Origin of the sequence: Kribbella sp. NPDC051936 (assembly GCF_040680955.1) — a bacterium.
Lineage (GTDB): Bacteria > Actinomycetota > Actinomycetes > Propionibacteriales > Kribbellaceae > Kribbella.
In genome coordinates this window covers 444,236-500,978 of record NZ_JBFAXS010000001.1, presented here as the reverse complement: position 1 = coordinate 500,978, position 56,743 = coordinate 444,236, and the positions used below count along the sequence as shown (strand labels likewise).

Below are 56,743 nucleotides of genomic sequence, written 5' to 3'. Positions count from 1 at the left end.
AGTCCGGCCTGGAAGGTCCGCCGCCGCCCCACGCGGTCCGCCGTCGACCCGGAAACCATCAGCAGGCAGGCCAGCACCAGCGTGTAGGCGTCGATCGTCCACTGCAGCTTGGCGACCGAGGCGTCGAACTCGGACCGGATCGCCGGAAGCGCCAGGTTCACGATGGTCGAGTCCAGCCCGACGATGAACAGGCTCGAGCAACAGATCGCGAGCACCAGCAGCCGCCGACCGCGGGTCAGCTCCTCCACCCGGCTCCCTCCATCCGTTGAAGACTGTACTACCTGGCTTGGAAACGGTTCCCGACCATCCACGAAAACGGTTTGACGGACTGTCGGCGGGGCCGCCTACGCTTGTTCCATTCGCCTGGTCAGGTGCCTTCTTCCAACCCTTCTATGCCTCTTTGTGAGACGTCATGTCTTTGCGCCTCATTCCGTTCGCCGATCCGGGTGTGCCGGACACCCGTTCCGGCCTCCGACTCATCATCTGGCTGGAGCACCAGCAACTGCGGGGGCAAGTCCTCGCGGTGTTCTGGGGACTGGTCTATTTCGGCGGTATCGCCGCCGCTCCGGTCGCCGTCGGTCTCGCCGTGCAGGCGGCGATCGACCTGTCCTGGCCCAAGCTGATCCTGGCCGGCGCGCTGCTGCTGGCCTTCGGCGCGGCCAAGGCCGGCGCCGACTCGTTCTTCCACAAGGCCGTGGTGACGAACTGGATCAGCACCGCGTCGCGCCTGCAGCAGCTGCTGTTCCGCAAGGCCGCGGAGCTGGGCTCGCTGCTGACCCGCCGGATCGCGGCCGGCGAGGTGGTCGCCGTGAGCAGCGGCGACGTCGAGAAGATCGGCTGGTTCGTCGAGGTCCTGGGCCGCTTCGTGGCCGCGCTGCTGACCTGCTTCGCGGTCGTCATCGGCCTGCTGCTGTACGAACCGCAGCTCGGCCTCGTCGTCGCGATCGCCGTACCGGTGCTCGCGTTCTCGATCGTGCCCCTGATGGGTCCCGCGGAGCGCCGCGCGGACGAGCAGCGGGCCAAGGGCGGCCGGGCCACCGAGCTCGCCGCCGACACCGTCGCCGGTCTGCGCGTGCTGCGCGGCATCGGTGGTGAGCAGCTGTTCCTGCAGCGCTACCGCGAGGCCTCGCAGCAGTACCGGAGCAGCGCGGTGCGCAGTGCCCGGATGTGGTCGCTGATCGCGGCCCTGCAGGTGCTGCTGTTCGGTCTGTTCCTGGTGCTCGTCGTCTGGATGGGCGTCCGGCTGGTGACCCAGGGCCGGATCTCGGTCGGCGAGCTGGTCACGACGTACGGGTTCATCACGTTCATGCTGGTTCCGCTGCACACGTTCGAGGAGACGGCGAGCGCGTTCATCTTCTCGAAGGTGTCGGCGCGCCGGGCCGCGCGCGTGCTGTCGCTGCAGCGGACCGACGAGACCAAGGGGACTTCCGCGGCTCAGCTGCCGGAGGGCGACCTGCTCGACCCGGTCACCGGGCTGAACGTCCCGGCCGGGAGCTTCACCGCGGTCGTCTGCGGCAACCCGGACGCCGGTGGTCTGCTGGCCGACCGGCTGGGTGGCCACAGCCCGTCCGCCACCGACGAGCCCTCCGTCCTGCTCGACGGTGTCGCACTGGACGACATCCCGCTCGAGTCCGCGCGCACCGTCGTCCTGGTGCAGGACAAGGACCCGGTGCTGTTGTCGGGGACGGTGCGCGAGCTGTTCGACGTGCCGGCGAGTGGTGCGGTCTCACCCGAGACCGCCCTGGACGCAGCGCAGTGCGAGGACATCCTCGACGTGCTGCGCCAGACGCTGCCTGCTGGTGAGTCCGACGCCATGAAGGCCGTGCTGACCGAGCGCGGCAGGTCCCTGTCCGGCGGTCAGCGGCAGCGGGTGGCGCTGGCGCGTTCGCTGTACGTCGACCCGCAGGTGCTGGTGCTCGACGAGCCGACCAGTGCGGTCGACGCACACACCGAGGCGCGGATCGCGGACGGTCTGCAGTTGCTGCGTGCCGGCCGGACCACGGTGGTGTTCACGTCCAGTCCTTTGATGCTGGATCGGGCGGAGCGGGTCGTGTTCGTGCCGGAAGGCCGCGTCGACGCGGTCGGCACGCACCACGAGCTGCTGCACACCAACGCGCGGTACAGGGCCGTCGTGACCCGTGAAGAAGAGCCAACGTTCGAGGAGTCAGCGTGAAGCGCCCGGAGTACGACCCCGCAGCCCCACAGGAGGTAGTGCGCCTCCCAGTGGCCAGCGGCGCGACGGTGCGTGCCTACATCAAGACACTGTTCCGTCGGCACCGGCGTCAGTTCCTGTGGCTGACGCTGGTCAACGCGGTGGCAGCGCTGAGCGGCATGGTCGGGCCGTGGCTGCTCGGCCGCGTCGTGCAGAAGCTGTCCGAGGGCCACACCGACGTCAACCTGCCGTATGTCGTGATCGGCTTCGTCCTCGCGCTCGCGGTGCAGACGGTGTTCGTGCGGCTGACCCGGCTGCGCGGTGCCGTGCTCGGCGAGGAGATGCTCGCGGACCTGCGCGAGGACTTCCTGATCCGTGCGGTCGGGCTGCCGCCGGGCGTGCTCGAGCGCGCCGGCACCGGTGACCTGCTGTCCCGGATCACCACGGACATCGACCGGCTGTCGCACGCGATGCGCGACGCCGTACCGCAGCTGACGATCGCGATCATCTGGGCGTCGCTGCTGATCGGCGCGCTGATCGTGACGGCGCCCGCGCTGGCCGTGGCGGTGGTGATCGCGGCGCCAATCCTGATCATCGGCGGCCGTTGGTACTTCAAGCGTGCCCCGAAGGCGTACCGGTCGGAGGCGGCCGGGTACGCCGCGGTCGCCTCGGCGCTGGCCGAGACGGTCGACGCCGGCCGCACCGTCGAGTCGCACCGGCTCGGTGGCCGCCGGATCGAGCTGGGTGACACCCGGATCGGTCAGTGGGTCGCCTGGGAGCGGTACACGCTGTACCTGCGGATGATCCTGTTCCCGGTGATCAACATGACCCACACGGTCGCGCTGGCGGCCGTGCTGGTCATCGGCGGCGGTTTCGCGATCCAGGGCTGGTTGACCGTCGGTGCACTGACCACAGGTGCGCTGTACATCCAGATGCTCGTCGAGCCGGTCAATATGATGATCCGCTGGTACGACGAGCTCCAGGTCGCGCAGGTGTCCCTGGCGCGGCTGGTCGGCGTCCGTGAGGTCGAGACCGCCGCGGCGGCGAGCGAGGCCGAGCCGGAGGGGCGGACCGTGCTGGCCGACGACGTCCGCTTCGGGTACCTGGAGGGCCGCGACGTCCTGCACGGTGTCACGTTGACGGTCGAGCCGGGCGCCCGAGTCGCGCTCGTCGGGCCGTCCGGTGCGGGCAAGTCGACGCTGGGCCGGTTGCTGGCCGGCATCTACTCGCCGCGCGTCGGTGACATCACCTTGGGTGGTGCGGCGCTCGGCCGGATGTCTGCCGAGCAGGTCCGTAGTCATGTTGCCCTGGTCAACCAGGAGCACCACGTGTTCGTGGGCAGCGTGCGCGACAACCTGCGACTCGCCCGGCAGGACGCGTCCGACGCGGACCTGTGGGCGGCGCTGCGGTCGGTGGACGCCGACGGCTGGGTCGCCGGGTTCGACGACGGGCTGGACACCGAAGTGGGCTCCGGTGGGGTCTCGCTGACGCCGGCCCAGGCGCAGCAGGTCGCACTGGCCCGGCTGGTCCTCGCCGACCCGCACACCCTGGTCCTCGACGAGGCGACCTCGCTGATGGACCCGCGGGCGGCCCGGCACCTGGAGAGGTCGCTGGCAACAGTGCTGGAGGGCCGGACCGTGGTGGCGATCGCACACCGGTTGCACACCGCGCACGATGCCGACGTGATCGCCGTCGTCGAGGACGGCAAGATCGTCGAGCTCGGCGGCCACGACGAACTGGTCGACGCCCAGGGGGCGTACGCAGCACTCTGGCACTCCTGGCACGGCGACCGATGACCAGCGGGGTGTCCGGCAGTGGACCTGTCGGACACCCCTTGCCGTGTGAGGATGAAGGCGTGTTGCTGACGACGCTCTTCTCGCTGCCCACGTCCATGGCTCTCGACATCGACGACGAGGGCCGGATGCTGGTGCTGTACGACGGCACCGGCACCCGCCAGGTCAACGAGGTCGCTCCCGACGGCACCTGGCGTGCGCTGACCGATCTTGACGACACGTGCCGCGGCGCCCGGTTCGTGCCCGGCAGCAGCCGCGTCGTCGTCGAACACGACACGGGCGGCGACGAGCGCGGTCAGCTGTCCCTGCTCGACCTCGACGAACCCGGTCTGCCCGCACTGACCCCGCTGGTGCACGACAGCGAGTACATCCACCACCTGGTCGCGGCCCGGCCCGACCGCGTGCTCTACACCACGAACCGTCGCAACGGCGTGGACTTCGACCTGGTCGCGCGCGACCTCACCAGCGGCCGCGAGACCGTCCTGTACGACGGCGGCGGCTGGGTGATGGGCGTCGACCCGTCACCGGACGACAAGTGGGTCGTGCTGTCGAAGGCGAGCAGCCCGGCGAACTCGATGCAACTGCTCCTGGTCGACACCTCGAGCCGATCAGTCGTCGAGCTCACCGCGGAGGACGCGCACAACGACCAGGGCCCGGTCGCATGGCTGCCGGACTCCTCGGCGTTCCTGGTGTCGAGCAACGCCGACCGCGACCGGATGGCGATCCGCCGGTACGACGTGAGCGACGCGGCATGGAGCGATCTGCTGGTGGACGACACCCGTGACCTCGCCGGCTGGCCCTCACCGAACGGTGAGCACCTGCTGGTCGGCGTACTGGAGGATGGCGAGGTCGGGCTCAAGCTGCACCGGCTGGACGACGGCGCGGCGCTCGCGGCGCTCGACCTGCCGGCGGGCGGCTGCGCGGCCCTGACGATGGCCACGCCGGACCCGATCTGGTCGCCGGACGGCTCGTTCGCGGCGATCACCTACAACTCCCCGGTGACTCCGCCGACCGTGTACCGGTTCGTCCCGGGCGGTGAGCTGACCCCGCTCCGTCCGGTGGAGGTCCCGGTCGAGCTGCCGCATCCGGAGAGCCTGCGGGTGCCGTCCTTCGACGGCGAGCAGGTGCCGGTGTTCGTGTTCCGGCCGACCGGCGAGAACCTCGGGTCCACGGTGGTCCACGTGCACGGCGGCCCGGAAGGTGCCGCGATGCGGATCTGGAGCCCGATCATCTCGGCGCTGGCCGGTGAAGGACACACCGTCGTCGTACCGAACGTGCGCGGCTCGGCGGGTTACGGCAAGCGCTGGTACTCGCTGGACGACCGTCAGTTGCGGCTGGACTCGGTGAAGGACCTGGCCGCGATCAATGCCTGGCTGCCGACGATCGACGCCGACCCGAAGCGTGCGGCGCTCTGGGGCGGTTCGTACGGCGGCTACATGGTGCTGGCCGGTGTCGCGTTCCAGCCGGACCTGTGGGCGGCCGGCGTGGACATCGTCGGGATCGCTTCGCTGGTGACGTTCCTGGAGAACACGTCGGACTACCGGCGGTCGATGCGGGAGCGCGAGTACGGCTACTTGGCGACGGACCGCGAGTTCCTGCAGGAGGCGAGTCCGCTCAGCCGCGTCGACGACATCCGGGCGCCGCTGTTCGTGATCCACGGCGCCAACGACCCCCGCGTCCCGTTGTCGGAGGCAGAGCAGATCACCGACGCTCTGACGAAGCGCGGCGTCCCGTGCCAGCTGCTGGTCTACCCGGACGAGGGACACGGCCTGGCCAAGCTCATGAACCGCCTGGACGCGTACCCGCAGGCCTTCAGCTTCCTGCGGGACCACCTGGGGTGAGAACACCGGCGGTCGCGTCCAGCCGCACCGGAAGACCCAGCGGTACGGCGAGATTCAGCGCCTCGTGCCCGATCGCCGCGCCCGCCACCATCGGTACGCCGAGCGGTTCGAGCCGCTCGGCAATGACCTCGACGCGATCCTGCGTGCCGGTGAAGTCGCCGACGACCACACCGGTCACCTCGTCGAACCACCCGGCGCGCAGCAGTTGCGTGAGCAGCCGGTCGACCCGGTAGCCGGCTTCGTCGACATCCTCCAGTACTACGACACCAGCCGGTGGCGCGTACGTCGGCGTACCGACACTGGACGCCAGCATCGCCAAGTTGCCGCCGCGCAGCGGTCCCTCGGCAACACCCGCGACCACGGTGCGCGCTCCGACCGGGGCGAGCAGGTCGGTGACGGTCTCCGGCTCGAACAGCAACGCCCGCAGCCGCTCGAGTCCCACAGCCGTGTCCAGTTGCTCGACAGCAGCAGCCATCGGACCGTGGAGAGTCACGAGACCGCGTGCGTTCAGCGGCTCGTGCAGCGCGGTGATGTCGCTGAACCCGACGAACCACTTCGGTACGGCGGCCAGCTCGTCGAGGTCGACGTACTCGATCATCCGCTGCACGCCGTACCCACCACGCGCACAGAACACCGCGGCGTACCGCGGGTCCAGCCAGGCGTTGCGCAGGTCGAGCGCCCGGGCCTTGTCGTCGGCTGCCAGGTACGCAAACCGCTCGTGCCCGGCCAGTACCGACGGCATCACGTCCACCTCGAGCCCCCAGGACCTGAGGTGGACCAAGCCGGCATCGAGCCGGGCCGCGTCCACTCGGCCCGACGGAGCCACCACAGCAACCCGGTCCCCGCTCCGCAGTCGCTGCGGCACCACCACGTCAGTCACGCCGCGACGCTACCAACCGACCTGCAGGGTCGCGCTCTTGGAGACCCCGTTGACCGTGACACCCAGCTGGGCCGTGCCGGGGCGCAGCGCAGTGAGTTGGCCGGTCGACGGGTCGTACGAAGCGACTGCCCAGAACGGAGCGGTCTTGGCAGGACCGACGTGCAGTGTCGACGAGCCCCACCAGTCTGCCGACACAGGGAAGGACACCGGCACTCGACGACCTTCCTGAACGACCGTGGCGGAAGCCGGCGCCGACTGACCGCGCTTGAGGCTCTCAGGAGCAGTCAGCTCGAGCGAGTCGACATGGGCTCGCAGCTCGACCTGGAACCACGGCTGGGCCGACGGGTTGGCTGCGATGCCGACCAGCGCCCAGCCGGTGAAGCCACCCGCGTCCGGTGCCGCGGCCGGGCTCTTGCCGGAGTTGCCGGTCAGCGGGAGCAGGACGCCGTCCGTCCGGGTCGCGGCGAACGTGCCCGCGTGCGCCGCCATGTACGCCGCACCCTTGCCGGTCGAGGCCCGGAAGTCGGCCAGCCACTTCACGATCATTGCCGCTTCCTTGCGGTCACCGAGCTGCGAGTTCTGCGTCGGCGACGGGTCGTCGATCGGGTGGTGCGCCATCACCACCACGTTCTTGATCGACCGGTCGGAAGCGGCGGAGTCGAGCTGCTTGCGCAGGTCGAGGATCTGGTCGAACCCGCCGGCCCGCAGCGATCCGAGCGACGAGTCCCGCAGCACGAACCGGGTGCCCTTGTGGTCGAACGTGCTGCTCGCGTTGCCGAAGACCTTCTTCCACTCGGACAGGTCGCCCGGGCCGTAGGTCTCGTGGTTGCCGGGCACGTAGTGCAGCGGCACCTTGCCGGCCACTTCCTCGTCGATGATCTGCTTGGCCAGCGCGATGTCCGGACCGAACGCACGGTCGACGAAGTCGCCGTTGATCACCAGGAAGTCGGGCTGCTGCGCGAGTGCCTCGCGGATCGTCCGGCGGGCCTGCTTCACGTAGTCCGAGTTCGGGTCGTCGGAGGTGAACTGCGCGTCCGACATCACCGCGAACCGCCAGCGGCCGGCCGTCGTCACGGTCCCGTCGGTGACGACCATCGGGTCGATCACCTTCGCGGGCGGGTCCATCGTGACCGGCGGCGCGCTGCGGAGGGTCAGGTCGTCGACGACGATCCGGCCCGAGTACTGCCGCGTCGGCGACGTCTCGACGACGTAGATCCGCCAGAACCGCAGCGGCATCGTCAGCCCGGGCGGGATGTCGGCCTCGACGTACCTCCAGCCGGTCCAGTCGACCGTGGCGGCCAGGTTGAGCGTCTGCGCCGTACCGCCGGCCGCGTCGTAGGCGTTGGCCCGCAACCACGCGCCCTTGCCGTCGCCGTACACCCAGGCGCCGAGCTTCTGCGGCTGGCCCGGCAACGTCTGCTGCGGGTTCTGCGAAAGGTACGCCGCGCGGGTGGCGGTGCTGCCCGTCAGCGAGTAGTCGAGCGCGACCGCCTGCCCGCCGTCGTGTCCTTCCGCCGCCGACAGCGATGCGGTCGCCTTGCCGGCCGGTACGGCGTTGGCCGCCCACTTGGTGACGTCGTCGAGTTCGTCGACAACTGTGGCGGTCAGACCGGCCGTGATGCTGAGCTGAGTGCTGAGCGAGCCGACGGTCGCGGTCACCACGGCCGAGACGGCCTCGTCGCCGAGCGCGTTGACCTCGAAGCCATTGCCCTTCGCAACAATCTTCACGAGCGCCGGGTCGTAGCTGAGCTTGACGTCGCGCGGCTCGACCCACGTGGAGAACCCGTCGGCGTCGTACCCGTCGACCTCGAAGAAGCCCTTGGCGGCGGAGTCGGCGAGCGAGACCTGCCGGGTCGAGGGCGCCAGGCGGGTCGGCGTACCGAGCACTGTCATCGGGAACCTTCCGTTGGCCGCGCCGCGGGCGGCGGTGACGATCACGTCACCGGCGCGGCGGCCGGTGACCACGCCGTGCTGGTCCACGCGGACATTGCTCCCGGCGTACCAGAACGGCGTACCGGTCGCGGGCGCGTAGGTCTCGTCGTGGCCGGTGGCGCTCAGGACACGGCTCAGCCCGGTGAGCACGCGGGAGCTGCGGGAGATGTCGGTGTCGGGGCCTGCCGCCGCCGTACCGACGGCCTCGACGCGAAAGCCCTTGAGGCGGCCGGAGCCCTTGACCGGAACCAGGCCGAGCCCGTTCGGGACGAGCCGCTCGCCGCCGTCGGACGGGTCGTTGACGACCTCCGGCGCGGCGGCACCCGGCGTCCGGGCCAGCATCGTCGAGGAGCCGCCGCCGTCCAGGTTGAGCGCGTCGTCGGCGCCGAGGCTGATCATCAGCTGACCCATCTCCTTCAGCGACAGGCCTCGCGAACCGGTGGCCCGGCCGTCGACAGTGAGCAGGATCATCCGGCTGCCGTCGGCGTCGAACCCGATCGCGGTCCGCGGTGCGAGGTCGGCGTCCGGCACGGTGTCCGGGACCTGGCCGTCCTTCGCGAGCTGGTAGTTGCCGCTGACAGCGGCCGCGACCTCACCGGCCTCCGGGCGCAGGCCGTACGCGACGGTGACCTTGTCTCCGACCGCGAAGGAGGTGAGTGCGTCGGCGCCGGCCTCGCGACCGATCAGCGCCTGCTCGCCGGCTGCCAACCCAGTGGTGGCCGGAGTGGTGGCGGTGGAGACGACCACACCGTCGCGAAGGATCACCTCGCGGACGGTGGACAGGCCGTCCACGGTCCTGGTCCGGGCCGCGTCGCCCCACTCCGGGGTGTAGAGGCCGATACCGCCGGTGGTGACGGTCGGCGAATTGAGGTTGGTCAGCTCGAGCGTGGTGGCGCCGTCGGTCGCTGTGCCCTGCAGGAACAGCTGGGCGATCTTGCCGAGGCCGTCCTTGCCGATCACCGCGGTGTCGTTGTGGCCGGCGGCGGGAGCGTTCAGCAGCTTGCCGGACTCGACGCCGACGCCCAGCGGCGCTGTCGTGTCGTTGATGTCGAAGAAGTCGCCGTTGACACCCGCGATCGCGCCTTTGCTCGCCAGCTGCTGACTGAGCGGCTGCCCGCCCGACACCTTGCCGGTGTTGACCAGGTCGACGGTCACGCCGTGCCGGTCCAGGTCGGTGTCGAGGATGTCGCCGCGCTGCCAGCCCTTCGGGTCGAGCCGTTCGAACGACGTGTAGTTCACGCCGGGCGCGACCGGGCTGTCGACACGTGACGTCAGGACGCCGTTCTCGGCGATCGCGGCGTCCGGGATGCCCGCGGCGGCGGTCTTGCCGAGCGCCGGGCTGACGAGCACCCCGGCGAGCAGGCCACCCACGCCGATCGCTGTGGTCAAGGGACGGATGAGCGACACAGGAGCCTCCCCACGGTGGACGGACGCGGTCATCCGACGCCGCGCACCCGACCGCCTCGTGAGCCGCAGGTGTACGCCGGTCAACCGACCGGTGACAAAGTAACGCCTGCAGTCACCGTGTGGAAGGTTTTCTTCTCAATGTGTCAACTGGTGGCCACCGGGCGACCGGAGACCTGCCAGGCGTGCATACCGCCGTCGAGGTTGATCGCCTCGCGGCCGAGCTGGTTCAGGAACTGGGTGGCCATGCCGGACCGGCCGCCGACCGCGCACACGCAGAGCACCTTCTGGTCCAGCGGCACCTCGCCGACGCGCTGCTGCAGCTCGCCGAGCGGGATGTGCGTGGCGCCCTCGATGTGGCCGCGGTCCCACTCGTCCGGCTCCCGTACGTCGAGTACGAACGCCTCCGCGAGCAGGTCGTCGTCGAGCTCAGCCACTACGACCGAAGGAATCTCCTGGTTCCGGAACATGCGCCCCAGCATGTCAGACCGGCGGTGCCCGGCCGGTGGCCGGATCCGGAAGGCGGTTGCCCGCAGTCCGGATAAAACGTTGACACCGGGCAGCGGATTTCGGACCGTGGCTCGAAGGGAGGCTGCGGTGGCACTGATTCAGGGCATCCCGGGGGAGTTCGAGCCGCAACCCTGGGGAGAGGCGATCCTGCGGAGTCGTGAGCTTCTGCTGCTCCGGATCGCCTGCCGCCCGCCCGACCACGAGGTGCGCCTCCCGGGCCTGGCCACCACCCCGCGGCACGTCGTCGAGGACCACAGCGGCAAGGCGCTGACCTGGCGGCGCGACGGCGACGACCTGGTCGTCCGCCTGCCGGAGGCCGGTGAGCCGCCGGTCGTCCGCGTCGCGTTGCAGGGCAAGCTGCGGATCGTCCCGCCGGACACCGTCACCGCGAACGCGGACGGCGTCTGGGACCTGACCCCGACCGGTTCGCCGGCCCATCTCGTCGCCCGCCGCGCCACCGATGTCGCCGTCCGGTTCATCGGCCTGGCCGAACCGGACAGTCGGCATCAGATCCGGCTCGCCGGCCGACGGTACGGCGTGACCGGTCACCAGCTGACCAGGACCACGATCGGCCCGTTCCCGATGCCGGAGCGCCGCGTCGTCGCGCTGCCGGTGCCGGCCGGCGTACGGCGGGTGCTCGTGGCGCCGGTCGGCACGGTGCTGGCCTCGATCCACCCGGGCCGTGACGAGCTCACCGTCGTGGTGACGAACTTCGGCCGGACGCCGGCGTGCGGTGAGGTCGAGCTGCCACTGCCGGCGGGCTGGTCGGCGACCGAGCAGGCGTGGACGTTCGACGGGCTCGATCCGGGACGGTCGGTCGGCTGGGTGACGCGGGTCGCGGGGCCCGCGGGTGCACACGAACTCCTGGTTCGCCTGGACGCGGGCCGCCGCTCGGCGTCGTCGCCGTACCTCGTCGCCCTAGGTTGACCCGCGCCGCGCCCGATCCTCGGATGCTGGACCTGAGTACGCCGGGCGGGCGGTGCTAGCTGACCTCGACCTCGTCCGCCTGCTGCTTGGCGGGCAGGCACTTGCCGAGGTTCACGAAGAAGAAGATCAGGCCGAGGGTGATGGTGATGTGGCCCAGTCCGGAGATGCCGTCGAGGGCGGCGCCGGCCTGGTGGCCGAGCACAGTCATCGTGCCGCGGACGATCATCAGCCCGACGGTGAGCGCGAGGCCGGCGTTGTAGACCCAGAAGAACGCGGCGAACAGCTTGCCCGCGGTCAGGGTGAACAGCTTCTCCAGTGCGAGCACGACCAGGAAGAACAGCATCCCCAACGCCAGGATGTGCGTGTGGACGACGCTGAGCTGGGTGTCGCCGGTGAAGTCGTTCAGCTTGGTGAGCTCGCGGTAGTACAGCCCGCTGATCAGCCCCAGAATCATGTAGACGTGCGCTGCCACGTAGATCTTCCGCATGGCCGGGAACCTACTTGAGCAGCTTCGACAGCCTTCGGTCGGCCAGCGGTTTGCCACCGGTCTGGCAGGTCGCGCAGTACTGCAGGGAGGAGTCGGCGAAGCTGACCTCGCGGACGATGTCGCCGCAGACCGGGCACTTCTCGCCTTTGCGGCCGTGCACGCGCAGGCCGGACTTCTTCTCCGACTTCAGGTCCTGCACGGCGAGGCCCGCGGAGCGGTCGACGGCGTCCTGGAGGGTTTCGCGCATCGCGTCGTACAGCACCTTGAGCTCGTCGTCGGACAGGTTCGACGCGGGTTTGAACGGGCTCATCTTCGCGACGTGCAGGATCTCGTCGGAGTAGGCGTTGCCGATGCCGGCGATGACGGACTGGTTCCGCAGGACGCCCTTCAGCTGCACCCTGCCCGCGCGCTTGAGGATCTCGCCGAAGTCATCCAGCGAGAGCGTGAACGGGTCGGGGCCGAGCCGGGCGATGCCCGGGACCTCGGCGACGTCGCGCACGACATACACCGCGAGCTTCTTCTGGGTCCCGGCCTCGGTCAGGTCGAACCCGGAGCCGTCGTCCAGGACCGTCCGGAGCGCGATCGGCCCCTTGCCGGGGCGCACGAGCCCGGTGTTCTGCTCCTCTTTCCAGCGCAGCCACCCGGCCCGTGCCAGGTGGATCACCAGGTGCACGCCCTGCGCGGAGATGTCCAGGAACTTCCCGTGCCGCTGCACGTCGTCGATCAGCAGCCCCACCATCGCCGAGATCGGCGGGTCGTAGGTCTTCAGCGCGCTGATCGCCGTGATGTCTGCCCGCACGAAGGCATGCCCGACCGCCCGCTCCCGCAGGAACACGGCCAGTGACTCGACCTCCGGCAACTCAGGCATTCTCCTAGTGTGCCTGACGCCAGGGACAGTTCCGGTGGATTACCCATGGAGACAGGTTGTGGGTACCGGTAGTTTCGGTGGCAACCGAGTTGGGAGGCCCTGATGGGGTTCGTGAAGACAATGCTCAAGGGCGCTGTGGTGGCCAAGCTGATGCAGGTGGCCCAGCGGGAGCTCAGCAAGCCCGAGAATCAGCAGAAGATCAAGCAGGCGGTTCAGAAGGTTCAGCAGCGCCGGGCTCAGTGAGGTGGCTCGTGGGTAGAGCTAGCTCCACCCACGAGGAGGATTCAGCGTGACTGCGTAGCCAGGGTTCCCCCTGATGTGCTGGGTGCATGAGCCAGGTACTCGATCGGACGCGCATTCAGGACATCGACGCGCTGCGTGGTTTCGCCCTCCTGGGCATCTTGGTCGTGAACATCACCTTCGCCGCCTCCGGGTTCCCGATCCATCTGGCGAAGGACCCGGCGTACGACTCGTGGCTCGACCACTCCGTCCACTGGCTGTCGTCGGCGTTCGTGGACATGAAGTTCTACCTGCTGTTCTCGTTCCTGTTCGGGTACAGCTTCCAGTTGCAGATGGAGGCGGCGCAGCGAGCGGGGGCCGCATTCAAGCCGCGGATGCTGCGCCGGCTAGGCGGTCTGTTCGTACTCGGCGTCCTGCACGGCGTCTTCCTGATCACCGGCGACATCCTGAGCGTCTACGCGATCATCGGCCTGGTCCTGGTCGGCATGCGGCGGGTGAAGGACCGTACGGCGCTCCTGGTCGCGGCAGGCATCTACGCGTATCTGTTCCTCAGCCTGGCAATCGCCGCGCTCTTCGTGGACAGCACCCAGTTCATCGACCCCACCACAGCCGTAGCGGCCGCACAGGAGACCACTGCGAACCTGACGGGCTCGTTCAGTGACGTCGTCGGCGAGCACCTGCGCGCGCTGCCGACGTACGGCCTGTCGCTGCTGACCGTTCAAGGCCCGACCACACTGGCCGCGTTCCTGATCGGCATGGTGGTCGGTCGGCGCCGGATGCTGCAGAACCTCTCCGGCAACGAGGCCGTGCTCCGGCTGATGCAGCTGGTCGGCTTCACCATCGGCATCTCGGGCGGTGTGTACTACGCCTCCGTCGGCGGCAACGGCGACACCGCCGCCGTACTGATCAGCGTGCTCACAGCACCGTTCCTGACAGCCGCGTATGTCGCGACCCTGCTCAGGTTCATGCACTCCGACCGCGGGGAGGACGTCCGTCAACTCCTCGCGCCGGCCGGCCGGATGGCGCTGTCGAACTACCTGGGCCAGTCCGTGGCCACCATGCTGATCTTCACCGGCGTCGGCTTCGGTCTGGCAGGTCAGGTGTCTCCTCTGGAGACAGTCGGCTTCGCGGTCGGCATCTTCGTCCTGCAGGTGCTGCTGAGCCATGTCTGGCTCAGCAGCTTCCGCTATGGCCCCGTCGAGGGGGCGCTGCGGGCGGTCACCAACGGGACCGCCCCCAGGTGGCGCGTTCAGGCCGCGTGACGGCCGTGGTGCAGGCGGGCGGTGCGGATGGTGTGCACGGTCCCGCTGGTCGAAGCAGGCTTGTGGTTGAAGGGCTTGACCGTCGCGCCGAGCGCGAGCAGGTCGAGCTTGGTCCGGGCCAGGTCACGGTCGTCAGCGACCCAGGTGCCCTGCGGTCCGGCGGCCGGACCGGTCGAGTGGCGCCTGTTGCTGAACTCCAGAGCCGCGATCACGGCCAGCGCGAGTACTACGAGAACGATGTATCCGGTCATGGCAGTAATGATTCTACCATTTAGATCCTGCCACTAGTGGCACTATTGACATAGTCCGACAAATTACTGCCATACTGGCTGGATGCTGCAGAAGATCGCCGTCGTCCTGATGGAGGACGTCGCCCTGTTCGAGTTCGGGGTGCTCGCCGAGGTCTTCGGCATCGATCGCACCGACGACGGAGTGCCGCCGTTCGACTTCAAGGTGTGCTCGACCACGCCGGGCGTACCGATGGAGACCAGCTCCCACTCCCAGGTCGTCGCGCCGTACGGGCTGGAGGAGCTCGAGGACGCCGACCTGATCGGCATCCCGGCCACCACCTGGCGGCACGCGTACGACGAGCGGATCCTGGACGCGCTGCGGCGGGCCGACGCGCGCGGCGCGATCCTGCTGACGGTCTGCTCGGGCGCGTTCGTGCTCGGCGCGGCGGGACTGCTCGAGGATCGGGCCTGCACCACGCACTGGCGCTACATCGACAAGTTCCACGACCAGTTCCCGTCGGCGAAGCTCGACCCGGACGTGCTGTTCGTCGACGACGGCAACATCATCACCAGCGCCGGCACCGCGGCCGGCATCGACGCCGCCCTGCACCTGGTACGCCGCGAGCTCGGCAGCGCGGTCGCCACCCGGATCGCCCGCCGGATGGTGGTCCCACCGCAGCGCGACGGCGGCCAGCGGCAGTACGTCGACGTCCCGGTGCCGGAGTCGTCCGGGGAGAGCCTGCAGCCGGTCCTGGACTGGATGGTCGACAACCTGACCGTCGACCACACCGTGCCCGCACTGGCCCGGCGCGCGCAAATGTCCGAGCGCACGTTCGCGCGCCGCTTCGTCGCCGAGACCGGTACGACGCCACTCAAGTGGGTCACCACCCAGCGCGTGCTGCGCGCCCGGACGCTGCTCGAACAGACCCGGATGGGCATCGAGCAGATCGCCGCGGAATCAGGATTCGGGACGTCCGCCCTGCTGCGGCATCACTTTCGTAGGGTAGTGGGCGTGCCACCACAGGATTACCGCCGCACCTTCCGAACCGCCGGCTGATGGTCGGCTATCGCAACGCCACGCCGGCCGACGTCGACGCGGTCCTGGCGTTCTGGGCGACCGCGGCCGAGGATTCACACCGCCCGCCGGACTCCGCCGACGCCGTCCGCCGGTTGATCGAGCGCGACCCGGAGGCACTGATCCTCGCGACCGACGGCGAGACGGTCGTCGGCTCGATCATCGTCGGCTGGGACGGCTGGCGCTGCCACCTGTACCGCCTGGCCGTCGCGCCGACCCATCGCCGCCAGGGCATCGGCCGTGAACTGGTCGCCCGGGCCGAGGCCCGTTTCACGTCGTACGGCGGCACCCGCGCGGACGCGATGGTGCTCGACGACAACGCCCAGGCGCACCGTGTCTGGGCGACCGCCGGCTACGCACTGCAGCCGGAATGGTCGCGCTGGGTCAAGCCGCTCTGACCCGCCCGGTGTGAGGAAGGCATCACCGGGCCGATTTGCATCGCCACCCCCTGCTCTGCGTAAGGTCACAGGGGGGTAACAGCGATGGACAGATGGAGTGGTTGTGACGACGCCGGACCGCCCCCCGGGCAGGACCGCACGCCGGCTGAGCTGGGACGTGATGCGCGTCCTGGCGGTGCTGGCGGTGATGTTCACCCACACGACGTACATGGGTCCGTTCCTGCACCCTGAGCTCGGCCGGCCCCTCGGGCCGTACCCGTTCCAGGTCGGCGCCAGCATCCTGCTGGTGATCAGCGCGTACTTCGTCTGCGTGACGATCCGGAAGGGCTCGACGTACCGGTGGCTGTGGCGGCGCGCGTGCCGCGTGCTCCCGCCGTACCTGATCGCCGTCGTGTTCACCTATCTGGTCGTGGTGCTGCTCGCGCCCCGGAACTGGATCCTGCCGACGCCGCGCGACCTGTGGAGCAACCTCACACTGGCCGCCTCGTTCGACCCGGGCGTCAAGCTCATCGACGGTTCGTACTGGACGCTGCCACTGCAACTGATGGCGTTCGCCGCCGCGGCACTGCTCTGGCCGCGCGGCCTCGGGCAGCGGATCACCACACTGCTCTGGATCATGATCATCGCGCCGGTCGTTCTGCAGTGGAACGACCGCATCGGCCACAGCCCGCTCTGGGTGCAGCAGGCGTGGAACGGCCTCGGCCTGCATCGCCTGCAACTGTTCGCCATCGGCATCGCGATCTGGCTGTGGGCGCAGCGACGGATCGGCGTCGTCCACCTCGCCGCACTGCTCGTGGCGACCGTCTTCGCACAGCACGCCCACACCGCGGACCTGCCGTCGTCCCTCGGTATCGGGGCGCTGCTGGTGCTCGTCGCATTGGCCGCCCGCGGTCCGGACTGGACGGTGTTCACCCGGCTCCGGCGGCCGATCCGGTTCCTGGCCCGGATCTCCTTCGGGCTCTACCTGCTCAACCAGGTAGTCGGATACCTGATCGCCTACCGCCTGATGGAGCTCGGCGCGGACCGGCTGCTGCAGGTCGCCGGCGCGATGATCGGCGTGATCGGGCTTGCCTGGCTGCTGACGAGGTACGTCGAGGAGCCGGCGTACCGGGCGCTGTCGGCGGTCCGGATCCGCAGCCTGGGAGCGCGGGCGTTCGCCTGGCTGACTACTTGACATCGGATACTCGTGAGCTAATACTCGATTTCGAGTAATCGAGATCGAGGAGGCTGGTATGGCGCGACGGAGAGTGGCGAACCCGCTCGCGTTCGCGGTGCTCGGCAGCCTCAGCGAGCGGCCCATGCATCCGTACGAGATCTCGACGATGCTCCGCGCCCGCGGCAAGGACCAGAGCATCAAGGTGAACTACGGGTCGCTGTACTCGATCGTCGCGTCGCTCGAGAAGCACGGCTTCATCGAGGCGCGGGAGACGGTCCGGGAAGGCAACCGGCCGGAGCGGACGATCTACCAGATCACCGACGCCGGCCAGGCCGAGTTCACCGACTGGCTGTCCGAGCTGCTCGGGACGCCGACGCGGGAGTTCCACCCGCTGGAGGCCGGGCTGTCGTACCTCCCCGGTCTGCAGCCGGAGCGCGCCGTGGAGCTGCTCGAGCAGCGACTCAAGGCGATCGACACCGACATCGAGCAGACGATCGCGACGCACGAGCACATGGCCTCGATGGACTTCCCGCGGATCTTCTGGGTCGAGTCCGAGTTCCGGCTGGCGCTGCTGCGCGCGGAGTCGTCGTACATCCACCAACTCGTCGACGAGATTCGCACGGACGAGCTGAGCGGCTCGCACTTCTGGCGGCAGGCGTGGAAGCACTATCTGGAGGACGGCATCAGCCCGGCCGAGCAACTGAAGGATCCCGTCAAGTACTTCGGGTCGGACTTCGCCTGGATGAGGGCGGTGCCGCCGGAAGCAAGATAAGAGAGACGGCCCTCGACCCACGGTGCGGCAACACCAGGGTCAAGGGCCGCGGTTCCTCGAGTCGGTCCGAAGACCTGGCACCCAAGGGCACAACCATCAGGATAGCCAGCCCGGACCGGCTCCCCACCCACAAGGGAGTCACGTGATGGCTACGCATGCCCTCGAAGCGGCCGACCTGGTCAAGACGTACCCGGCCGGCCGGAAGAGGCCCCCGCTCCGTGCGCTCGACGGTCTCACCGTCAGCGTTCCGGAAGGCGTTGTCCTCGGCCTGCTCGGGCCCAACGGCGCCGGGAAGTCCACCACCGTCAAGATCCTCACCACGCTGTCCCGGGCGGACTCCGGCAGCGCCCGGGTCGCCGGGTACGACGTGAACCGCGAGCCGGACCAGGTACGGCACGCGATCGGGTACGTCCCGCAGAAGTCCAGCTCCGATCCGATGGCGACCGGGCTCGAGAACCTGGTGCTGAGCGGCCGCATCTTCGGTCTGTCCCGCCAGGACGCCGTGCAGCGCGCCCGTGATCTGCTGGAGCGGTTCGGGCTGTCCGAACACGGCGACCGCCCGGTACGGACGTACTCGGGCGGTATGCAGCGCAAGCTGGACGTCGCGCTCGGCCTGGTCCACCGGCCGAAGGTGCTGTTCCTGGACGAGCCGACCACCGGTCTCGACCCGGAGGCGCGCGCCGATCTGTGGAACGAAGTGCTGCGGCTGTCCGGGCAGGAAGGCCTGACCGTGCTGCTGACCACGCACTACCTGGAGGAAGCCGATCGGCTGGCGGGACAGCTGGCGATCGTCGACCACGGCCGGATCGTTGCCGAAGGCACCCCCGAGGAGCTGAAGGCCGGGCTGCGTGGCGACTCGGTGCAGGTCGAGCTGGTCGATCCGGACACCGACGGGACGGTTCGTTCACTGCTCGCGCAGTTGCCCGGGATCGACGAGGTCCTTGTCGAGGGCAACACTCTGCGCGCTCGCGTCGACCGCGGCGCCACCGCCGTACCGGAAGTGCTGGGAGCCCTTGAGGACAAGGCGATTCCGGTGGTCGCGGTCACGGTGTCGCGGCCGTCGCTGGACGACGTGTACCTGCAGCTCACCGGCCGTTCGTTCCGGGTGACGGAGGAGGCGGCATGATCGCGCACACGGGTCTTGTCTTCGGACGGTTCATGCGGGCCTCGTACCGGCAGCCGGCGTTGATCGCGTTCACGCTGGTGCAGCCGGCGATCTGGTTGCTGCTGTTCGGGCAGCTGTTCCAGGGCGTCGTCCACATCCCGGGCTTCGGCGACTCGTCGTACATCGCGTTCCTGACACCGGGGATCGTGATGATGACGGCGCTGATGACGAGCGGCTGGAGCGGTACGTCGTTCATCCAGGACATGGAGCGCGGCGTGATGGATCGGTTGCTCGCGTCACCGGTCAGCCGCGGCGGACTGATGGCCGGGCAGCTGCTCAGCAACGCGACGACCACGTTCATCCAGACGATCCTGGTGTTCGCGATCGGCATCGCCGCGGGCGCCCGGTACGACGGCGGGGCCGTCGGCTACCTGGTCACGATCGCCGCGTCGGTTCTCGTCGGCCTGGCGTTCGGGTCGCTGTCGAACGCGGTGGCGCTGCTCACCCGTCAGCAGGAGGCGCTGATCGGGATCTTCCAGTTCGTGTCGCTGCCGCTGACGTTCCTGTCGTCGATCATGATCGACCCGACGGTGGCGCCGCACTGGGTGAACGTCGCGGCCCGCTTCAACCCCGTCAACTGGGCCACCATCGCCGCCCGCCAGTCGCTGGCCGCCGACCCGGACTGGTCCTCGGTGGGCCGGTACAGCCTGTACCTGCTGGCCTTCACGCTGATCGTCGGCTGGCTCTCGACCCGGGCCTTCCGTACGTACCAGCGGTCAGTGTGAGGCGTACCAGGGTTTGATGACGTCGTCGATCAACGCGAGTCGCTCGTCGAACGGGATGAAGGCGGACTTCATCGCGTTGATCGCGAACCAGCGCAGGTCGTGCAGGCCGTACCCGAAGGCCTCCGCGAGCAGGGCGAGCTCGCGGCTCATCGACGTACCGCTCATCAGCCGGTTGTCGGTGTTCACCGTGACCCGGAAGCGGAGCTTGGCGAGCAGACCGATCGGGTGGTCGGCGATCGACTCGGCCGCGCCGGTCTGCAGGTTCGAGCTCGGGCACATCTCCAGCGGGATCCGCCGGTCCCGGACGTACGCCGCGAGCCGCCCGAGCTCCGCCTTGTCGCCGTCGTGGGTGATGTCGTCGATGATCCGGACGCCGTGCCCGAGCCGGTCCGCGCCGCACCACTGGATCGCCTGCCAGATCGACGGCAGCCCGAACGCCTCGCCGGCGTGGATGGTGAAGTGCGCGTTCTCGCGCTGCAGGTACTCGAACGCGTCCAGGTGCCGGGTGGGCGGGAAGCCCGCCTCGGCGCCGGCGATGTCGAAGCCGACCACGCCCGCGTCACGGTACGCGACCGACAGCTCGGCGATCTCCCGCGAGCGCGCCTTGTGCCGCATCGCGGTCAGCAGCTGCCGCGCGACGATCGGCCGCTCGGCCACCGACATCCCGTGCTCGAACCCTTCGCGCACCGCGTCCACGACCTGTTCGAGGGTCAGGCCGCGGGTCAGGTGCTGCTCGGGCGCGTAGCGCACCTCGGCGTACACCACGCCGTCCGCCGCGAGGTCCTGCACGCACTCACTGGCGACCCTCGTGATCGCCTCGGCGGTCTGCATCACCGCGACCGTGTGGTCGAACGTCTCCAGATACCGCTCCAGCGACCCCGAGTCCGCCGACTCCACGAACCACGCACCCAGCTCGGCCGCGTCCGTCCGCGGCAGCTGATGCCCGATCTCGCGCGCCAGGTCCAGCACGGTCCCCGGCCGCAGCCCGCCGTCCAGATGGTCGTGCAACAGAACCTTCGGCGCCGCGTTCAACTCCTCAGGCGTGATCATGCGGCCATAGTGCCACCCGGCAAACGTTCAAGACTTCTGTCGTGCGGGGTGTCATCGTGAGGAGATGGTGAGTCGGTTGCTGAGCCGTCCTGAGTGGCAGTTCTTCGGGGTGCTGCCGCGGGCCGATCGCGGGCTGGCCATCGCCTGGTGGGTGCTGCTGATCGCCCGCGGCGCGCTGCCGGCGGTCTTTGCGATCGCGATGGGCCGGATGGTGGGTGCGGTGCAGCACAGCGCGGCGTTGGGCGGGCCGCTGGTGCTGATGGGTGCGACGTTCATCCTGATGCAGGTGCTGACACCGGTCCATCAGGCCGTCAGCGCCAACCTTGGCAGTCGCGTCTCGGCGTACTTGAACGACGAGCTCGCCAAGGCCTGTGTCGGGCCGCCGGGGATCGGGCATCTGGAGGATCCGGAGCTGAGCGAGGACCTGACCGTCGCGCGCGAGTTCGACCACGGCCAGACCGGTCCGCCGATGTACCTCAACGTCGACTTCGTCGCCGGCAGCCTGGTCGAGCTCGTCGGCGGGGTCGCGTCCGCGGTGGTGCTGTTCGGATTCAGCTGGTGGGCGCCGCTGGTGCTGGTGGTCGCGTGGTCGGCGACGCATTGGCTGCTCCGGGAGAGCGGTGTCTGGAAGGACCGCAACACCGCCGAGGTGCGGTCGGCGCAGCGGCACGCCAACTACGCGTACGAGCTGGCGGTCGAGCCCGACGCGGCGAAGGAGCTGCGGCTGTTCGGTCTCGCCGACTGGACCGTACGGCGCTTCACCGAGCGACGCCGCCGCCTGTTCGAGCTGCAGTACGCCGCGACGCGCCTACGCGAGCGCCCGATGATCTGGAGCCTGCTGATCATCGCGGTGGCCAATGGTCTCGTGTTCTGGGCACTCGGCGCGGCGGCGATCGACGGACGGCTGCCGGTCGACCGTCTGGTGGTCTTCGCCCAGGTCGCGATCGGGGTCGGCATGATCGCGTTCGGCGGGCTGAACTGGGCGCTGGACGGAGCGGCCGCGCCGGTCGCCGCCGTCCATCGGCTGGAGCCCGCGATGGCTCCGGCGGGCGCGCTGGCCCCTGGATCTGTGGCGCCTGGCTCGGAGGCGGGCGGTCGCGGCGCGGTCGGGATCGAGCTGCGCGGGCTCAGCTTCGGTTATCCACAGGGCGATCGGCAGGTGTTCGACGGGCTCGACCTGACCGTCCCGGCCGGTTCGTCGCTCGCCGTCGTCGGTCAGAACGGCGCCGGCAAGACCACGCTCGCCAAGCTCCTGTGCCGGTTGTACGACCCGGATTCCGGGACGATCCGGGTCGACGGCACGGATCTGCGGGACCTCGACGTCGACGCGTGGCGGACCCGCGTCGCCGCGGTCTTCCAGGACTTCCTCAAACTGGAGCTGTCGTTGCGTGACAACGTCGCACCGGCCGGCGCTCCCGACGACGACATCCGCGCGGCTCTCGCGGACGCCGGCGCCGCCGACCTGGCCGACCTCGACACCCGGCTGGCGACCGGGTACGGCGACGGCACCGATCTGTCCGGCGGACAGTGGCAACGCGTCGCGCTTGCTCGGGCCCTGTGCGCGGTCCGGCAGGGCGCGGGTCTCGTACTGCTCGACGAACCGACCGCCCAGCTGGACGTTCGCGGCGAGGCGGCGATCTTCGACCGGATCCTGACCGCGACCCGCGACGTCACCACGATCCTCGTCTCGCACCGGTTCTCGACGGTGCGGCACGCCGACCGGATCTGCGTACTGGAGCACGGCCGCGTCGTCGAGCTCGGCAGTCACGACGAACTGATGGCTCTCGGCGGGCGGTACCGGACGATGTTCGACCTGCAGGCGCAACGCTTCACGGCCGAGGTCGACGAGGAAGGGCTCAGCTATGACAAGCTCTGACGACCTGCCTCGCGCGTTGCCGGCGATGTGGCGGCTCTGCAAGCTGGGCTACCAGCACGAGCCGGGGCTGCTGGTCGCCGCCTTCGTGATGACATTGCTGGCCGCCGTACCGGATGCCCTGCTGGCGTTGTGGCTGAAGATCCTCGCGGACGGCGTTCTGGCCGGGGATCGGCGCGCCACGCTGCTGGCCGCGAGCGGCCTGGCGGTGTCGGTGACGGCGACCTGGTTCCTGCGGACGTTGTCGACGCGGATTTCGCGCCGGTTCCGCGACCGCGTGACGATCATGCTGGAGGCGCACGTCGCTCGGCTGCAGGCGTCGGTCGCGACGGTCGAGCACCACGAGCGGCGTGACTACCTGGACCGGCTGGCCGTCCTGCGCAAGCAGGTCTTCGTGCTCGACCACATGTACATGTCGCTGTTCTCCACCTGCGGCTGGATCCTGCGACTCGCGGTGACGGTCGCCCTGCTGATGTCGATCCATCCCTCCCTCGCGCTGCTGCTGGTGTTCGCCCTGCCGACGGTTGTCAGCTCCAGTTGGCGTCCGGGTGTCGAGCGCGAGGTCGAAGAGCGGTACTCCGCGCACTATCGGCTCGCCCAGCACCTGTTCAAGACCGCGACCACGGCCGCCCCCGGCAAGGAGGTCCGCGTCACCGGGATCGGGGCCGATCTCGTCGCGGGACGTCGCCGCGAGTGGGAGCAGTGGTACCGGCCGATGGCCGCCGCGCGCTGGACCAGCGCCGTCTGGCACGGGATCGCGTGGGCGATCTTCGGTGCGGCGTACGTCGGCGCGGTGCTGTTCGTCGCGTCGGGTCTGAACGGCTCGGTCGGTGACGTGTTGCTGATCCTCGCGGCCGGTGCGCGGCTGTCGGCGTACGTCGGCGCGACCGTCGGCGAGATCGGGTTCCTGCGCGGCATCTGGCTGGACGGGTCGCGGCGGCTCGTCTGGCTGGAGAACTACGCGGCCTCGTTCGACAGCACGGCGGATCAGCCCGTCCCCGAGCGACTCATCGACGGCATCCGGCTCGATCACGTGTCCTTCTCGTACGCCGGCGCGTCGCGTGCAGCCCTGGAAGATGTCGACCTCGAACTCCCCGCCGGCAAGGTGATCGCGGTCGTCGGCGAGAACGGCGCCGGCAAGTCCACGCTGGTGAAGCTGATCTGCAAGCTGTACGAGCCGAGCAGCGGCCAGGTGCTCCTGGACGGCCGGCCGCTGGCCCGGATCCCGGCCGAGGCCTGGCGGGCGAAGATCGCGGGGGCGTTCCAGGACTTCTTCCGGTTCGAGTTCCGCGCGGTGCACAGCGTCGGGCTCGGAGACCTCCCGCGCCTGGACGACGTACCGGCGGTCACCACCGCGGTCGGGCGGGCCGGCGCGGAGGACGTGCTGCAGCGGCTCGAGTCGGGGTTGGACACCCAGCTCGGGTCGACCTGGCCGGACGGAGCGGAGATCAGCTTCGGGCAGTGGCAGAAGCTGGCGCTGGCCCGCGGGTTCATGCGCGACCGGCCGCTGCTGCTCGTGCTCGACGAGCCGACCGCCGCGCTGGACGCCGAGACCGAGCATGCGCTCTTCGAGCGGTACGCCGAGGCGGCCCGCGACGGCACGGACGGCCGGATCACGATCCTGGTCTCACACCGGTTCTCGACGGTGCGGATGGCCGACCTGATCGTCGTCCTGGACGGCGCCCACGTCGTCGAGACCGGCACCCACGACGAACTGATGGCCCTCGACGGTCACTACGCCGACCTGTACCGGATCCAGGCGGCCGCCTATCACTAGTTGATCTTGAAGACTAGTTGATCTTGAAGACAGGGACGCCGGGCGCGATGTGGTGCAGGACCTCGTCGGGGGAGTTCTTCGAGACGTCGCCGCTGAAGAACGTGCCGACCTCCCATGCCCACTTCTTCAGGTACAGCCGCAGGGCGGGGATCTTGTCGGCGTCGGCGACCTCCTCGGCGTGGAACGTCTCCACCTTGCTCCCCAACTGCAGCCGGCCGGTGCCGCTGACCCGCAGGTTCTTCACCCACTGGGTGTGGCCGCGCGGGGCGACCAGGTAGCGCTGGCCGTCGATCACCAGCAGGTTCACCGGGGTGCTGCGCCATTCGCCGGACTTGCGGCCCTGGACCGACAGCACCCGGCTGCCCATCAGGCTGAGACCGAGCTTCGTCAGCCGCGCGACGATCCGGTTGAAGACCCGCATGCTGCCCTCGGAGGCGGTGATCACGCGCTTGCTGTCGTAGGTCTGCTTGTACTCGGTCATGGCGGTTCCTTCACGGGTTTCGAGAGCGGTGCTCTCTGTTGTGATCAGTGAACATCAGATCGCCGCTCACTGTCAAGAGCACTGCTCTCGGTTTTGTGGCAGACTGACCTCATGAACGCCGGACGTACCGCCCGTGAACGTGCCCGGGCCGAGCTGACCGAGGAGATCAAGACGGCCGCCCGGCAGCAGCTGGCGACCGTCGGCGCCGAGGCCCTGTCGCTGCGGGCGGTCTCGCGGGAGCTCGGGATGGTGTCGTCGGCGCTCTACCGGTACTTCGCGAGCCGCGACGAGCTGCTGACCGCGCTCATCATCGACGCGTACAACGCTCTCGGCGAGGCGGCCGAGAGCGCGGCCGGCGGAGCCGACCTGGTCGAGGAATGGATGGCGATCTACGCGGCCGTCCGGGACTGGGCACGGGCGCATCCGCACGAGTACGCGCTGATCTACGGTTCACCGATCAGCGGCTACAAGGCGCCTCAGACCACGGTCCAACCGGCGGTGCGGGTTCCCCTGTTGCTGCTGGCGTTGTTGCAGCGCGCCCACGCGACGGGCCGCCTGATCACACCGCCCGACGCACCCGAACCGTCCGGGCTGCTGGACCGACAGGTGGAGGTGCTCGTCGAGCTCGCGCCTGACGTCCCCCGCCCGGTGTTGCTCCGGACCATCATCGTGTGGACCCAGCTCTTCGGCATGCTCAGCTTCGAACTCTTCGGCCAGCTGGTCGGCTCGATGGACCCGGCGGACGAGTTCTACGCGTCGGCCTCGCGGCAGATGGCGGCCTTCGTCGGGCTCAGGTGAACGCCTTCGGCAGCGGTACGTCGAGCGCTGCCGACACTCGGCGTACGTAGGTCTCCCGCGGGATCGAGACCGCGCCGAGGGTCGCCAGATGGTCGGTGACCCACTGGATGTCGAAGACCCGGTCGGCGGCGTACTCGTCGTTCAGCAGCTCGATCGTGCCCGCGACGGCGGCCTTCGAGCCGTCGGTCTTGTGGTGGAACATCGACTCGCCCGCGAACAGCCCGCCGATCGCGACGCCGTACAGCCCGCCGGCCAACTCGTCGCCGTCCCAGGCCTCGACCGAGTGCACCCAGCCGAGCCGGTGCAGCTCGGTGTACGACGCGATGATGTCGCGGTCGATCCACGAACCGGGGCGGCGCGGATCCGCACACGCGCGGATCACCCGGTCGAACGCGGTGTCGACCCGGATCTCGAACTTGGCGCGCGCCCGGCGCATCGACCGCGACGGCTGGTGACCGGCGACCTCGATCACGCCCCGGTCGACCGGCGACCACCACAGCAGCGAGCTCCGGTGGTCCGGCATCGGGAACAGCCCCCGCCGGTACGCCGCCAGCACCGTGCCCGGCGCCAGGTCGGCACCCCCGGCCACGACGTCACTCCCGCCGGCCACCCCGACCGGCGGAAACTCCCACTGGGACGGAGCAGGTTCGATCGCCACAGCACCATCCTGGACCATGCGGATCCCCAGGCCATCGGCCACTAGGGGACACCAAGGGTTTGTCCCGAGTGGCGAGGGGCCGGGAGCCACGTACAGTTGAAGCACGTCCGGGTTCTGACGCGTGGGGCCGGGCGGGAAGGAGCACCGTGGCCGGAGTAGCCAGGTTCGTCGCCAGTAGTCTCGCGCCCGCCGCCCAGCGGTTCGCCCCGACGGCAGCGGGCGGCGTGTTGCGCCAGATCCTCGAGGTCGCGATCGACGGGTACCAGCGGTTCCCCGGCGCGGAGCGGATCGCGGACACCAAGCTGGAGCGTTGCGGCGGCGACGTCACGGACGCGATCGAGGCCGTGATCGACCAGCACATCCGGCTGGCCGGCGTGCAGGGGTTCGCCACCAGCATCGGCGGTCTCGTCACGTTGCCCGTCGCCCTGCCCGCGAACCTGACCGGCCTCGCGGTCGTCCAGTGCCGGATGGTCGCGGCGATCGCCCACCTGCGCGGGTACGACCTCGACGACCCGCGGGTCCGGACGGCGGTGATCACCTGCCTGCTCGGTGAGGAAGGCGTGACGGACCGGCTCCGCAAGTCGAGCCTGGTCTCGTCCCCGCTCGCCATCGCGACGGCGCCCGTGTTCGACCCGGAGCTGGATCGGCAGATCTCCGGCGAGGTCGTCGCGGAGCTGATCGGCCGGATCAGCGGCAAGCGGATGGCGTTGACCGTCACCCGGCGCGTGCCGTTCCTCGGCGGTGCCGTGGGCGCCGGCGTCGACGGCTGGTCGACGTACCGTGTCGGCCAGTTCGCGGACAAGAGCCTGGTCCGGCGCATCCGCCGCCCGATCGAGCAGTGACGGCGCCGTTCTGGGGGCCGACGCTCGACTGTCCGGATCCACTCGCGCTCGCTTCGTTCTACCAGTTGGTGGCGGGCGGTGAGCTGGCCGTCGTCACCGACTCGTTCGTCGAGCTGCGGTTCGACGCGTTCAGCCTCGGTTTCCAGCGGGACCTGAACTACCGCGCGCCGACCTGGCCCGACCCGCGAATCCCGCAGCAGGCGCACCTGGATTTCTCCGCCGAGGACCTGGACGCAGAGCAGGACCGCATCATCGCCGCCGGAGCCACGCCGACCGAGGTCCAGCCGTCACCGGACACCTTCCGCGTGTTCCTGGATCCGGCCGGCCACCCGTTCTGCCTGACAACCTGGCGAACGCCCAGCGGCCCACCCGAATCACGCTGACTGCTCGACGCGTTCCCTCCGAGTGAGCGGAAGCCTGGCGCGGGTGTCCTCGTCCGCCGGTGTCTCGACGTACAGGATCAGGTCGGGGTGCGCCGACACGGCCAGCTCCGTGATCGTGAAGTGCAGCTCGCCCGCGACCGGGTTCAGGATCCGGCGCAGGCGCGGCGTACAGTCCGCGACCTCGTGGCGTCCCCACAGCTGGGCGAACTCCGGGCAGATCGCTCGCAGCCGGTCGAGGTCGGTCTCCCAGTCCGGGTCGCCGACGTGTTCGCCGTACGCCGAGCGCAGCCGGCCGACCAGATACGGGACCTCGGTGTCGTAGTTGAGCAACTGCGCCCGCGCTGCGGGCTCGGTGACGATGCACCAGAGCAGGTTCTTGTGGATGCAGGGCAGCTGGTGCCAGTCGTGGAACAGGTCGTTGTACGCCCGGTTCGCGCGGACGATGTCGAAGCGCGTGTTCGTGATCACCGCAGGCAGCGGGTCGAGCGCGTCCACGATCTCCTCGAACACGGCCTCACTCGCGCCGTCCGTCGTCCGCGGCAACCGCAACGGCGTCGCCTCCGCCAGCCGGTACAGGTGCTCGCGCTCGACCGGTGTGAGCCTCAGCGTGCACGCGACCGCATCCAGCACCTGCCCACTCACATTGATCGGCCGCCCCTGCTCGAGCCACGTGTACCAAGTCACACCCACCCCGGCCAGCTGCGCCAGCTCCTCCCGCCGCAACCCCGGCGTCCGTCGCCTCCCCCCACCCGGCAACCCAACATCCTCCGGCGCCACCCGCCCCCGCCGAACCTTCAAAAACTCCCCAAGCTCAACCCGCTGCCGCTGCCCACTCACCCACCCATCCTCACCCGCCCCACCGACAGTTCCCGGCTCGCGTCAGCCTGCGAGGGCCTGGACCACGCGGCTTGGAGACGGTTTGGCTAGTTGGGTGGCCATCCAGGTGCTGGTGGTGACGAGTTTCTCGAGGTCGACGCCGGTCTCGATGCCGAGGCCGTCGAGTTGCCAGAGGAGGTCCTCGGTGGCGAGGTTGCCGGTCGCGCTCTCGGCGTACGGGCAGCCGCCCAGGCCGCCCGCGGAGCTGTCGACCGTGGTCACGCCCTCACGGAGCGCGGTGAGTGTGTTGGCGAGCGCCTGACCGTATGTGTCGTGGAAGTGCACCGCGAGCTTGTCCACACCGACCCCGGCCGCACCGAACGCCCCGATCAGCGCGACGACCTGACCCGGTGTTGCGACGCCGATCGTGTCGCCCAGCGACAACTCGTGGCACCCCAGTTCGGCCAGCCGTGCGCCGACCTTGACCACCTGGTCGATCGGCACGTCGCCCTCCCACGGATCGCCGTAACACATCGACACGTACCCGCGCACCGCCAGACCCTCGGCGAGCGCGCGCTGGATCGTCGGCGTGAACATCGCGAACTGGTCGTCGAGTGTGGAGTTGAGGTTCTTCGCCGCGAACGTCTCGGTCGCGCTCGCGAAGATCGCGATCTCCCGGACCCCGGCCGCGAGTGCACGGTCGAGGCCGCGCTCGTTCGGCACCAGGACCGGCGCGCGGACCCCCTCCGGCAGCTCCAGCTGGTCGAGCAACTCGGCAGCGTCGGCCAGCTGCGGGACCCACTTCGGGTGCACGAAACTCGTCGTCTCGACCGTCGTCAGCCCCGCCTCGACCAGTCGCCGGATGAACTCGGCCTTGACCGCGACGTCGACGACCGCCGACTCGTTCTGCAACCCGTCCCGCGGCCCGACCTCGTAGATGGTGACCCGCTCGGGCAGTCCCTCGGCCTTCACCAGCTGCGGTTTGCGCATCCTGCTGCCTCCTCGGAGGGCGTCGTCGAGCGTGCCCGGGATCTCCGCGACAATGCTCGTGATGACATCTCTTGCTGCCATTCTGCGGGGCGTCGAGCGCGGCGTGTTCCCGCCCCCGGATCTCGGGCTCACCGTCGTCCCCGCGCCGTCGCACCGGGAGTCGTGCGTGGTCGCCTTCACGGGCCACATCGTCATCGCCGCGGACGTCGATCCGGAATGGGTCGCGGAGCGAATCCCGGCCGGCGATCTGTCCGCGCCGACGAACCCGCCGTTCCTCGCGGCGCTCGAGGAGTTCACCGGCCGCCGGGTCAACGCGATCGACGCGATGCTGCTCGCCCCGGCCCTCGCCGACCCGGCCGAGCGCGCCGCCGCGACGGCCGGGCTGACCGAACGCGCGGACCACGACCACCCGCGGGTCGAACGCGCCTGGCGGTACCGCGACGACGTCCGGGTGTACGCCGATGCGTACGGCGGGCTCGTGGTGACCGGCCGCGGCCTGGCCGAGCGGCTGGAGTGCGCGATCGAGGTGCCGCCGGACGCCCGCGGTCACGGGTACGGCCGACGGCTCGCGACGGCCGCCCGGGCGTTGATCGCGCCGGACGCGTCGATCTGGGCCCAGGTCACGCCGGGCAACGCCGCGTCGCTGCGCACCTTCCTCGCGGCCGGCTACAAGCCTGTGGGATCCGAAGCCCTGCTGGTGAAGTGACCAGCGGGTGAACAGGTCGTTGCTGAAAGCACCCAATGCACAGCTGTGGATAACCCTGGGGGCAACCGCGTTCAGGCCGGTCGGCGGTGGTATCGGGGATCGCGGCCGGCGTAGAAGGTCGTGCGGTAGACACCGCGGATGATCTCCGCCTCGTAGCCGTCGAGCTCCGGCATCCCGAGGTCGCGCGCCAACGCCAGCTCGGCGTGCGCGTCGTACGGAACCCGGACGAACTGGATCGAGTACGGCGCCGGGTCGGGTGACCCCAGGACCCCTTCGAGGATCACGTACCCGGGCGTCGGGTCACCGAGGCTGTTGCCGACCGAGCCGGTGTTGAAGAGCGTCCGCCCACGGTCCTCCTCGTAGAACGGGTCGTGGATGTCGGCGTACCCAACGATCACCGGCAGCGGCCCGTCTCCGGTCGCCGGCGTGTTCTCGAAGAAGCTCGCGTACTGCGCTTCGTCGTGATCGAACACGATCCGATGGTGAACGCTCGTCGACGACGCGTGGAACAACCGCACCTGCCGCCCGCTCAGCAGGAAGTCATGGCAGAACGGCAGCCCGCGCAACCATGCCCACTGGTCCTCCCGCAACTCGTTCTTCCACCACCGCAGCCCTTCGCTGTCCTCGGACCGCTCGGGATCAGGCAGGAAGTCGTCCCAGTTCCCCAGGATGTTCACCTCGCAGACCTCACGACACCGATCCACCACAGCCTGCCCGCGCGGCCCCTTCCCCACGTAGTCCCCGAGGTTGAACACCCGCCCGATCCCGCGCTCCCCAAGATCCGCCAGCACCGCCTCCAACGCCGTCAGGTTCCCGTGCACATCGGAGATCAGCGCAATTCGATCCATGCGCGCCATGCTTTCATCCGCCCGGACCGCACGCGCCTCGCGCGACGGGCGACGCAAGCCCGAGTGCTGTGCGGACCGCGTGCCGTCGGAGTCACCAGCCGCCGGAGGGACCAGCGTCTCCGGTAGTGGCGCCGGCCGGGACCTTGGGGCTGGGGTGCGGCGCGGACGGGTAGGTCCGGCCGCCGGCGTTTCGGCTGTTCGCGCGACCGCCGCCGGATGGACGGCTGCCACTCGATCGGGGCATGGAGGCCCCGGAACTGCCGCCGCCCGCTTCTCCCGCAGAGTGCGCCGCCGCCCCCGCGAAGGCCCCGGCAGCCTTGCGCGCTGCGGCAGCAGCAACACCCGCCGGCCCCAACGCCGCACCACCCGCAGCCTTCGCCCCAGTGGTCGCCGCCCCGGTCGCCCCAGCTCCCGACGCACCAGCCCCGGATGCTCCCGCGCCACTGGACGTCGCCGCACTGTGTCCGCTCCCCTGCGCGCCGCCGGATGAGCCGACGTTGATCGCGCCACTCGGTAACGAGCTCATGTCAGGACCTGTACTGCCCATCCCTGCCGCGCCGCCCGCGACAGCCGCAGTGACCGGCACGGCGAGGCGCAGAAGGGCCGGCAGGGCGAGGATCGCGAGGAGCATCATCATCAAGGCGGTGAGCGACTTCATCAGACCGGTGTCAGAGCCGAGCATCTGGTCGTCCTTCAGCTTGATGGCGGCCGCGTAGATGAGAGCCGCGGCCGGCTTGTAGGCGATGAAGCCCAGGGTCCACGCGCAGTACTTCTTCAACCACGCTCTGCCGACCTCGGTGTTGGTCGCCGCCGCCGCGAGAGGCAGCGTCGCACCGAGCAGCACCAGGATCGCCGATCGAATCAGCATCAACACGATCTGGATCAGTGACGCCCACGCCGCCATCTGCCCGAGGAGTATCAGCATCAGAGCGGACGTGATCCCCGAACCACCGCCGTAGTCGGACGGGCTGATCATCATGTTGTGGATCGTCGACGAGAACGATTCGCCTCCGATGGCGGCGTTCACGACCTTGACGGCGAAGTCGTCCGACGCGGTGATCAGGAGCTGGATCGCGGCCGTCCCGGCTCCGGAGACGACGATGAAGGTCAGTAGCGCCTTGAGCAACTCCTGGAGCGGCTTCGCTCGTTGCTCCCACGCCATCCGCATTCCGGCGATGACGATCGCAACGGTGAGGATCCCGAGGGTCAGCTTGAGCGTCTGACCGTGCACGAACGCGACGGTCTTGGTGTCGGTCCAGGTCTGCCCGTCGTCAACGCTGGTGGCGAGCTGGACCGGGGTCTTCGGCTTGACCCAGAAGGTCGCCAGCGAATTCAGGATCGTGGAGAAGAACTCCGTCGAGGTCCGGTTGGCGGTGTCGATCCAACTGCTGGCGACGGACTGCACGCCGTCCACCACGTGGCACTTCATGTCCATCGGGGAGCACATCAGATACCACTCCACTTCACGAAGTCGCCGAGGTCACGGTGTTGGGAGAAGGGGGCGCCGACAGGCTCGCCGGGTGGTGGGGGCTGGAGGCGCCAGTCGCCGTGGTGCCAGACCAGCGTCAGGTTGGCGCTCATGTACACGGACTCGACGGGCATCGCGAGCATGACGGTCACGCGGTCCTGACCGGCGTCGATGATCCGGTAGCCGGCGACCTGGACGGTCGAGGGGTCGCCCGAAGGTTCCGTCGTGGCGACCTGGCGGAGCAGGCTGTCGGTCGCCGTTCCCGGGACCATCAGCTTCTTCACCGTCGGGACGAGCTTGCTCTGGTCCGCTATGGCCGCGATCGCGTTGTACGCCGCGTAGACCGCGCCGGTCGGCGAGTGCGCGAAGCAGTGCCGGAAGCCGTCGGTGTCGGTCTTGCCCGGCCCGTACGTCGAGGAGCGCGGCACGATGACGCGTCGGCTGACGTCCCAGCCGTCGGCCGTCGGCACCGCCGACGGAAGAGCTTGGTCACCAGCGGGAAGGCCGCAGACGCTCGTCCGCCCCTGGCTGCCTGCGCCGCTGGACTCGGGCGCCGGCGCGCCTGACGTGGCAGGCGCGGATGCCGGATCGTCGGTGGGCTGAGCCGAGGACGCGGTGACCGGTTGGGCCGCGGCGCTCGCCGGAGTGGCGTCGTGACCGCCCGCGAAGATGATGACGACACCGCAGATCAGCACCGCGCCGACGACGATGCAGGCCGCGATGAAACCGGCCCCGTACGGCGACTTCTCGTCCTGGTCCTTGCTCATCCGACTCCCCGTTCCATTGGTTCCCAACCTCACGGAACAAGGCTCGCAAAAAATGCCGGACCGCCGCGGAAGTTATCCACAGGCCCGAAGAGTCAGCTCCCGGGGCTCGTGTATCTCGGCATCATCTTGGTGAAGAAGGAGTAGCCCAGGACGAAGACCACGGCGCCGGCGAGCGGGGAGAGGAAGGTCAGCCAGGTGGGAAGCGGGACGTCGGCGGTGCGGCCGAGGAGGACGGTCGCCGGGAGGAAGGAGATGAAGGCCATCGGGACGAGCGTGCAGAAGGCGTATAAGACGCCCCGGCCGAACATGGTCAGCGGGTAGCCGGAGAACTGGGTGATCGAGGTGTCGGCGAAGATCCGGAGGGAGAACGTGGAGGTGGCGACGAAGGAGAGGCCGCAGAAGAAGGTCTGGATCCCGGTTTCGACCAGGCCGCCGCCGACGACCGCGAGCAGCAGGTAGACGACCTTCGCCCCGGTCCAGTCGATCGGCGCGTGCCAGCTGAAGATGATCAGCGCACCCGCGCCCAGCAACGCGTCGCCGAGCGACATCAGCGGGAACCACCGCGTGACCAACTGCAGGAACGGGTTCACCGGACGCAACAGGACCCGGTCGAACTCGCCGTCGCGGACCATCTCGTCGAGCAACCGCAGCGATCCGAACGGGACGACGTACAAGGCGTGCGACGCGAGCCGCATCGCGAACACGAACGCGACCTCGGGGAAACCCCAGCCCCCGATCAGACCGAACTTCCCGAGGAGGACACCGAGGAACAGCAACTGCGTGCCCTGGTAGGCGACCCCGCCCATCAGCGTGGTCCAGAAGTTCACGCGGTACTGCAGCTGCGCCCGCAACGCGGCGCGTTCGAGGATGACGTACTGGCGGAACCACGTCTGCTCAGCCACCCTGCACCACCACCCGGTAGCGCGCTCGCCGCCACACCAGCTCGAGTACGACGACCAGCACGACCACCCACGCGAGCTGTACGGCGACCAGCGCCAGCGCCTCACCGCCTCGCGTCTGACCGAGATAGATCGATACGGGTGTGTACACCTGTGCCTGGAAGGGCAGCCATTCGACCGACGCCCGCAACCACCCGGGCATGAACCACAACGGAATCAACGACCCCGCCAGGAACGCGCTCCCGAACCGGTACACGATCAACGGCCCACTGACCTCGAACGTCCAGAACGTCACCATCGACACGATCAGGTTGCACAGCATCGCGACCACGACGCCGCCGACCGTCGCGACGACCGAGAGGAGTCCCGCAGCCCAGCCGAGCGGAACCGTCAGCGCACCGAGGACCGCGGCGGCCGCGAGGCCGATCGCGCCGAGGGGCAGCCGGCCGAGCAGGACGCCGAGGTTCTGCCCGAAGACCTGCCACATCAGGCCGAGCGGCCGCGTCAGGTCGGTCGCGATCTGCCCGTTGCGGATCCGCATCGGCAACGACGAGAACTGCCAAGGAAGGAGCACCGATTGCAGGCAGACCGCAATCGCCGCATAGGCAACCGCTGTCCCGGCGTCGATGCCGCCGACCGGCCCGCGCCCGGAGTACACGATCCGCCAGACCGCGATCGCCAGGATGACCTGGATGACCAGCGTGACCGCGCCGGTGATCAGGTCGCCGCGGTAGATCAGGACGGATCGCGTCCCGGCACGGGTCATCCCGCGGAAAGCCCTGAGTTGCGTCGCCGTACTCACGTCAGCAAGCCGTCGTACAGCTGCGAGATCACATCGGTCAGCCGTGGATCGACGATGGACAGTTCGTCCACCTCGTACACCTGCGACGCCCGCGCGATCAGCTCGGGCGTGGTGATCTCGCGCGGGTCGAAACGCAGGACGACACTGCGGTCCGGGTACGGGAGGACGGTGCCGACGGCGCCGGTGTCGACCTCGGTCGCGAACGGGATGTCGGCGACGCGGCGGATGCTGCGTTCGGCCAGCGTGAGGACGAGGAAGCGGTACGGCATGAAGCGTTCCTTCAGCCGGGACAGGTCACCGTCGTACAGAACCGTGCCCGAGTCGATCACGATGATGCGCTGGCAGAGCCGCTCGACGTCGTCCATGTCGTGCGTGGTCAGCACCACCGTCGTACCGGCGGACCGGTTGGTCTCGGCGATGAACTCGGTCAGCCGGGCCTTCGCCACGACGTCCAGACCGACGGTCGGCTCGTCGAGGAAGAGGATCGACGGTTCGTGCAGCATGGCGGCGACCAGATCACCGCGCATCCGCTGCCCGAGCGACAGCGAGCGGACCGGGGTGTCCAGGAAGTCGGAGAGGTCGAGCAGTTCGGTGAAGAGGCCGACGCGCTTGCGGTAGGTCGAGCGATCGAGGTCGTAGAGATCTGCGAGGACCTCGAACGAATCCCGGAGGGGAAGGTCGTACCAGAGTTGGGTTCGCTGGCCGAACACGACGCCGATGTTGCGGGCGTTCCGGGCGCGGTCCCGGGACGGCTCCAGGCCGGCGACCCGGCAGACGCCGGACGTCGGGGTGAGGATTCCGGTGAGCATCTTGATCGTGGTCGACTTGCCGGCGCCGTTCGGCCCGAGATACCCGACGAGCTCGCCGGGCTCGACCACGAAGTTCACCCCGTTCACCGCGCGGGTGATGTCGCGCTGAGTGCTGAACAGCGCCCGCAGCCGCGGCAACCGGCCTTCCAGGACGGCCGGTTTGCTGAACTCCTTGACCAGCTCGGCCGCCTCGATCACCGCCATGCGTACCCTCCCCAGCGAGCGCGTCCGGTCATCCTCCCACCGTTCCGGCGGCGACGCAGGTTGTATTTCACCGTTCTAGACCAGATGCGCCACAGAGTGTCCGTTACGCTCAGAAGACTTACGATTAGGGGTCGATCTGTAGCCGAGAGGTCACCCCGTGTAGCGAAGTGACCTAGTCAGCTAATAGAGTCCGCGCATGACCATCGCGCCTTCGCTTTGCTCGCCCCTAGCGCTCGCCGATGCAGAACCCACTCGCGCTGCCGAACCCTGGGAGAGCGACGTGCTGACGGCCTACGGCCTGTTGCGAGAAGCAGCAGCAGAGCTGGATCACCTGATGCGCCATTCTCTGAAGCGCAGTGGACTGCAAATGGCAATGTTCGAACTGTTGCTGCGGCTTGCCCGCAGCCACGGTGAGAAGCAGCGTCTGACCTCCCTCGCCCGGGAGTTGACCGTCACCACCGGCGGCATCACCCGGCTGGTCGACCGTGCCGAGAACCTCGGCCTGGTCCGCCGCGAGCCTTGTCCTGACGACGCCCGCGGCTCGTTCGCGGTCCTGACCGAGGAGGGCAAGCGGCGGCTGCGCGAAGCACTGCCGGATCACCTGCTCGAGATCGACAGCCTCTGGATGTCCCAGCTGGCCGACGAGCGGGACGTCGTCCTCGGCAAGCTCCGCCGAGTCCGGGACAACGCCCGCCGCTGGCCGAACGGCCGCCCGGGCCTCGGGCCGATCACGCCCGACCGGATCTGACCGACTTCACAACTACACAAGAGCATTACCCGCGACTAACGGATGGGGCGCCCGACTGGTGTCGGGCGCCCCGCCGCGTAATGGTTGAGAAGTGAAACAACCCCCGGATCAGCCGCGACCCGGCAGCACCAGGTCCCACGAGGCCGGCGTCGACCGGCCCGGAGGAAGTACGGCGCCGGCCAGCTCCGGCGGTCCCGGGAACCAGCCCGGCGACTGGCCTACCTACGCGCCGGGCGGTGCGGGTGAGGTCGGCCGCGAAACCGGCGATCAGTCGACCAGCGGATCAGCGCGCACATCGGACGGCGGAGCGGCCCGCCCCTCGGACGGTGGATCGGTGCGTGGATCTGCCCGCACCTCGGACGGTGCGTCGGCCCGCACATCGGACGGCGGATCAGGCGGCGGATCGGCTCGTGGATCCGGCGGTGGATCGGGAGGTGGGGGCGGAGCTCGGGCAGCTGCGCGGGGCGTTTGGTGGCGTGGTGCGCTTGGTGGGGTTTTGGCTGCACTTGCCGGGCTGGCCGTCGGGAGTGTGACAGCGGGCGTTCTGGGGACACCGCAGACGCCGGTGGTGGCGATCGGGTCGGCGTTCATCGACCGGGTGCCGCCCTGGATGAAGGATTTCGCGATCTCCTGGTTCGGGACGCACGACAAGACCGCGCTCCGGGTCGGCATCCTGATCGTCGTCGCGGCCCTCGCCGCGGTCGGCGGGATTCTCGCCGTACGGCGATACTGGGCCGGCGCTCTGATCACGATCGCACTCGCCGGTGTGGCGGTCGCCGCAGCCGTCACCCGCGCCGACTCCGGCCAGACCGGGTTCCTCCCGTCGGCGCTTGCCGGTGTGACCGCCTTGGTCATCCTCAGACTCTTCAGCCGCCGGCTCGAACCGCTGCTCGACTTCCCGGACGACGGCGTCAGTCGCCGCGGCTTCCTGCAGTTGTCGGCCGGTGTCGCCCTCGGCTCGGCCGCGGTCGCCGCGGCGGGCAAGATCGTCGGCGGGAACCGCGCCGCCGTGGCGGACGCCCGCAAGCAGCTCCGCCTTCCGCAGCCACCGACCCTGGCACCACCCGCCGGCGTCCAGGCCGACGGCGCCGTACCGTGGGCGACCGCGAACGAGGACTTCTACCGCATCGACACCGCCCTCTCGGTGCCGCAGATCGTGCCCGCAGACTGGAAGCTGCGCATCCACGGCATGGTCGACCGCGAGCTCACCCTGAGCTTCGACGACCTGCTCAAGCGCCAGGTCATCCACAAGTGGGTCACATTGACATGCGTGAGCAACGAAGTCGGCGGCGACCTGATCGGCAACGCGTTGTGGTCCGGCGTACTGCTGAAGGATCTGCTCGAGGAGGCCGGTCCGGCACAGGACGCGGACGCGATCCAGTCGACGTCGAAGGACGGGTTCACCGCCGGTACGCCGCTGCCGACGTTGCTCGACGACCGGCAGGCGATGCTCGCGTTCGCGATGAACGGCGAGCCGTTGCCGGTCGAGCACGGGTTCCCGGTGCGGATCGTCGTCCCGGGGCTGTACGGCTACGTGTCGGCGACGAAGTGGCTGGTGGACATCGAGGTCACCCGGTTCGACCGGTTCGAGGCGTACTGGACGCCGCGCGGGTGGTCGGCGCTCGGCCCGATCAAGTTGTCGTCGCGGATCGACACTCCGCTCGGGAAGAAGGTCGACCCGGGACCGGTGACGGTCGCCGGCGTGGCCTGGGACCAGCACGTCGGGGTGTCCAAGGTCGAGGTCCGGGTCGACGGGGGCCCTTGGCAACAAGCCATGCTGGCCACGGACCCGTCGATCGACACCTGGCGGCAGTGGCACTGGACGTGGAACGCGCCGCGCGGCACACACGTGCTGCAGGTCCGGGCGTTCGACGCGAAGGGCAATCCGCAGATCGATTCGTCGGCGCCACCGGCTCCGGACGGCGCGACCGGATTGCACACGGTCAGCGTGAAGGTCGGCTGACCGCGTCCAGCACCATCGGCAGGAACGTGTGCTCGAGCGATCCGGCCGGCACCTTCCGCGGCTCGAGCAGACTCTGCGAGCGAGCCCCTTCGTGCAGCGCGATCACCATCCGGACGAACTGCTCAGCGGGAACGGTCAGCTCCAGCCCACCGGCCTCGGCGATCTGCTCGACCAGTCCGGTCAGACTCGTGCGGAACATCGCACGCTGCTTGTTCAGCGCCTCGGCCGCCGCCGGGTCGCGCAGTGCGTGCAGCGTGAACTCGGCCGAGATCAGGTGCCACTGCCGTTGGTCCGGCGCGGCCTCGTCGAGCAGCCCCAGTACGGCGTCGAGCAGCGTGCCGGGCTGCGTGGCGAGCTCGGGAAGCAGCGCCTCGATCTGCTCCAGCAGCCGGTCGGTCGTGGCCTGGAACAGCGCGAGCACCAACTCGTCCTTGGACCCGAAGTTCGAGTAGAAGGCGCCGCGGGTGAATCCGGCCCGCTCGCAGATGTCCTCCACCGACGCGCCGTGGAAGCCGCGCTCAGCGAACACCTCCTGGGCTCCCTCGAGAAGTCGGGCCCGGGTGTTGGAGCGGCGGCGCTTGGGCGTTTCCATAGGAGTAGGATACAGTTCTGTATTGAATACACAACCGTATTGAACGGGGATGCAGGATGGAGCTCGAGGCAACCGGGATCAGCGTGCGGGGTCCGCACGCGCCGATGCTGCACGCCACGTCACTGTCGGTCGCGGATCATCAGGTCGTGCTGTTGACCGGATATCCGGGCGCCGGCCACGTGGCAGCGTCACTCGGTCTGTCCGGGCGGCTCAAGCTCGACACCGGTTCGGTCCGCCTCGACGGCAAGGCTGAGTCGGCCCTGCTGCGACGACACGTTGCTGTGGTCGACGCGCCGGGCATCACCGAGCCGGACGACGCCCTGCCCGTTCAGACCGTTGTGGGCGAGGAGTTGGCCATCGCGGGTCGCAAGGCCGGGCGCAAGGCCGTTCTGGAGTGGCTGAACGAGCACGACGCGGCAGAGCACGCCGACAAGCGGTTCGAGCACCTCCCGGTCGCCGTGCGCACCAGACTGCTCACGGAGCTCACGGTGGCGCGCCCCGACGTACAGGTGGTCATTCTGACCATGCCGGATCGCCACGGGGGCGATCCGCACGGCTGGTACGAGCTGGGCCGCGGGTTGGCGGCACAGGGGTACGGCGTGATCATCACGTGCTCTGACGCGTCGGCCCGGTTGCTGGACGTCAAGGCCGCCCGGATGGGTGAGACGGACCAGCCCGACCCGGTGCAGGTCACTCCGATCGCTCCGGTGGAGCCAGTCACCCCAATCGAGGAAGAAGTGGAGACAGAGGCGTGACCGCGCTGCGGATGGCCCTGAGTGAGTTACGGCGCCTGACGGCCGGACGGCTGCCCAAACTGGCTGTGGTGGCGCTGCTGCTGGTGCCCGTGCTGTACGGCGGCCTGTACCTGTACGCGAACCACGACCCGTACGGTCGGCTGAACAAGATCCCGACCGCGGTCGTCGTCGAGGACGCGGGTACGACGCTCGCGACCGGCGAGAAGCTCAACGTGGGACCGCAGGTCGCCGACGAACTGGTCCAGTCGAAGAGCTTCGACTGGCACCAGGTGGACCGTGCGGACGCGACCCAGGGGGTGTCCGACGGCAAGTACGAGTTCGCTCTGGTGCTGCCGAAGACCTTCTCGGCCGACCTGGCGTCGAGTGCGGAATTCACGCCGCGGCAGGCGGAGCTGGAGCTGCTGACGAACGACGCCAACAACTACATCGCGCACACGATCGCCAACCAGGTCGTCGCGCAGGTGACGAAGACGGTCGCGTCGCAGGTCAGCGAGACCGCGGCATCGCAGTTGCTGGCCGGGTACAACACCATCCACAAGAACGTGAGTTCCGCAGCCGCCGGCGCCGCCAAGCTGCAGAACGGGTTGACGTCGGCTGCGACCGGCGTCGCGAAGCTGCAGTCCGGTGCGTCGCAACTCAACACCGCACAGAAGCAGCTCTCTGCCGGCGCGACACAGCTGGCCACCGGCGCGACCCAGGCGTCGCAGGGCGCGTCATCCTTGGCGACCGGCGCAGCAAAGCTCGACAACGGCCTGGACACGTTGCAGGAGAAGACCGCAGCGCTGCCGAAGCAGACGAAGCAGCTGGCGGCCGGCGCGGATCAGGTTGCTGACGGCAACGAGAAGATCGCCGGCGCGGGACGTCAGGTGGCGACCGCGTCCAGCACGCTGGTGAAGGACCTCAAGACCTTCGACACCCAACTGCCGGCGCGCTTGCGAGCCCAGGGACTGAGCCAGCACCAGATCAACGTGGTGCTGACCGAGACGGCCAAGCTGCGCGCACCCGTCGTACAGGCGAACACCAAGATCCAGTCGACGTCCAAGCAGCTCAACACGCTCGCCACGGGGGCGCGGAAGGTGTCGAACGGCGCTTCCGCTCTGGCCAAGGCGACTCCGGCTCTGACGAACGGCATCCGTACGGCGTCCAGTGGGGCGCATCAGCTCAGCACAGGCGCTAGCCAGCTCAAGACCGGGCTGGGCAACCTGCAGACCGGTGCACAGAAGCTTGCTGCTGGAGAGAAGCAGGCCGTGACCGGGCAGGGGCAGTTGCTGACCGGTGTGAACAGCCTGGCCACCGGTGTGGGTCAACTGAAGACCGGTGCGACGCAACTGAACACCGGACTGCAGAAGGGCGTGAAGCAGATCCCCAACCCGTCAGCGGATCAGCGCAAGGCGGTCGCCGAGACTCTCGGTGCACCCGTCACGCTGCAGAACGTCTCGCAGGCCACGGCCGACAGCTACGGCGCCGGTCTGGCTCCGTTCTTCCTCTGCCTTGCCTGCTGGATCGGTGCGTACGTGCTGTTCCTGCTGGTGCGGCCGCTGTCACCGCGAGCGCTCGCAGCCTTGCAGTCGCCGTTCCGGCTGGCGCTCGGCGGCTGGTTGCCGCCTGCGCTGTTCGGCGCGATCCAGGCCACGCTGGTCTTCGTCGCCGTCGTCCTCGGCCTCGGCATCCACGCCGCGCACCCGTGGCTGACCGTCGGCTTCCTGATCCTGACGTCGTTCACCTTCGTCGCGATCCTGCACGCGCTGTCCGCGTGGTTCGGCGCTGTGGGCAAGTTCCTCGGCCTGGTCCTGATGGTCATCCAGCTGGTCAGCGCCGGCGGCACGTTCCCGTGGCAGACGATTCCGGGGCCGCTGTACTTCTTCCACCACGCCCTGCCGATGAGTTACGCCATCGACGGCGTCCGCCACTTGATGTACGGCGGCCCGGGTGCCTCCCTCGGCGGAGACCTCCTGGCCCTCGCCCTCTGGTTCACCGCCGCCCTCACCGCTTCCACCCTCGCCGCCCGCAAGCAGCGCGTATGGCCGGCCAAGAAGCTTCAGCCAGAGCTGGCTCTCTAGCTGTTCACGAAGGTCGCGGTCTGGGTGATGAGCTGGTGGGTCGTCGGTTGGTCGAAGAAGGTGATGAGGGCTTCGTAGGTGCCTGCCTCGGCGGCCGACGGGTCCACCACGTAGCCGTAGTAGCCGTCGGTGTAGCCGACGACCCGGGTGACGGGGTAGATGCTGTCGGACTGGAGGCAGGCGCCGTGGACCGCGAACAGCTCGACCGGAAGATTGATCCAGCAGACGTCGCCCATGGTGACCCTGCTGATGTTGAGATCCAGCGCCGGCGGGAGCGACGCGGCGGCCATCAGGACCTGGCCGCGGGCTCCGTCCAAGCGGGTCTGCGAGATGCGGCCCGAAGGGTCGTCGGCCGTGTTGACCCGGCTCTCCACAACGGACGCCAGCCTCTCGGACTCGTCCACAGGCGGGATCGATCGCACAGGCAAAGTCAGAGTGGTCCGACGGACTGCTGGCGCCGACTGCGGTAGCGCGAGCCCCGGACCGGCCAGAGCTTCACGGACACGCGCGGCCAGCAACCCACCCAGCCGGGCGACCTCGGCCGCGCCGCGACCTTGGCGCGTGAAGCGCGGACTGACGTCACCGGCCGCACCTTGCAGAAAGCCCACCACAGCGGGAGCCAAGGCGGCACGAGCGGCGCCGGGCCAGTCGGCGGAGTACTGCAGGTTCTCCGGGCCGTACGTCGTCGGGTGGCACGCGAAGTCCAGCAGCACCGCCTCGAGAGCGCCGGAGGCGCCGTGCAACGCAAGGATGCCGGCGGTGTTGTCGTGCGGACCGTTCTTGCGATGCCGGTTGGTCCCGACGCCGACGACCTCGATCGAATGCCAACTCGCCGTCACCGGTTGCCGCTCCAGCCGGGCCCCGCGCACCGCGCCGACCAACGAGTCGACCAGGACACATTCGCGTTCGGCCGGGATCACCGGATGGATCTCACCGGTCCACCCGGACGGCCCGGAGTGCGTGTGCGACGCGGACACCACGACCTGCGACGGCGGGATGCCGGCGGCGGCTCCGGCGGCCGCCGCGAGCTCCGATGAGAGCACGCTCCCGGCGGCGATGGCGTCGAGCGTAAGCCACAGCACGCCCGGATCGTCCTTGGTGGACAACCAGATCAGCGTCGCGCGGAGCGGGTCCGCGGTGCCGGTCGAGAGTCCGGCGCGGGCGGCGTACCCGTCGAGCCGGTGGCCGGGCGGCGGCGTGACGTCCAAGGACGTCGCGGCCAGAAGGAGTTCGTTCACGTGAAGTCTCCAGCTGTCGTACCGGCTCGGATCGGACGATGCCTGCCAAGATATACGGTCAACACCGTAATTATCGAGGGTGCGGATGCGCGACGATCAGGTCGGCGTACGGCCCTACCGAACCCGTGGCGAGACGTTCGGCGCCGTCGAGCGAGTTGCCGGCCGCCACTGTCAGTCTTGCTCGCCCGGGCAAGGCCTCGCGGACCGGCGTCAGCAACTGTTCCCCGGCGCCGTCGAACAGGCCGCCGACGCACGCAACCGGCACCGGCCCTTCGCCGGCCAGTTGGGCGACCGCGGCGCCGATCGTCTCGGCGATGTCGCCGGCCGCCTGGACCAGCAACTCGACGGCGACCGGATCCCCTTCGCCCGCGCACCGCAGAACCTCGGGGGCGAACCGGGCCACGTCGTCGACGAGCGTGGTCGACCGGTAGAGCGCGACCGGATCGAGCGCGGTGTCCGCGAGCTTGGTCATCGGACCGCGGCCGTCCCGGGCCCGCTGGACGGCGACCAGGCCGGCGCGACCGATCGCGAACGCACTGCCGGCGTCGCCGAACAGGTATCCATGCCCGTCGAGCTTGCGCCACGTACCGTCGCGATCCACCGCGAGACAGACCAGCCCCGTTCCGGCGGCCACCACCACGCCGTACCCGTCCGGTAACGCGCCGGCGTGGGCCGTGACCATGTCCTGGGTCAGGCGCACCTCGCCGGCGTCGAGCAGCTCAGCGACATCGGCGGCGAACCGCTCGGCAGCGCCGTGAGCCTGCGGGTAGCCGGTCAGGCCGAGCGCGACGACGTCCACCTGACCGTCCACCTCGGCCTCGACCGCGGCGATGCGGATCGCGTCCAGCAGCTTGGACACGGCATCAGGTCCGTGCGTGTAGCCGGGCCCTTGGCCGGTCCGTCCGGACGGGAGGACACGAAGACGGAGAGCGGACTGGCCGCCGTCGATGGCGATGCGGGTCATTGGATGGTCCCGGGGTGGATAGTCCTGACAATTCCTGACAATGCTGAAAGGAGAGTACCCACACGATCCCGCTACCGGGGAAGGGCTGCCTCGAACTGATTCAGCAGCGTCCCCAGCCGTACGCCGGTGAGCTGGACGCTCGGGTGCATCCAGTCGTTGAGGATCGGGTCCTCGCCGGCCAGGTGGTCCGACAGCTCGGTCCGGCTCAACTCGAAGACGTGCGCCGGGTTGCCGGTCAGGTCGACGACGGTCTGCATCAGTCGCCCGACCTGGTCCTCCCAGAGCGCGGCCTCGAGGTCGTCGCGGTCCGGACGGATCAGCAACAGCTCCACGTCGCTGTCGAGCTCACCGTCACCGCGGGCGATCGCGCCGTACACACTGGCGTGCACCGGCGGGATCCGCCAGCCGCCGATCTCGTCAGCGAGCCGGGCGACCATCATCCCGCGGAGATTCGCGAGCTGCTCGACGATCGGCGCGACCAGGTGCTTGCGATTGAGGCGGTACAGCAACGAGTTCCCGAGATCGTCCACATGCACGAGCCCCGTCGCAGCCAGCCGCTGCAGCACGAGCCGCACCCCCGCGACACTCCCGGCCCCGGCCAGCTTGTGAATCTGCCGCCCCGACAACCCGTCCTCGGACCGGGCCAGCACCTCCAGCACCGGCCCGTCCAACGACGGCACCACAGTGCTGATCGGGCTCTTCAGATCCATAATCCGAACCACAGTAGTGATCACCGGGCCGCGCAAGTAATCACCATGACGGGTCAGCTACCCCGGATCGTTCGGTTCGCCGGCGAGAAGTACTCTCCGCCGCATGCCTCGAACTGCCTTGGTGATCGGAGCCGGGATCGGCGGCCTGGCGGCGGCGATCGGACTGCGGCGCGTCGGCTGGTCGGTACGCGTGCTGGAACGGGCACCGGTCATCGCCGAGGTCGGCGCCGGCCTCACGTTGTGGCCGAACGCCGTGCGGGCGCTCGCCGCACTCGGTCTCGACGTCACGGATCACAGCGTGTCGACGATCTCCCGCGGAAACATCCTGACACCGCGCGGACGGTGGGTGCGGCGCAATCACCCGGAAGACGTCGGCGTGCTCGCGATCCATCGCGCCGAGCTGCACGACGTACTGCGGAAGGCGTTGCCGGAGTCGGCGTTGCACACCGATGCCGAGGTGACCGCGGTGTCGACCGACGGGACCGTGACGTGCGCGGGCGAGGAACTGCACGCCGATCTCGTGGTCGCGGCCGACGGGGTGAACAGCATCACCCGCCGGACTTTGTGGTCCGGGGACCCGGTGTTCCAGTATCGGACGGTTTGGCGAGGTGTCACGTCGGTGGGGCCGGTGCAGGAGTCGTTGACGATGGGGCGCGGGCTCCAGTTCGGCGTGCTGCCGTTGCGCGAGGACCGTGCGTACTGGTTCCTCACTGCGAACGAGCCGCGGGCGAACACGCTGTACGGCGATGACCGGGCGGAAGTACTGCGGCGCGTTGGTGACTGGCACGAGCCGATCCCGCAGCTGGTCGCCGCGACGCCGCCTGATCAGGTCCTGCACAACGACATGCTGGACATCGACCCGGTGCCGACGTTCGTGAAGGACCGCGTCGTACTGCTGGGCGATGCAGCTCACGCGATGACACCCGATCTCGGCCAAGGCGCCTGCCAGGCTTTGGAGGACGCGGTCGTCCTGGCCGCGCACGCCGACGACCTCTCGACCTACGACCGGGAACGTCGGGCCCGCGTCCATCCCATGATGGCCGCAGCCCGCGCAGGTGTCGCCCGCAACTCCAACACCAGCGCACTCCGCCACTGCGCACTACTCGTCGCAGCCCGCCTCATCCCACCCACCGCCTGGCGCAAAGCCACCGCCCAGTGGGCCAACTGGCAACCACCCAAACTCCCTTAACCACACACTCCCTCGCGTTTCACGGCGCCTCACGCACGAGACCAGCCGCCGTATGGTGCGCAGTCACCGCACGCAGTCCTCACCCTGCACGCCGAGCTACGTCCCACTTCCCCCGCCTCGCAGAAAACAAGCACGCTTGATTCTTTTTGTGGGGCGTGGGACGCTCGGCTGGACGGGTGGCTCGCGAGGGAGTGTGGCGTGCAACTGGACGAAGTACTGGCGGATCTTTGGGCTGAGAGTGCTGAGCTGGATCGGTTGGTGGGTGGGCTCGCCGCGGAGGAGTGGGCTACGCCTACGCCGGCTGAGGGGTGGACGATCGCGCATCAGATCGCTCATCTGACCTGGACCGACGAGGCGACGCAGCTGGCCGTGACCGACCCTGAGGCGTTCAAGGCGGCGCTGCAGACGGCCGCAGCGAGTCCCACGACGTACGTCGACGACGGCGCCACGGAGACTGCCGCGCTGCCGCCGGACCAGCTGCTGACCTACTGGCGGGAGACCCGCGCCGAGGTCGCCGAGGTGCTGAAGAAGGTGCTGCCCGGCGAGAAGGTGCTGTGGTATGGGCCGCCGATGAGTCCGACGTCGATGGCGACGGCGCGTCTGATGGAGACGTGGGCACACGGGCAGGACGTGTTCGACGCCCTCGGCGTCCAACGCCAGCCGTCGAACCGTCTGCGGCACGTCGCGCATCTCGCGGTCCGCACCCGCGACTTCGCGTACCTGCTCAACGACCGCAAGCCGCCCGCCGAGCCGTTCCGTGTCGAACTGACCGGGCCGGACGGTGACGTGTGGACCTGGGGTCCTGAGGATGCAGCGCAGCGGGTGACCGCGCCGGCCCTCGACTTCTGCCTGCTCGCGACGCAACGCCGGCACCGGGACGACCTGTCCGTACGTGCGGAGGGTGCGGACGCCGAGGAGTGGTTGGGGATCATCCAGGCCTTCGCCGGGTTGCCGGGGAAGGGGCGTCGGGCAGGGCAGTTCGGATGACTGAGGCGCTGCGCATCGGTAACGCGTCCGGGTTCTACGGGGACCGGTTCAGCGCGGTGCAGGAGATGCTGACCGGTGGGCCGCTGGATGTGCTGACGGGCGATTACCTGGCCGAGCTGACGATGCTCATCCTCGGGCGGGACCGGATGAAGGACCCGGGCCTGGGGTATGCGAAGACGTTCCTCAAGCAACTCGAGACCGGGTTGGGCGAGGCGCTCGACCGAGGCGTGAAGATCGTCAGCAACGCGGGCGGTCTCAACCCGTCGGGGCTCGCCGCGGCGATCACCGGCCTCGCGGAGCGGCTCGGGTTGCATCCGAAGATCGCGTACGTCGAAGGCGACGATCTCGTCGGCCGAGCGCAGGAGCTGCGGCTGGGCGCGCCGTTGACCGCCAATGCGTACCTGGGCGCTTGGGGTATCGCCGAGGCGCTGCAAGCCGGCGCGGACGTGGTGGTGACCGGGCGCGTAACGGATGCCTCCGTGATCGTCGGCCCGGCTGCGGCACACCACGGCTGGAAGCGGACGCAGTACGACGAACTCGCCGGGGCGGTCGTCGCCGGGCACGTGATCGAGTGCGGTTGTCAGGCGACCGGCGGGAACTACGCGTTCTTCACCGAGATCCGCGACTTCGGGCGGCCCGGATTCCCGATCGCGGAGATCCACGCGGACGGCAGCAGCGTGATCACCAAGCACGACAACACCGGCGGCGCGGTCACGATCGACACGGTCAAGGCACAGCTGCTGTACGAGGTCGCCGACGCCCGGTACACCGGTCCGGACGTCACGACCCGCCTCGACACGATCGAGCTCACCGCCGACGGCCCCGACCGCGTCCGGATCTCCGGGGTCCGCGGCGAAGCCCCGCCGCCGACGTACAAGGTCTCGCTGAACAGCGTCGGCGGTTTCCGCAACGAGGTCGACTTCGTCCTCACCGGGCTGCAGCTGGAGCAGAAGGCCGAGCTGGTGCAGCAGCAGCTCGAGCAGGCGCTGCCGCAACGGCCGGCCGAGCTGAGGTGGACGCTGGCCTGGACCGAGAAGCCGAACGCCGAGTCCGAGGAGGAGGCCAGCGTGTTCCTCCGGTGCGCGGTCAAGGACCCGGACCCGAAGGTCGTCGGTCGCGCGTTCAGCAGCGCGGCGATCGAGCTGGCGCTGGCGAGCTACCCCGGCTTCCATGTCACCGCGCCGCCCGGCGACGGTTCGCCGTACGGCGTTTTCCGTGCCGGGTACGTCGACATCCACGAGGTGGAGCACGTTGTCGTACTGCCCGACGGATCGCGGCAGATCGTCGAACCCGCGCTCGAGACGCGGCCGCTGCGGCCGGTCGACGACATCGAGGCCCCGATGCCGCTGCTGCAGCTGTCCAGCGGACCGCCGCGCACTCGCGAGGTCCCGCTCGGCCGGATCGCCGGCACGCGATCGGGCGACAAGGGCGGCGATGCGAACGTCGGCGTGTGGGTGCGCGACGAGAAGGCCTGGCGCTGGCTCGCGCACACCCTCACAGTCGAGCTGTTCCAGACGCTCCTGCCGGAGACGCGGCCGCTGACCGTCACGCGCTATCTGCTTCCGAACCTGTGGGCGCTGAATTTCGTCGTCGAGGGTCTGCTGGGTGAGGGCGTCGCGGCGCAGGCGCGGTTCGATCCGCAGGCGAAGGCGCTGGGCGAGTGGCTGCGGTCGCGGTACGTCGACGTGCCGGAGGTGCTGTTGTGAACGACTTCCGGGAGTCCGTACGGCGGTTCATGGCGGCGGAGGTGCTGCCGCATCTGGACCAGTGGGAGCGGGACGGCGAGCTGCCGCGGGAGCTGCACAAGAAGGCCGGCGCTCTCGGGTTGCTGGGCGTCGGGTTCCCGGAAGCGGTCGGCGGTGGCGGCGGATCGCTGCTCGACGCGATCGACGTCGTCGAGGAGATGCACTACGCGGGCGGCTCCGGCGGCCTCGTGGCCGCACTCCTGACCTGCGGCATCGCACTTCCGCATATTATTGCCAGCGGCAACGAAGCGCAGATCGAGCGGTGGGTTCGGCCGACGTTGGACGGCGAGTTGATCGGGGCGCTGGCCATCACGGAGCCGGGTGGCGGGTCGGACGTGGCGGCACTTCGTACGACGGCGCGGCGCGAGGGTGACGTGTTCGTGGTGAACGGCGCGAAGACCTTCATCACGTCGGGGTGTCGTGCGGATTTTGTGACGACAGCTGTCCGCACCGACGGCCCGGGAGCGCACGGCATCAGTCTGCTGGTCATCGAGGCTGGGTTCAGGGTGTCGCGGCGGTTGGAGAAGATGGGCTGGCTGTGCTCCGACACGGCCGAGCTGTCGTTCGACAACGTGCGGGTGCCGGCGAGCAACCTGATCGGCGCGCCTGGCAGTGGGTTCGTCCAGCTGGCCGTGAACTTCGTTGCGGAGCGGTTGACGTTGGCTGTGCAGGCTTATGCCGGGGCTCAGCGGGCGCTTGATCTGACCGTCGAGTGGTGCCGTCAGCGCAAGACCTTCGGGCGGCCGTTGATTTCTCGGCAGACGGTGCAGCACACGCTGACCGAGATGGCGCGGCGGGTGGATGTGGCGCGGGTCTACGTGCGCGACGTGGCGCGGCGCGCGGACGCGGGCGACGACGTGATCGCTGAGACCTGTTTCGCCAAGAACACCGCGGTCGCGGCGGGGCAGTGGGTCTGTGACCAGGCGCTGCAGCTGCACGGTGGCCTCGGGTACATGCGCGAGGCCGAGGTGGAACGCCAGTACCGCGACCAGAAGATCCTCGCCATCGGCGGCGGGACCACCGAGATCCTGACCGGCCTGGCCTCGAAGAGACTGGGGTTCACCGCATGAGCAATCGTGAGGCGATGCTGGACAAGCTCGCCGCGCTGGACGTCGAGCACGCGAAGGCGCTGGCGGGCGGCGGGGAGAAGTACGTCGACCGGCACCACCGGCGCGGGAAGCTGCTGGCCCGGGAGCGGATCGAGCTGCTGCTCGACCCGGACTCGTACTTCCTCGAGCTGTCACCGCTGGCCGGCTGGGGATCCGACTTCACCGTCGGCGCCAGCCTGGTCACGGGCATCGGTGTGGTCGAGGGCGTCGAATGCCTGATCACCGCCAACGACCCGACCGTCAAGGGCGGGTCGAGCAATCCGTGGACCCTGAAGAAGGCCTTGCGCGCGGACGAGATCGCGCGGGCGAACCGGCTGCCGGTGATCAGCCTGGTCGAGTCCGGCGGCGCGGACCTGCCGACGCAGAAGGAGATCTTCATCCCCGGCGGCGCGATGTTCCGGAACCTGACCCGGTTGTCGGCCGAGGGGATCCCGACGATCGCGCTGGTGTTCGGCAACTCGACCGCGGGCGGCGCGTACATCCCGGGGATGAGCGACTACGTCGTGATGGTGGACGGCGGCGCGAAGGTGTTCCTGGCCGGGCCGCCGCTGGTGAAGATGGCGACCGGCGAGGACGCGGACGACGAGTCGCTCGGCGGTGCGTCGATGCACGCGCGGCAGTCCGGCCTGGCCGACTACTTCGCGGTGGACGAGCCCGACGCGATCCGGCTCGGGCGGCAGATCGTGTCCCGGCTGAACTGGCGCAAACTCGGCCCGCCGGCCGCGCCGTCGTACGACGAACCCCGGTTCGCCGCGGACGACCTGCTCGACATCGTGCCGGGTGATCTGAAGGTCCCGTTCGATCCGCGGGACGTGATCGCGCGGGTGGTGGACGGGTCGGTGTTCGACGAGTTCAAGCCGCTGTACGGGTCCTCGCTGGCGACCGGCTGGGCGTCGGTGCACGGCTACCCGGTGGGGATCCTGGCGAACGCGCGCGGTGTGCTGTTCAGCGAGGAGTCGCAGAAGGCCGCGCAGTTCATCCAGCTGGCGAACCGCGCGAACACGCCGCTGATCTTCCTGCACAACACGACCGGCTACATGGTCGGGCAGGAGTACGAGCAGGGCGGCATCATCAAGCACGGCGCGCAGATGATCAACGCGGTCTCGAACTCGAAGGTCCCGCACGTCTCGATCCTGATGGGCGCGTCGTACGGCGCCGGGCACTACGGGATGTGCGGCCGCGCGTTCGATCCGCGGTTCCTGTTCGCATGGCCGTCGGCGAAGTCGGCGGTGATGGGCCCGCAGCAGCTGGCCGGTGTGCTGTCGATCGTCGCGCGCGCGGCCGCCGACGCGAAGGGGCAGCCGTACGACGAACAGGCCGACCGGCAGATGCGCGCGTACGTCGAAGGTCAGATCGAGGCGGAGTCGCTGCCGATGTTCCTGTCCGGCCGCCTGTACGACGACGGCGTCATCGATCCCCGGGACACCAGGACCGTGCTCGGCATCTGCCTGTCCGCCATCCACTCCGCCCCGGTCGAAGGCACGTCGTCCTTCGGCGTCTTCAGGATGTGACGCGCATGATCTCCTCGGTACTGGTCGCCAACCGCGGCGAGATCGCCCGCCGGATCTTCCGCACGGTCCGATCGCTCGGCCTGTCCACGGTGGCGGTGTATTCGAGCGCCGACGCGCGGATGCCGTTCGTGGACGAGGCCGATGCGGCCGTTCACCTGCCCGGCAACACACCGGGCGAGACTTATCTGCGGGCGGACCTGGTCGTCGAGGCGGCGCTGCGGGCCGGTGCGGACGCCGTCCATCCCGGGTACGGGTTCCTGTCGGAGAACGCCGCGTTCGCGCAGGCGGTGATCGACGCGGGGCTGACCTGGATCGGTCCGCCCGTGGACGCGATCTCGTCGATGGGGTCGAAGATCGAGGCGAAGAAGCTGATGGCGGCGGCCGGGGTGCCGGTGCTGGCCGAGCTCACGCCCGCCGAGGTGTCCGCCGACGATCTGCCGGTGCTGGTGAAGGCGTCGGCAGGCGGTGGCGGACGCGGGATGCGGGTGGTGTCGCGGCTGGAGGATCTCGCCGCCGAGATCGACGCGGCGTCGGCGGAGGCGCTGTCGGCGTTCGGGGACGGGACGGTTTTCTGCGAGCGGTATCTCGCGACCGGACGGCACATCGAAGTACAGATCATGGCGGACCGGCACGGGACGATCTGGGCGGTCGGTGAACGGGAGTGCTCGATCCAGCGTCGGCACCAGAAGGTCGTCGAAGAGGCGCCGTCGCCACTCGTCGACCGCATCCCGGCGATGCGCGCCGAGTTGTTCGACGCGGCGCGGAAGGCGGCCGCAGCGATCAGCTACACCGGTGCCGGGACGGTCGAGTTCCTCGCCGATGAGGACGGGAACTTCTACTTCCTCGAGATGAACACGCGGTTGCAGGTGGAGCATCCGGTGACCGAGGAGACGACCGGGCTCGACCTGGTCGAGCTGCAGATCGCCGTCGCGTCCGGTGAGGAGCTGCCGCCCGAGCCGCCGCCCGCGGTCGGGCATGCGATCGAGGTCCGGCTGTACGCCGAGGATCCCCAGCACGAATGGCAACCGCAGACCGGAGTGCTGCACCGCTTCGCGCTGGAGCAGCAGGAGGGTCTGCGGGTCGATTCCGGGGTGGTCGACGGGTCGGAAGTCTCGCCGTACTACGACCCGATGCTCGCGAAGGTGATTGCGTGCGGGGCCGATCGGGCCGCAGTCGCGCGGCGGCTGGCCGGGGTGCTGGAGCGGGCGACGATCCACGGCGTCGGCACCAACCGGGAGCTGCTCGCGTGGATCCTTCGGCACCCGGCGTTCCTCGCAGGCGACACGGACACCGCGTTCTTCGACACGCACGGGGTCGGGACGACGGTCGACGACTCGGTGGTGCGGGCGTCGGCGTTGGCGGCCGCGCTGGCGGATGCGGCGGGACGGCGTACGCCGGTGCGGGTGCCCAGCGGGTGGCGGAATCTGGTGTCGCAGCCGCAGCGGAAGAGCTATCGGTACGGCGATGACGTGGTCGAGGTGGCGTACCGGCTGACGCGGGACGGATTGGTTGTCGACGGCAACACTGCGCTGATTTCCCTGGACCCCGGGAGCGTCGCGCTCGAGGTCAACGGTGTGCGCAGGTCGTTCGAGGTCGCGGCGTACGGCGGGCTCGTGTGTGTGGACTCGGCGCTCGGCGGCGTGACGCTGCGGCCGGTCGAGCGGTTCGTCGATCCGGCCGATCAGGTCGCCGCCGGGTCGTTGGTGGCGCCCATGCCGGGGACCGTGATCCGGGTCGGCGTCGCGGTCGGTGAGATGGTGAAACAAGGACAGCCGCTGCTCTGGCTGGAGGCGATGAAGATGGAGCACACGATCGCCGCCCCGGCGGACGGCGTCGTCGGTGAGTTGAAGGTGGCAGCAGGACAACAGGTCGAGGTCGGCACCGTACTGGCCGTGGTTGGGGAGAGCGCATGAACGAGCGTAGCGAGTTCATCAGAAAGCACAGCGCGATTCGTGCCTCATCGGCGCCCGGAGCGAAGCGAGGACGCCGATGAGCTACGTGGAGTCCGACGAACGTCGGGAGCTGAGAAGGGTCGTCGGCGAGCTCGGGAAGAAGTACGGCTACGAGTGGTTCAACCGGCAGGCCAGGACCGGCGGTCACACCACCGAGCTGTGGCTCGAGGCCGGCAAGCTCGGGTTCCTCGGCGTGAATCTTCCCGAGGAGTACGGCGGCGGTGGCGGCGGCATGGCCGACCTGTCGATCGTCCTCGAGGAACTCGGCGCGGCCGGCTGCCCACTGCTGATGATGGTCGTGTCGCCGTCGATCTGCGGCACGGTGATCTCCCGCTTCGGCACCGACGACCAGAAGCAGCACTGGCTGCCGGGCCTCGCCGACGGTACGACGATCATGGCGTTCGCGATCACCGAGCCGGACGCCGGCTCGAACTCGCACCAGATCACCACCACGGCCCGCCGGACCGACGACGGCTGGTCGCTGACCGGGCGCAAGGTGTACATCTCCGGGCTGGACGTCGCGAAGGCGGTCCTGGTCGTCGGCCGCACCGAAGACGCCCGCACCGGCAAGCTGAAGCCGGCGCTGTTCATCGTCCCGACCGACGCGCCGGGCGTGGAGTTCCGGCAGATCGAGATGGACCTGATCAGCCCGGACAAGCAGTACGCGCTGTTCCTGGACGACGTACAGCTGCCGCGCGAAGCGCTCGTCGGGTCCGAGGACGCGGCGCTCTTGCAACTGTTCGCGGGCCTCAACCCCGAGCGGATCATGGCGTCCGCGTTCGCGATCGGGATCGCTCGGCACGCGCTCGGCAAGGCGACGGCGTACGTCAAGGAACGCCAGGTGTGGAAGCAGCCGATCGGTGCGCACCAGGGGATCGCGCACCCGCTGGCGCAGATCAAGATCGAGCTCGAGCTGGCCCGGCTGATGATGCAGAAGGCGGCGGCGTTGTACGACGCGGGCGACGACCTGGCCGCGGGCGAGGCCGCGAACATGGCGAAGTACGCGGCCGGCGAGGTCGCCGTACGAGCCACCGATCAGGCAGTGCAATCGCTCGGCGGGAACGGTATGACTGTCGAGTACGGCGTTGCGTCACTGGTCGCGGCCGCACGCGCGACCCGGATCGCCCCGGTCAGCCGGGAGATGATCCTGAACTTCGTCGCACAGCACAGCCTCGGGTTGCCGAAGTCCTACTGAGAAAGGCCTGGGCCGATGATCATCACCAGCGAATTCCCGCCCGTCGAGGTGCTCGACGTCCCGATCCACGACGCCGTGCTCGGCAGAGCCCAGGAGTATGGCGACCGGCCGGCGATGGTCGACGGCGTCACCGGCAAGGAACTCAGCTACGCCCAACTGGACCACTTGACCCGGCGGGTCGCGGCCGGCCTGGCCGAGCTCGGCGTACAGCACGGCGACGTGATCGCGCTGTACAGCCCGAACACGATCCTGTACCCGGTGGTGTTCTACGGCGCCACGCGCGCCGGCGCGACTGTGACCACGGTGAACGCGCTCTACACCGCTGACGAGTTGCACAAGCAGTTGATCGACTCCAAGGCGAAGTTGCTGGTGACGATTTCGCTGTTCCTGCCGGTCGCGAACGCCGCCATCGAAGGCACCGAGGTCAGGCAGATCTTCGTCTGCGACCAGGCCGAGGGGTACCGGTCGATCCAGGAGCTGTTCGCGTCCACCGCTCCCGAGCCGTCGGTGACGATCGATCCGGCTGTGGACGTCGCGGTGCTGCCCTACTCGAGCGGGACGACCGGCGCGGCCAAGGGCGTGATGCTGACGCACCGGAACGTCGCGACGAACATCGCGCAGGCCGAGGCCACGATCAAGCTGGGCGAGGACGAGCGGGTCATCGCGATCCTGCCGTTCTTCCACATCTACGGACTGACCGTCCTGATGAACCTGCCGCTGCGGCTCGGCATCACGGTGGTGGTGCTGCCGAAGTTCGACCTGGAGCAGTTCCTGACCACACTCCAGGACCAGCGGATCACGCGGGCGTTCGTCGCACCGCCGGTGGTTCTGGCGCTCGCCAAGCACCCGGCCGTCGACTCGTTCGACCTGTCCGCGTTGCAGCACGTGATGTCGGCCGCGGCGCCGTTGGACGGCGAGCTGGCCGAGGCGTGCGCGAAGCGACTCGGTCTGCACGCGGTGACGCAGGCCTACGGGATGACCGAGCTGTCGCCGGGCACGCACGCCGTACCGCAGGACGACCCGGAGCCGCCGCCGGGTGCGGTCGGCAAGTTGTTCCCCTCGACGGAGATGCGGCTGGTCGGTGCGGACGGTGAGGACGCGGACGAGGGCGAGATCTGGATCCGCGGGCCGCAGGTGATGAAGGGGTACCTCGGCCGGCCCGCCGAGACCGACGCGACGATCGACCGCGACGGCTGGCTGCACACCGGCGACATCGGGCGGATGGACGCGCGGGGCTATCTGTACGTCGTGGACCGGGTGAAGGAGCTGATCAAGTACCACGGGTACCAGGTGCCGCCGGCGGAGCTGGAGGCCGTGCTGCTCACCGACGACCGGGTCGCCGACGCGGCCGTCATCGGGGTCGATGCCAACGGCAACGAAGTGCCGAAGGCGTTCGTGGTGCCGATGCCGGGGGTGTCGTTGACCGCCGAGGATGTGATCGAGTACGTCGCGGCGCGGGTGGCGCCGTACAAGAAGATCCGGCAGGTGGAGTTCATCGACGCGGTGCCGAAGGCGGCGTCGGGGAAGATCCTGCGGCGCGAGCTGCGGGCGCGTGAGGCCGCGCGTGAGTGAGGCGCTGAAAGCGCCCCAGCAGGATCGGTCGCGGGCGACCCGGCAGCGGCTGCTGGAGGCTGCCGTCGAGTCGCTGGCCGAGGTCGGGTACGCCGCGACGACGGTGTCGGTCGTCGCGGCGCGGGCCGGGGTGTCGCGGGGTGCGGCGCAGCATCACTTCCCGACCCGGGCGGACCTGTTCGCGGCGGCGGTCGAGTACATGACCGAGGTGCGGCTGGCGGAGATCCGTGCGCAGGCCGCCGCGCTGCCGAGCGGGGCGGGGCGGACCGAGGCGATCGTCGGGATGCTGGCCGACGTGTACACCGGGCCGTTGTTCCGCGCTGCGCTGCATCTGTGGGTGGCGGCGTCGACAGAGGAGGCGTTGCGGCAGCAGATCGTGCGGCTGGAGGCACACGTCGGGCGGCAGGCGCACCGGGCGCTGCTCGACGTTCTCGAGGTGAGCGAACGGACGCCTGGTGTGCGGGA

At 69.4% G+C, this 56,743-nt stretch carries 53 protein-coding genes (2 of these 53 cut by a window edge); 31 read left to right on the top strand and 22 right to left on the bottom strand.

Translation table 11 applies throughout. From position 1 onward, the window contains the following. Positions 1-248, bottom strand: partial view of an MFS transporter gene (locus AB0L64_RS02550; RefSeq protein ID WP_363706944.1) — the 5' end (the start) only. Its footprint begins 1,162 nt before the window's first position; only the first 248 of its 1,410 coding nucleotides appear in the window; it begins with the start codon at positions 246-248; its stop codon lies beyond the left edge, outside the window. 164 nt (positions 249-412) lie between these two features. On the opposite strand from AB0L64_RS02550, the gene AB0L64_RS02545 reads away from it, so the two are divergent. The 3 genes from AB0L64_RS02545 to AB0L64_RS02535 are packed head-to-tail and all read left to right on the top strand — an operon-like array spanning position 413 to position 5,786. Then, the gene (locus AB0L64_RS02545) at positions 413-2,173 is read left to right on the top strand and encodes an ABC transporter ATP-binding protein (RefSeq protein ID WP_363706942.1); all 1,761 of its coding nucleotides are present in this window, start codon (positions 413-415) and stop codon (positions 2,171-2,173) included. Next, on the top strand, positions 2,170-3,948 hold the full coding sequence (locus tag AB0L64_RS02540) for an ABC transporter ATP-binding protein (RefSeq protein ID WP_363706940.1): 1,779 nt from the start codon (positions 2,170-2,172) through the stop codon (positions 3,946-3,948). Before AB0L64_RS02545 ends, AB0L64_RS02540 begins: the two co-directional genes overlap by 4 nt. 59 nt (positions 3,949-4,007) lie before the next feature. Further along, on the top strand, positions 4,008-5,786 hold the full coding sequence (locus AB0L64_RS02535) for a S9 family peptidase (RefSeq protein ID WP_363706938.1): 1,779 nt from the start codon (positions 4,008-4,010) through the stop codon (positions 5,784-5,786). On the opposite strand, the gene AB0L64_RS02530 is transcribed toward AB0L64_RS02535, so the two are convergent. From AB0L64_RS02530 to AB0L64_RS02520, 3 genes are all read right to left on the bottom strand, one after another. Next, positions 5,758-6,666: an LD-carboxypeptidase gene (locus AB0L64_RS02530; protein WP_363706936.1), complete on the bottom strand. Its 909-nt coding sequence runs from the start codon at positions 6,664-6,666 to the stop codon at positions 5,758-5,760. The two genes, AB0L64_RS02535 and AB0L64_RS02530, sit on opposite strands and share 29 nt — an antisense overlap. A gap of 9 nt (positions 6,667-6,675) precedes the next feature. Continuing rightward, entirely contained in the window at positions 6,676-10,005 is a 3,330-nt protein-coding gene (locus AB0L64_RS02525; protein WP_363706934.1) for a phosphodiester glycosidase family protein, read from the bottom strand. Between the two features lie 143 nt (positions 10,006-10,148). Next, complete coding sequence (locus AB0L64_RS02520) at positions 10,149-10,472, bottom strand: rhodanese-like domain-containing protein (RefSeq protein WP_355693428.1); 324 nt, start codon at positions 10,470-10,472, stop codon at positions 10,149-10,151. A gap of 127 nt (positions 10,473-10,599) precedes the next feature. Here AB0L64_RS02520 and AB0L64_RS02515 point away from each other — a divergent pair, with 127 nt between their 5' ends. Next, on the top strand, positions 10,600-11,439 hold the full coding sequence (locus AB0L64_RS02515; RefSeq protein ID WP_363706932.1) for a hypothetical protein: 840 nt from the start codon (positions 10,600-10,602) through the stop codon (positions 11,437-11,439). 55 nt (positions 11,440-11,494) lie between these two features. On the opposite strand, the gene AB0L64_RS02510 is transcribed toward AB0L64_RS02515, so the two are convergent. After that, positions 11,495-11,926 (bottom strand): DUF2871 domain-containing protein, encoded by a 432-nt coding sequence (locus tag AB0L64_RS02510; protein WP_363706930.1) that lies wholly within the window; start codon positions 11,924-11,926, stop codon positions 11,495-11,497. Positions 11,927-11,936: 10 nt separating this feature from the next. Then, the gene (locus tag AB0L64_RS02505; protein WP_363706928.1) at positions 11,937-12,794 is read right to left on the bottom strand and encodes a DNA-formamidopyrimidine glycosylase family protein; all 858 of its coding nucleotides are present in this window, start codon (positions 12,792-12,794) and stop codon (positions 11,937-11,939) included. A gap of 102 nt (positions 12,795-12,896) precedes the next feature. Here AB0L64_RS02505 and AB0L64_RS02500 point away from each other — a divergent pair, with 102 nt between their 5' ends. Both AB0L64_RS02500 and AB0L64_RS02495 read left to right on the top strand, forming a co-directional pair. Further along, a complete protein-coding gene (locus AB0L64_RS02500) occupies positions 12,897-13,037 on the top strand; it encodes a hypothetical protein (protein ID WP_359934651.1) in 141 nt (46 codons plus the stop codon). Positions 13,038-13,123: 86 nt separating this feature from the next. Then, positions 13,124-14,296, top strand: a complete 1,173-nt coding sequence (locus AB0L64_RS02495) for a DUF418 domain-containing protein (protein ID WP_363706925.1) — start codon at positions 13,124-13,126, stop codon at positions 14,294-14,296. Here AB0L64_RS02495 and AB0L64_RS02490 read toward each other — a convergent pair. Beyond that, positions 14,284-14,547, bottom strand: coding sequence for a hypothetical protein (locus tag AB0L64_RS02490; protein ID WP_363706923.1), 264 nt, complete (start codon positions 14,545-14,547; stop codon positions 14,284-14,286). The two genes, AB0L64_RS02495 and AB0L64_RS02490, sit on opposite strands and share 13 nt — an antisense overlap. An 82-nt stretch (positions 14,548-14,629) precedes the next feature. On the opposite strand from AB0L64_RS02490, the gene AB0L64_RS02485 reads away from it, so the two are divergent. The 6 genes from AB0L64_RS02485 to AB0L64_RS02460 all read left to right on the top strand — a co-directional run bounded on the left by AB0L64_RS02485 (position 14,630) and on the right by AB0L64_RS02460 (position 19,817). Next, positions 14,630-15,583, top strand: coding sequence for a helix-turn-helix domain-containing protein (locus AB0L64_RS02485; protein WP_363706921.1), 954 nt, complete (start codon positions 14,630-14,632; stop codon positions 15,581-15,583). Beyond that, complete coding sequence (locus AB0L64_RS02480) at positions 15,583-15,999, top strand: GNAT family N-acetyltransferase (RefSeq protein WP_363706919.1); 417 nt, start codon at positions 15,583-15,585, stop codon at positions 15,997-15,999. Before AB0L64_RS02485 ends, AB0L64_RS02480 begins: the two co-directional genes overlap by 1 nt. 103 nt (positions 16,000-16,102) lie before the next feature. Continuing rightward, positions 16,103-17,173: an acyltransferase gene (locus AB0L64_RS02475; protein ID WP_363706917.1), complete on the top strand. Its 1,071-nt coding sequence runs from the start codon at positions 16,103-16,105 to the stop codon at positions 17,171-17,173. A gap of 58 nt (positions 17,174-17,231) precedes the next feature. Continuing rightward, on the top strand, positions 17,232-17,927 hold the full coding sequence (locus AB0L64_RS02470) for a PadR family transcriptional regulator (RefSeq protein WP_363706915.1): 696 nt from the start codon (positions 17,232-17,234) through the stop codon (positions 17,925-17,927). A 145-nt stretch (positions 17,928-18,072) separates the two neighbouring features. Further along, entirely contained in the window at positions 18,073-19,053 is a 981-nt protein-coding gene (locus tag AB0L64_RS02465) for an ATP-binding cassette domain-containing protein (RefSeq protein ID WP_363706913.1), read from the top strand. After that, positions 19,050-19,817 carry an ABC transporter permease gene (locus tag AB0L64_RS02460; RefSeq protein WP_359934666.1) on the top strand — a complete coding sequence of 256 codons (768 nt, stop codon included), beginning with the start codon at positions 19,050-19,052 and terminating at the stop codon, positions 19,815-19,817. The genes AB0L64_RS02465 and AB0L64_RS02460 overlap by 4 nt, the downstream gene beginning before the upstream one ends. Here the strand turns inward: AB0L64_RS02460 and AB0L64_RS02455 are convergent. After that, a complete protein-coding gene (locus AB0L64_RS02455) occupies positions 19,809-20,867 on the bottom strand; it encodes an adenosine deaminase (RefSeq protein WP_359934668.1) in 1,059 nt (352 codons plus the stop codon). The two genes, AB0L64_RS02460 and AB0L64_RS02455, sit on opposite strands and share 9 nt — an antisense overlap. A gap of 64 nt (positions 20,868-20,931) precedes the next feature. Here AB0L64_RS02455 and AB0L64_RS02450 point away from each other — a divergent pair, with 64 nt between their 5' ends. Then, complete coding sequence (locus AB0L64_RS02450; protein ID WP_363706910.1) at positions 20,932-22,743, top strand: ABC transporter ATP-binding protein; 1,812 nt, start codon at positions 20,932-20,934, stop codon at positions 22,741-22,743. Continuing rightward, complete coding sequence (locus AB0L64_RS02445; protein WP_363706908.1) at positions 22,730-24,517, top strand: ABC transporter ATP-binding protein; 1,788 nt, start codon at positions 22,730-22,732, stop codon at positions 24,515-24,517. Before AB0L64_RS02450 ends, AB0L64_RS02445 begins: the two co-directional genes overlap by 14 nt. Positions 24,518-24,530: 13 nt before the next feature. Here the strand turns inward: AB0L64_RS02445 and AB0L64_RS02440 are convergent, their stop codons facing one another. Then, positions 24,531-24,998, bottom strand: a complete 468-nt coding sequence (locus tag AB0L64_RS02440) for a nitroreductase family deazaflavin-dependent oxidoreductase (RefSeq protein ID WP_355693458.1) — start codon at positions 24,996-24,998, stop codon at positions 24,531-24,533. 111 nt (positions 24,999-25,109) lie between these two features. Here AB0L64_RS02440 and AB0L64_RS02435 point away from each other — a divergent pair, with 111 nt between their 5' ends. After that, positions 25,110-25,796: a TetR/AcrR family transcriptional regulator gene (locus AB0L64_RS02435; RefSeq protein WP_363706905.1), complete on the top strand. Its 687-nt coding sequence runs from the start codon at positions 25,110-25,112 to the stop codon at positions 25,794-25,796. On the opposite strand, the gene aat is transcribed toward AB0L64_RS02435, so the two are convergent. Beyond that, a complete protein-coding gene (gene aat, locus AB0L64_RS02430) occupies positions 25,789-26,454 on the bottom strand; it encodes a leucyl/phenylalanyl-tRNA--protein transferase (RefSeq protein WP_363706903.1) in 666 nt (221 codons plus the stop codon). The genes AB0L64_RS02435 and aat overlap by 8 nt on opposite strands. Positions 26,455-26,600: 146 nt before the next feature. Between aat and AB0L64_RS02425 the strand changes: the two genes are divergently transcribed. Together AB0L64_RS02425 and AB0L64_RS02420 are read left to right on the top strand one after the other, a co-directional pair. Continuing rightward, the gene (locus tag AB0L64_RS02425; protein WP_363706901.1) at positions 26,601-27,296 is read left to right on the top strand and encodes an EcsC family protein; all 696 of its coding nucleotides are present in this window, start codon (positions 26,601-26,603) and stop codon (positions 27,294-27,296) included. Continuing rightward, positions 27,293-27,679, top strand: a complete 387-nt coding sequence (locus AB0L64_RS02420) for a VOC family protein (protein WP_363706899.1) — start codon at positions 27,293-27,295, stop codon at positions 27,677-27,679. Before AB0L64_RS02425 ends, AB0L64_RS02420 begins: the two co-directional genes overlap by 4 nt. Here the strand turns inward: AB0L64_RS02420 and AB0L64_RS02415 are convergent. Then, positions 27,671-28,516 (bottom strand): helix-turn-helix transcriptional regulator, encoded by an 846-nt coding sequence (locus tag AB0L64_RS02415; protein WP_363706897.1) that lies wholly within the window; start codon positions 28,514-28,516, stop codon positions 27,671-27,673. The genes AB0L64_RS02420 and AB0L64_RS02415 overlap by 9 nt on opposite strands. A gap of 42 nt (positions 28,517-28,558) precedes the next feature. Then, positions 28,559-29,485 carry a hydroxymethylglutaryl-CoA lyase gene (locus AB0L64_RS02410; RefSeq protein WP_363706895.1) on the bottom strand — a complete coding sequence of 309 codons (927 nt, stop codon included), beginning with the start codon at positions 29,483-29,485 and terminating at the stop codon, positions 28,559-28,561. 61 nt (positions 29,486-29,546) lie between these two features. On the opposite strand from AB0L64_RS02410, the gene AB0L64_RS02405 reads away from it, so the two are divergent. Then, the gene (locus AB0L64_RS02405; protein WP_363706893.1) at positions 29,547-30,191 is read left to right on the top strand and encodes a GNAT family N-acetyltransferase; all 645 of its coding nucleotides are present in this window, start codon (positions 29,547-29,549) and stop codon (positions 30,189-30,191) included. A 71-nt stretch (positions 30,192-30,262) separates the two neighbouring features. On the opposite strand, the gene AB0L64_RS02400 is transcribed toward AB0L64_RS02405, so the two are convergent. From AB0L64_RS02400 to AB0L64_RS02375, 6 genes are all read right to left on the bottom strand, one after another. Beyond that, on the bottom strand, positions 30,263-31,039 hold the full coding sequence (locus AB0L64_RS02400) for a metallophosphoesterase family protein (RefSeq protein ID WP_363706891.1): 777 nt from the start codon (positions 31,037-31,039) through the stop codon (positions 30,263-30,265). A gap of 91 nt (positions 31,040-31,130) precedes the next feature. Further along, the gene (locus tag AB0L64_RS02395) at positions 31,131-32,474 is read right to left on the bottom strand and encodes a hypothetical protein (RefSeq protein ID WP_363706889.1); all 1,344 of its coding nucleotides are present in this window, start codon (positions 32,472-32,474) and stop codon (positions 31,131-31,133) included. Between the two features lie 11 nt (positions 32,475-32,485). After that, positions 32,486-33,274: a hypothetical protein gene (locus tag AB0L64_RS02390; protein WP_363706887.1), complete on the bottom strand. Its 789-nt coding sequence runs from the start codon at positions 33,272-33,274 to the stop codon at positions 32,486-32,488. Positions 33,275-33,366: 92 nt separating this feature from the next. After that, on the bottom strand, positions 33,367-34,176 hold the full coding sequence (locus tag AB0L64_RS02385) for an ABC-2 family transporter protein (protein WP_363706885.1): 810 nt from the start codon (positions 34,174-34,176) through the stop codon (positions 33,367-33,369). Beyond that, on the bottom strand, positions 34,169-34,975 hold the full coding sequence (locus tag AB0L64_RS02380) for an ABC-2 family transporter protein (RefSeq protein ID WP_363706883.1): 807 nt from the start codon (positions 34,973-34,975) through the stop codon (positions 34,169-34,171). Before AB0L64_RS02380 ends, AB0L64_RS02385 begins: the two co-directional genes overlap by 8 nt. Beyond that, positions 34,972-35,988 carry an ATP-binding cassette domain-containing protein gene (locus AB0L64_RS02375; RefSeq protein ID WP_363706881.1) on the bottom strand — a complete coding sequence of 339 codons (1,017 nt, stop codon included), beginning with the start codon at positions 35,986-35,988 and terminating at the stop codon, positions 34,972-34,974. The genes AB0L64_RS02380 and AB0L64_RS02375 overlap by 4 nt, the downstream gene beginning before the upstream one ends. 367 nt (positions 35,989-36,355) lie before the next feature. On the opposite strand from AB0L64_RS02375, the gene AB0L64_RS02370 reads away from it, so the two are divergent. Both AB0L64_RS02370 and AB0L64_RS02365 read left to right on the top strand, forming a co-directional pair. Beyond that, complete coding sequence (locus AB0L64_RS02370; RefSeq protein WP_355693484.1) at positions 36,356-36,736, top strand: MarR family transcriptional regulator; 381 nt, start codon at positions 36,356-36,358, stop codon at positions 36,734-36,736. A gap of 496 nt (positions 36,737-37,232) precedes the next feature. Further along, a complete protein-coding gene (locus tag AB0L64_RS02365) occupies positions 37,233-38,699 on the top strand; it encodes a molybdopterin-dependent oxidoreductase (RefSeq protein ID WP_363706878.1) in 1,467 nt (488 codons plus the stop codon). Here AB0L64_RS02365 and AB0L64_RS02360 read toward each other — a convergent pair. Next, positions 38,680-39,291 (bottom strand): TetR/AcrR family transcriptional regulator, encoded by a 612-nt coding sequence (locus AB0L64_RS02360; protein ID WP_363706876.1) that lies wholly within the window; start codon positions 39,289-39,291, stop codon positions 38,680-38,682. The two genes, AB0L64_RS02365 and AB0L64_RS02360, sit on opposite strands and share 20 nt — an antisense overlap. A 56-nt stretch (positions 39,292-39,347) precedes the next feature. Here AB0L64_RS02360 and AB0L64_RS02355 point away from each other — a divergent pair, with 56 nt between their 5' ends. Then, positions 39,348-40,046 carry a hypothetical protein gene (locus AB0L64_RS02355; RefSeq protein WP_363706874.1) on the top strand — a complete coding sequence of 233 codons (699 nt, stop codon included), beginning with the start codon at positions 39,348-39,350 and terminating at the stop codon, positions 40,044-40,046. Continuing rightward, the gene (locus tag AB0L64_RS02350; RefSeq protein WP_363706872.1) at positions 40,043-42,106 is read left to right on the top strand and encodes a YhgE/Pip domain-containing protein; all 2,064 of its coding nucleotides are present in this window, start codon (positions 40,043-40,045) and stop codon (positions 42,104-42,106) included. Before AB0L64_RS02355 ends, AB0L64_RS02350 begins: the two co-directional genes overlap by 4 nt. Here AB0L64_RS02350 and AB0L64_RS02345 read toward each other — a convergent pair. The 3 genes from AB0L64_RS02345 to AB0L64_RS02335 all read right to left on the bottom strand — a co-directional run bounded on the left by AB0L64_RS02345 (position 42,103) and on the right by AB0L64_RS02335 (position 45,018). Further along, on the bottom strand, positions 42,103-43,344 hold the full coding sequence (locus AB0L64_RS02345) for a hypothetical protein (protein ID WP_363706870.1): 1,242 nt from the start codon (positions 43,342-43,344) through the stop codon (positions 42,103-42,105). The genes AB0L64_RS02350 and AB0L64_RS02345 overlap by 4 nt on opposite strands. Before the next feature lie 70 nt (positions 43,345-43,414). Then, the gene (locus tag AB0L64_RS02340) at positions 43,415-44,308 is read right to left on the bottom strand and encodes a BadF/BadG/BcrA/BcrD ATPase family protein (protein WP_363706868.1); all 894 of its coding nucleotides are present in this window, start codon (positions 44,306-44,308) and stop codon (positions 43,415-43,417) included. 71 nt (positions 44,309-44,379) lie between these two features. Then, complete coding sequence (locus AB0L64_RS02335) at positions 44,380-45,018, bottom strand: hypothetical protein (protein WP_363706866.1); 639 nt, start codon at positions 45,016-45,018, stop codon at positions 44,380-44,382. Between the two features lie 103 nt (positions 45,019-45,121). Between AB0L64_RS02335 and AB0L64_RS02330 the strand changes: the two genes are divergently transcribed. From AB0L64_RS02330 to AB0L64_RS02290, 9 genes are all read left to right on the top strand, one after another. After that, complete coding sequence (locus tag AB0L64_RS02330; protein ID WP_363706864.1) at positions 45,122-46,207, top strand: FAD-dependent monooxygenase; 1,086 nt, start codon at positions 45,122-45,124, stop codon at positions 46,205-46,207. A 198-nt stretch (positions 46,208-46,405) separates the two neighbouring features. Continuing rightward, entirely contained in the window at positions 46,406-47,194 is a 789-nt protein-coding gene (locus tag AB0L64_RS02325) for a TIGR03084 family metal-binding protein (protein WP_363706862.1), read from the top strand. Beyond that, positions 47,191-48,900, top strand: a complete 1,710-nt coding sequence (locus AB0L64_RS02320; RefSeq protein WP_363706860.1) for an acyclic terpene utilization AtuA family protein — start codon at positions 47,191-47,193, stop codon at positions 48,898-48,900. The genes AB0L64_RS02325 and AB0L64_RS02320 overlap by 4 nt, the downstream gene beginning before the upstream one ends. Then, positions 48,897-50,009, top strand: a complete 1,113-nt coding sequence (locus AB0L64_RS02315) for an acyl-CoA dehydrogenase family protein (protein ID WP_363706858.1) — start codon at positions 48,897-48,899, stop codon at positions 50,007-50,009. The genes AB0L64_RS02320 and AB0L64_RS02315 overlap by 4 nt, the downstream gene beginning before the upstream one ends. After that, on the top strand, positions 50,006-51,559 hold the full coding sequence (locus AB0L64_RS02310; RefSeq protein ID WP_363706856.1) for a carboxyl transferase domain-containing protein: 1,554 nt from the start codon (positions 50,006-50,008) through the stop codon (positions 51,557-51,559). The genes AB0L64_RS02315 and AB0L64_RS02310 overlap by 4 nt, the downstream gene beginning before the upstream one ends. Before the next feature lie 5 nt (positions 51,560-51,564). After that, positions 51,565-53,472, top strand: a complete 1,908-nt coding sequence (locus AB0L64_RS02305) for a biotin carboxylase N-terminal domain-containing protein (RefSeq protein ID WP_363706854.1) — start codon at positions 51,565-51,567, stop codon at positions 53,470-53,472. A 76-nt stretch (positions 53,473-53,548) separates the two neighbouring features. Beyond that, positions 53,549-54,706, top strand: a complete 1,158-nt coding sequence (locus tag AB0L64_RS02300; RefSeq protein ID WP_363706852.1) for an acyl-CoA dehydrogenase family protein — start codon at positions 53,549-53,551, stop codon at positions 54,704-54,706. Positions 54,707-54,721: 15 nt separating this feature from the next. Continuing rightward, complete coding sequence (locus tag AB0L64_RS02295; protein ID WP_363706850.1) at positions 54,722-56,278, top strand: AMP-binding protein; 1,557 nt, start codon at positions 54,722-54,724, stop codon at positions 56,276-56,278. Further along, positions 56,271-56,743, top strand: the 5' portion of a protein-coding gene (locus tag AB0L64_RS02290; protein WP_363706848.1) for a TetR/AcrR family transcriptional regulator. Its footprint extends 139 nt past the window's final position; only the first 473 of its 612 coding nucleotides appear in the window; it begins with the start codon at positions 56,271-56,273; its stop codon lies off the right edge, out of view. Before AB0L64_RS02295 ends, AB0L64_RS02290 begins: the two co-directional genes overlap by 8 nt.

Excerpts from the sequence above, each read along its gene's own strand:
- AB0L64_RS02545 (WP_363706942.1), top strand. The coding sequence starts at position 413 with ATGTCTTTGCGCCTCATTCCGTTCGCCGATCCGGGTGTGCCGGACACC.
- AB0L64_RS02520 (WP_355693428.1), bottom strand. The coding sequence starts at position 10,472 with ATGTTCCGGAACCAGGAGATTCCTTCGGTCGTAGTGGCTGAGCTCGAC.
- AB0L64_RS02510 (WP_363706930.1), bottom strand. The coding sequence starts at position 11,926 with ATGCGGAAGATCTACGTGGCAGCGCACGTCTACATGATTCTGGGGCTG.
- AB0L64_RS02505 (WP_363706928.1), bottom strand. The coding sequence starts at position 12,794 with ATGCCTGAGTTGCCGGAGGTCGAGTCACTGGCCGTGTTCCTGCGGGAG.
- AB0L64_RS02500 (WP_359934651.1), top strand. The coding sequence starts at position 12,897 with ATGGGGTTCGTGAAGACAATGCTCAAGGGCGCTGTGGTGGCCAAGCTG.
- AB0L64_RS02495 (WP_363706925.1), top strand. The coding sequence starts at position 13,124 with ATGAGCCAGGTACTCGATCGGACGCGCATTCAGGACATCGACGCGCTG.
- AB0L64_RS02490 (WP_363706923.1), bottom strand. The coding sequence starts at position 14,547 with ATGACCGGATACATCGTTCTCGTAGTACTCGCGCTGGCCGTGATCGCG.
- AB0L64_RS02485 (WP_363706921.1), top strand. The coding sequence starts at position 14,630 with ATGCTGCAGAAGATCGCCGTCGTCCTGATGGAGGACGTCGCCCTGTTC.
- AB0L64_RS02480 (WP_363706919.1), top strand. The coding sequence starts at position 15,583 with ATGGTCGGCTATCGCAACGCCACGCCGGCCGACGTCGACGCGGTCCTG.
- AB0L64_RS02470 (WP_363706915.1), top strand. The coding sequence starts at position 17,232 with ATGGCGCGACGGAGAGTGGCGAACCCGCTCGCGTTCGCGGTGCTCGGC.
- AB0L64_RS02465 (WP_363706913.1), top strand. The coding sequence starts at position 18,073 with ATGGCTACGCATGCCCTCGAAGCGGCCGACCTGGTCAAGACGTACCCG.
- AB0L64_RS02460 (WP_359934666.1), top strand. The coding sequence starts at position 19,050 with ATGATCGCGCACACGGGTCTTGTCTTCGGACGGTTCATGCGGGCCTCG.
- AB0L64_RS02455 (WP_359934668.1), bottom strand. The coding sequence starts at position 20,867 with ATGATCACGCCTGAGGAGTTGAACGCGGCGCCGAAGGTTCTGTTGCAC.
- AB0L64_RS02450 (WP_363706910.1), top strand. The coding sequence starts at position 20,932 with ATGGTGAGTCGGTTGCTGAGCCGTCCTGAGTGGCAGTTCTTCGGGGTG.
- AB0L64_RS02445 (WP_363706908.1), top strand. The coding sequence starts at position 22,730 with ATGACAAGCTCTGACGACCTGCCTCGCGCGTTGCCGGCGATGTGGCGG.
- AB0L64_RS02440 (WP_355693458.1), bottom strand. The coding sequence starts at position 24,998 with ATGACCGAGTACAAGCAGACCTACGACAGCAAGCGCGTGATCACCGCC.
- AB0L64_RS02435 (WP_363706905.1), top strand. The coding sequence starts at position 25,110 with ATGAACGCCGGACGTACCGCCCGTGAACGTGCCCGGGCCGAGCTGACC.
- AB0L64_RS02410 (WP_363706895.1), bottom strand. The coding sequence starts at position 29,485 with ATGCGCAAACCGCAGCTGGTGAAGGCCGAGGGACTGCCCGAGCGGGTC.
- AB0L64_RS02405 (WP_363706893.1), top strand. The coding sequence starts at position 29,547 with ATGACATCTCTTGCTGCCATTCTGCGGGGCGTCGAGCGCGGCGTGTTC.
- AB0L64_RS02400 (WP_363706891.1), bottom strand. The coding sequence starts at position 31,039 with ATGGATCGAATTGCGCTGATCTCCGATGTGCACGGGAACCTGACGGCG.
- AB0L64_RS02395 (WP_363706889.1), bottom strand. The coding sequence starts at position 32,474 with ATGGACATGAAGTGCCACGTGGTGGACGGCGTGCAGTCCGTCGCCAGC.
- AB0L64_RS02390 (WP_363706887.1), bottom strand. The coding sequence starts at position 33,274 with ATGAGCAAGGACCAGGACGAGAAGTCGCCGTACGGGGCCGGTTTCATC.
- AB0L64_RS02375 (WP_363706881.1), bottom strand. The coding sequence starts at position 35,988 with ATGGCGGTGATCGAGGCGGCCGAGCTGGTCAAGGAGTTCAGCAAACCG.
- AB0L64_RS02370 (WP_355693484.1), top strand. The coding sequence starts at position 36,356 with ATGGCAATGTTCGAACTGTTGCTGCGGCTTGCCCGCAGCCACGGTGAG.
- AB0L64_RS02360 (WP_363706876.1), bottom strand. The coding sequence starts at position 39,291 with ATGGAAACGCCCAAGCGCCGCCGCTCCAACACCCGGGCCCGACTTCTC.
- AB0L64_RS02355 (WP_363706874.1), top strand. The coding sequence starts at position 39,348 with ATGGAGCTCGAGGCAACCGGGATCAGCGTGCGGGGTCCGCACGCGCCG.
- AB0L64_RS02340 (WP_363706868.1), bottom strand. The coding sequence starts at position 44,308 with ATGACCCGCATCGCCATCGACGGCGGCCAGTCCGCTCTCCGTCTTCGT.
- AB0L64_RS02335 (WP_363706866.1), bottom strand. The coding sequence starts at position 45,018 with ATGGATCTGAAGAGCCCGATCAGCACTGTGGTGCCGTCGTTGGACGGG.
- AB0L64_RS02330 (WP_363706864.1), top strand. The coding sequence starts at position 45,122 with ATGCCTCGAACTGCCTTGGTGATCGGAGCCGGGATCGGCGGCCTGGCG.
- AB0L64_RS02320 (WP_363706860.1), top strand. The coding sequence starts at position 47,191 with ATGACTGAGGCGCTGCGCATCGGTAACGCGTCCGGGTTCTACGGGGAC.
- AB0L64_RS02310 (WP_363706856.1), top strand. The coding sequence starts at position 50,006 with ATGAGCAATCGTGAGGCGATGCTGGACAAGCTCGCCGCGCTGGACGTC.
- AB0L64_RS02305 (WP_363706854.1), top strand. The coding sequence starts at position 51,565 with ATGATCTCCTCGGTACTGGTCGCCAACCGCGGCGAGATCGCCCGCCGG.
- AB0L64_RS02300 (WP_363706852.1), top strand. The coding sequence starts at position 53,549 with ATGAGCTACGTGGAGTCCGACGAACGTCGGGAGCTGAGAAGGGTCGTC.
- AB0L64_RS02295 (WP_363706850.1), top strand. The coding sequence starts at position 54,722 with ATGATCATCACCAGCGAATTCCCGCCCGTCGAGGTGCTCGACGTCCCG.